General features: G+C 53.8%; 53 protein-coding genes and 1 other RNA gene (2 of these 54 cut by a window edge). 33 read left to right on the forward strand and 21 right to left on the reverse strand.

Annotated elements, in window-relative coordinates:
- The 8 genes from ACT3TY_RS06880 to ACT3TY_RS06915 all read left to right on the forward strand — a co-directional run.
- A protein-coding gene (locus tag ACT3TY_RS06880; RefSeq protein WP_441678659.1) for a chloride channel protein crosses the window boundary here: on the forward strand, positions 1-213 show its final stretch. The gene continues 1,614 nt to the left of window position 1, outside the view; only the last 213 of its 1,827 coding nucleotides appear in the window; the start codon falls outside the window, past its left edge; its stop codon occupies positions 211-213.
- A 9-nt stretch (positions 214-222) separates the two neighbouring features.
- Positions 223-654, forward strand: a complete 432-nt coding sequence (hemJ, locus tag ACT3TY_RS06885; RefSeq protein ID WP_087107012.1) for a protoporphyrinogen oxidase HemJ — start codon at positions 223-225, stop codon at positions 652-654.
- A complete protein-coding gene (gene thiD / locus ACT3TY_RS06890; RefSeq protein WP_172118734.1) occupies positions 654-1,463 on the forward strand; it encodes a bifunctional hydroxymethylpyrimidine kinase/phosphomethylpyrimidine kinase in 810 nt (269 codons plus the stop codon). The genes hemJ and thiD overlap by 1 nt, the downstream gene beginning before the upstream one ends.
- Positions 1,464-1,499: 36 nt before the next feature.
- Positions 1,500-2,780 (forward strand): glutamate-1-semialdehyde 2,1-aminomutase, encoded by a 1,281-nt coding sequence (gene hemL / locus ACT3TY_RS06895; RefSeq protein ID WP_441678661.1) that lies wholly within the window; start codon positions 1,500-1,502, stop codon positions 2,778-2,780.
- Positions 2,781-2,822: 42 nt separating this feature from the next.
- Positions 2,823-3,431: an RdgB/HAM1 family non-canonical purine NTP pyrophosphatase gene (gene rdgB, locus ACT3TY_RS06900; protein WP_192526919.1), complete on the forward strand. Its 609-nt coding sequence runs from the start codon at positions 2,823-2,825 to the stop codon at positions 3,429-3,431.
- Positions 3,424-4,590, forward strand: coding sequence for a radical SAM family heme chaperone HemW (gene hemW, locus ACT3TY_RS06905; protein WP_441678663.1), 1,167 nt, complete (start codon positions 3,424-3,426; stop codon positions 4,588-4,590). Before rdgB ends, hemW begins: the two co-directional genes overlap by 8 nt.
- Positions 4,591-4,621: 31 nt before the next feature.
- Positions 4,622-5,296, forward strand: coding sequence for an OmpA family protein (locus ACT3TY_RS06910; RefSeq protein WP_441678665.1), 675 nt, complete (start codon positions 4,622-4,624; stop codon positions 5,294-5,296).
- An 88-nt stretch (positions 5,297-5,384) separates the two neighbouring features.
- Positions 5,385-6,230, forward strand: a complete 846-nt coding sequence (locus tag ACT3TY_RS06915; RefSeq protein WP_441678667.1) for a 23S rRNA (adenine(2030)-N(6))-methyltransferase RlmJ — start codon at positions 5,385-5,387, stop codon at positions 6,228-6,230.
- A gap of 278 nt (positions 6,231-6,508) precedes the next feature.
- On the opposite strand, the gene ACT3TY_RS06920 is transcribed toward ACT3TY_RS06915, so the two are convergent.
- Complete coding sequence (locus tag ACT3TY_RS06920) at positions 6,509-7,138, reverse strand: hypothetical protein (RefSeq protein ID WP_441678669.1); 630 nt, start codon at positions 7,136-7,138, stop codon at positions 6,509-6,511.
- A 208-nt stretch (positions 7,139-7,346) separates the two neighbouring features.
- Between ACT3TY_RS06920 and ACT3TY_RS06925 the strand changes: the two genes are divergently transcribed.
- From ACT3TY_RS06925 to ACT3TY_RS06935, 3 genes are read left to right on the forward strand one after another with little or no spacing between them, the layout of a single operon-like run.
- A complete protein-coding gene (locus ACT3TY_RS06925) occupies positions 7,347-7,931 on the forward strand; it encodes a recombinase family protein (RefSeq protein WP_441678671.1) in 585 nt (194 codons plus the stop codon).
- Positions 7,928-9,757: an HsdM family class I SAM-dependent methyltransferase gene (locus tag ACT3TY_RS06930; protein WP_441676426.1), complete on the forward strand. Its 1,830-nt coding sequence runs from the start codon at positions 7,928-7,930 to the stop codon at positions 9,755-9,757. Before ACT3TY_RS06925 ends, ACT3TY_RS06930 begins: the two co-directional genes overlap by 4 nt.
- Entirely contained in the window at positions 9,717-10,793 is a 1,077-nt protein-coding gene (locus ACT3TY_RS06935) for a BsuBI/PstI family type II restriction endonuclease (protein WP_441676424.1), read from the forward strand. The genes ACT3TY_RS06930 and ACT3TY_RS06935 overlap by 41 nt, the downstream gene beginning before the upstream one ends.
- Positions 10,794-11,092: 299 nt before the next feature.
- Here ACT3TY_RS06935 and mnmE read toward each other — a convergent pair whose 3' ends face one another.
- From mnmE to rpmH, 4 genes are all read right to left on the reverse strand, one after another.
- Entirely contained in the window at positions 11,093-12,463 is a 1,371-nt protein-coding gene (gene mnmE, locus ACT3TY_RS06940; protein ID WP_444627743.1) for a tRNA uridine-5-carboxymethylaminomethyl(34) synthesis GTPase MnmE, read from the reverse strand.
- 100 nt (positions 12,464-12,563) lie between these two features.
- Positions 12,564-14,252 (reverse strand): membrane protein insertase YidC, encoded by a 1,689-nt coding sequence (gene yidC, locus ACT3TY_RS06945; RefSeq protein WP_444627744.1) that lies wholly within the window; start codon positions 14,250-14,252, stop codon positions 12,564-12,566.
- A 115-nt stretch (positions 14,253-14,367) separates the two neighbouring features.
- Entirely contained in the window at positions 14,368-14,769 is a 402-nt protein-coding gene (gene rnpA, locus ACT3TY_RS06950) for a ribonuclease P protein component (RefSeq protein WP_172118744.1), read from the reverse strand.
- Positions 14,770-14,782: 13 nt separating this feature from the next.
- Positions 14,783-14,917, reverse strand: coding sequence for a 50S ribosomal protein L34 (gene rpmH, locus ACT3TY_RS06955; protein ID WP_172118745.1), 135 nt, complete (start codon positions 14,915-14,917; stop codon positions 14,783-14,785).
- 532 nt (positions 14,918-15,449) lie between these two features.
- Between rpmH and dnaA the strand changes: the two genes are divergently transcribed.
- The 4 genes from dnaA (at position 15,450) to gyrB (ending at position 21,736) form a co-directional block, all read left to right on the forward strand.
- The gene (dnaA, locus tag ACT3TY_RS06960; protein WP_192526760.1) at positions 15,450-16,913 is read left to right on the forward strand and encodes a chromosomal replication initiator protein DnaA; all 1,464 of its coding nucleotides are present in this window, start codon (positions 15,450-15,452) and stop codon (positions 16,911-16,913) included.
- Positions 16,914-16,971: 58 nt separating this feature from the next.
- Positions 16,972-18,075: a DNA polymerase III subunit beta gene (dnaN, locus tag ACT3TY_RS06965; protein ID WP_441678678.1), complete on the forward strand. Its 1,104-nt coding sequence runs from the start codon at positions 16,972-16,974 to the stop codon at positions 18,073-18,075.
- Positions 18,076-18,172: 97 nt separating this feature from the next.
- The gene (gene recF / locus ACT3TY_RS06970) at positions 18,173-19,276 is read left to right on the forward strand and encodes a DNA replication/repair protein RecF (protein ID WP_192526759.1); all 1,104 of its coding nucleotides are present in this window, start codon (positions 18,173-18,175) and stop codon (positions 19,274-19,276) included.
- 39 nt (positions 19,277-19,315) lie between these two features.
- Positions 19,316-21,736, forward strand: a complete 2,421-nt coding sequence (gyrB, locus tag ACT3TY_RS06975; RefSeq protein WP_172118748.1) for a DNA topoisomerase (ATP-hydrolyzing) subunit B — start codon at positions 19,316-19,318, stop codon at positions 21,734-21,736.
- Positions 21,737-21,838: 102 nt separating this feature from the next.
- Here the strand turns inward: gyrB and gmhB are convergent, their stop codons facing one another.
- The 4 genes from gmhB to glyQ all read right to left on the reverse strand — a co-directional run bounded on the left by gmhB (position 21,839) and on the right by glyQ (position 26,507).
- On the reverse strand, positions 21,839-22,402 hold the full coding sequence (gene gmhB, locus ACT3TY_RS06980; protein WP_193053430.1) for a D-glycero-beta-D-manno-heptose 1,7-bisphosphate 7-phosphatase: 564 nt from the start codon (positions 22,400-22,402) through the stop codon (positions 21,839-21,841).
- A gap of 11 nt (positions 22,403-22,413) precedes the next feature.
- A complete protein-coding gene (locus tag ACT3TY_RS06985) occupies positions 22,414-23,202 on the reverse strand; it encodes a hypothetical protein (RefSeq protein WP_192526757.1) in 789 nt (262 codons plus the stop codon).
- Positions 23,203-23,481: 279 nt separating this feature from the next.
- A complete protein-coding gene (gene glyS / locus ACT3TY_RS06990) occupies positions 23,482-25,548 on the reverse strand; it encodes a glycine--tRNA ligase subunit beta (RefSeq protein ID WP_192526756.1) in 2,067 nt (688 codons plus the stop codon).
- Positions 25,548-26,507, reverse strand: a complete 960-nt coding sequence (glyQ, locus tag ACT3TY_RS06995; RefSeq protein ID WP_192526755.1) for a glycine--tRNA ligase subunit alpha — start codon at positions 26,505-26,507, stop codon at positions 25,548-25,550. Before glyQ ends, glyS begins: the two co-directional genes overlap by 1 nt.
- A 111-nt stretch (positions 26,508-26,618) precedes the next feature.
- Between glyQ and rfaD the strand changes: the two genes are divergently transcribed.
- Positions 26,619-27,575 (forward strand): ADP-glyceromanno-heptose 6-epimerase, encoded by a 957-nt coding sequence (gene rfaD, locus ACT3TY_RS07000; protein ID WP_087106966.1) that lies wholly within the window; start codon positions 26,619-26,621, stop codon positions 27,573-27,575.
- Positions 27,568-28,614 carry a lipopolysaccharide heptosyltransferase II gene (gene waaF / locus ACT3TY_RS07005; protein WP_172118754.1) on the forward strand — a complete coding sequence of 349 codons (1,047 nt, stop codon included), beginning with the start codon at positions 27,568-27,570 and terminating at the stop codon, positions 28,612-28,614. The genes rfaD and waaF overlap by 8 nt, the downstream gene beginning before the upstream one ends.
- Here the strand turns inward: waaF and ACT3TY_RS07010 are convergent.
- Positions 28,604-30,256 (reverse strand): sulfatase-like hydrolase/transferase, encoded by a 1,653-nt coding sequence (locus tag ACT3TY_RS07010; RefSeq protein ID WP_444627746.1) that lies wholly within the window; start codon positions 30,254-30,256, stop codon positions 28,604-28,606. The two genes, waaF and ACT3TY_RS07010, sit on opposite strands and share 11 nt — an antisense overlap.
- A gap of 352 nt (positions 30,257-30,608) precedes the next feature.
- Between ACT3TY_RS07010 and ACT3TY_RS07015 the strand changes: the two genes are divergently transcribed.
- Positions 30,609-31,544 carry a glycosyltransferase family 2 protein gene (locus ACT3TY_RS07015; protein ID WP_444627747.1) on the forward strand — a complete coding sequence of 312 codons (936 nt, stop codon included), beginning with the start codon at positions 30,609-30,611 and terminating at the stop codon, positions 31,542-31,544.
- A gap of 101 nt (positions 31,545-31,645) precedes the next feature.
- A complete protein-coding gene (locus ACT3TY_RS07020) occupies positions 31,646-32,410 on the forward strand; it encodes a glycosyltransferase family 2 protein (protein ID WP_444627748.1) in 765 nt (254 codons plus the stop codon).
- On the opposite strand, the gene ACT3TY_RS07025 is transcribed toward ACT3TY_RS07020, so the two are convergent.
- Positions 32,390-33,430, reverse strand: a complete 1,041-nt coding sequence (locus ACT3TY_RS07025) for a glycosyltransferase family 9 protein (protein WP_441678687.1) — start codon at positions 33,428-33,430, stop codon at positions 32,390-32,392. The genes ACT3TY_RS07020 and ACT3TY_RS07025 overlap by 21 nt on opposite strands.
- An 84-nt stretch (positions 33,431-33,514) precedes the next feature.
- Here ACT3TY_RS07025 and ACT3TY_RS07030 point away from each other — a divergent pair, with 84 nt between their 5' ends.
- On the forward strand, positions 33,515-34,642 hold the full coding sequence (locus ACT3TY_RS07030) for a glycosyltransferase family 4 protein (RefSeq protein WP_444627749.1): 1,128 nt from the start codon (positions 33,515-33,517) through the stop codon (positions 34,640-34,642).
- On the opposite strand, the gene ACT3TY_RS07035 is transcribed toward ACT3TY_RS07030, so the two are convergent.
- From ACT3TY_RS07035 to ACT3TY_RS07045, 3 genes are all read right to left on the reverse strand, one after another.
- On the reverse strand, positions 34,615-34,992 hold the full coding sequence (locus tag ACT3TY_RS07035) for a glycosyltransferase family 9 protein (protein WP_444627750.1): 378 nt from the start codon (positions 34,990-34,992) through the stop codon (positions 34,615-34,617). The two genes, ACT3TY_RS07030 and ACT3TY_RS07035, sit on opposite strands and share 28 nt — an antisense overlap.
- On the reverse strand, positions 34,976-35,623 hold the full coding sequence (locus ACT3TY_RS07040; protein WP_444627751.1) for a hypothetical protein: 648 nt from the start codon (positions 35,621-35,623) through the stop codon (positions 34,976-34,978). Before ACT3TY_RS07040 ends, ACT3TY_RS07035 begins: the two co-directional genes overlap by 17 nt.
- A gap of 107 nt (positions 35,624-35,730) precedes the next feature.
- Positions 35,731-36,474, reverse strand: a complete 744-nt coding sequence (locus tag ACT3TY_RS07045) for a 3-deoxy-D-manno-octulosonic acid kinase (protein WP_444627752.1) — start codon at positions 36,472-36,474, stop codon at positions 35,731-35,733.
- On the opposite strand from ACT3TY_RS07045, the gene ACT3TY_RS07050 reads away from it, so the two are divergent.
- Genes ACT3TY_RS07050 through waaA form a run of 3 tightly spaced genes read left to right on the forward strand, consistent with a single transcriptional unit; the run spans position 36,473 to position 40,285 of the window.
- On the forward strand, positions 36,473-37,570 hold the full coding sequence (locus tag ACT3TY_RS07050; RefSeq protein ID WP_444627753.1) for a glycosyltransferase family 9 protein: 1,098 nt from the start codon (positions 36,473-36,475) through the stop codon (positions 37,568-37,570). The two genes, ACT3TY_RS07045 and ACT3TY_RS07050, sit on opposite strands and share 2 nt — an antisense overlap.
- Positions 37,560-38,990, forward strand: a complete 1,431-nt coding sequence (hldE, locus tag ACT3TY_RS07055) for a bifunctional D-glycero-beta-D-manno-heptose-7-phosphate kinase/D-glycero-beta-D-manno-heptose 1-phosphate adenylyltransferase HldE (RefSeq protein ID WP_193057342.1) — start codon at positions 37,560-37,562, stop codon at positions 38,988-38,990. Before ACT3TY_RS07050 ends, hldE begins: the two co-directional genes overlap by 11 nt.
- The gene (gene waaA, locus ACT3TY_RS07060; protein ID WP_444627754.1) at positions 38,990-40,285 is read left to right on the forward strand and encodes a lipid IV(A) 3-deoxy-D-manno-octulosonic acid transferase; all 1,296 of its coding nucleotides are present in this window, start codon (positions 38,990-38,992) and stop codon (positions 40,283-40,285) included. Before hldE ends, waaA begins: the two co-directional genes overlap by 1 nt.
- A 4-nt stretch (positions 40,286-40,289) precedes the next feature.
- Here waaA and rpiA read toward each other — a convergent pair whose 3' ends face one another.
- Positions 40,290-40,961 carry a ribose-5-phosphate isomerase RpiA gene (rpiA, locus tag ACT3TY_RS07065; RefSeq protein ID WP_193057344.1) on the reverse strand — a complete coding sequence of 224 codons (672 nt, stop codon included), beginning with the start codon at positions 40,959-40,961 and terminating at the stop codon, positions 40,290-40,292.
- 181 nt (positions 40,962-41,142) lie between these two features.
- On the opposite strand from rpiA, the gene ilvA reads away from it, so the two are divergent.
- Entirely contained in the window at positions 41,143-42,657 is a 1,515-nt protein-coding gene (gene ilvA / locus ACT3TY_RS07070; RefSeq protein WP_444627756.1) for a threonine ammonia-lyase, biosynthetic, read from the forward strand.
- Positions 42,658-43,047: 390 nt separating this feature from the next.
- On the opposite strand, the gene ACT3TY_RS07075 is transcribed toward ilvA, so the two are convergent.
- The 3 genes from ACT3TY_RS07075 to ACT3TY_RS07085 form a co-directional block, all read right to left on the reverse strand.
- On the reverse strand, positions 43,048-43,674 hold the full coding sequence (locus ACT3TY_RS07075) for a 5-formyltetrahydrofolate cyclo-ligase (RefSeq protein WP_444627758.1): 627 nt from the start codon (positions 43,672-43,674) through the stop codon (positions 43,048-43,050).
- Between the two features lie 6 nt (positions 43,675-43,680).
- Positions 43,681-43,864: non-coding RNA, 6S RNA (ssrS, locus tag ACT3TY_RS07080), on the reverse strand.
- 53 nt (positions 43,865-43,917) lie between these two features.
- The gene (locus tag ACT3TY_RS07085) at positions 43,918-44,217 is read right to left on the reverse strand and encodes a cell division protein ZapA (RefSeq protein WP_172118924.1); all 300 of its coding nucleotides are present in this window, start codon (positions 44,215-44,217) and stop codon (positions 43,918-43,920) included.
- Between the two features lie 161 nt (positions 44,218-44,378).
- Here ACT3TY_RS07085 and ACT3TY_RS07090 point away from each other — a divergent pair, with 161 nt between their 5' ends.
- The 4 genes from ACT3TY_RS07090 to ACT3TY_RS07105 all read left to right on the forward strand — a co-directional run bounded on the left by ACT3TY_RS07090 (position 44,379) and on the right by ACT3TY_RS07105 (position 48,982).
- Entirely contained in the window at positions 44,379-44,957 is a 579-nt protein-coding gene (locus ACT3TY_RS07090; protein ID WP_444627760.1) for a UPF0149 family protein, read from the forward strand.
- Between the two features lie 15 nt (positions 44,958-44,972).
- The gene (gene pepP, locus ACT3TY_RS07095) at positions 44,973-46,310 is read left to right on the forward strand and encodes a Xaa-Pro aminopeptidase (protein WP_444627761.1); all 1,338 of its coding nucleotides are present in this window, start codon (positions 44,973-44,975) and stop codon (positions 46,308-46,310) included.
- An 89-nt stretch (positions 46,311-46,399) separates the two neighbouring features.
- Positions 46,400-47,629 carry a 2-octaprenyl-6-methoxyphenyl hydroxylase gene (gene ubiH / locus ACT3TY_RS07100; protein WP_444627762.1) on the forward strand — a complete coding sequence of 410 codons (1,230 nt, stop codon included), beginning with the start codon at positions 46,400-46,402 and terminating at the stop codon, positions 47,627-47,629.
- Positions 47,630-47,728: 99 nt separating this feature from the next.
- Positions 47,729-48,982, forward strand: coding sequence for a UbiH/UbiF/VisC/COQ6 family ubiquinone biosynthesis hydroxylase (locus ACT3TY_RS07105; RefSeq protein ID WP_444627764.1), 1,254 nt, complete (start codon positions 47,729-47,731; stop codon positions 48,980-48,982).
- On the opposite strand, the gene ACT3TY_RS07110 is transcribed toward ACT3TY_RS07105, so the two are convergent.
- The 3 genes from ACT3TY_RS07110 to gpmI all read right to left on the reverse strand — a co-directional run bounded on the left by ACT3TY_RS07110 (position 48,979) and on the right by gpmI (position 53,124).
- Positions 48,979-50,280 (reverse strand): S41 family peptidase, encoded by a 1,302-nt coding sequence (locus ACT3TY_RS07110; RefSeq protein ID WP_441678711.1) that lies wholly within the window; start codon positions 50,278-50,280, stop codon positions 48,979-48,981. The two genes, ACT3TY_RS07105 and ACT3TY_RS07110, sit on opposite strands and share 4 nt — an antisense overlap.
- A 124-nt stretch (positions 50,281-50,404) precedes the next feature.
- Entirely contained in the window at positions 50,405-51,541 is a 1,137-nt protein-coding gene (locus ACT3TY_RS07115; RefSeq protein ID WP_441678713.1) for a murein hydrolase activator EnvC family protein, read from the reverse strand.
- Positions 51,542-51,561: 20 nt separating this feature from the next.
- The gene (gene gpmI, locus ACT3TY_RS07120; protein WP_444627766.1) at positions 51,562-53,124 is read right to left on the reverse strand and encodes a 2,3-bisphosphoglycerate-independent phosphoglycerate mutase; all 1,563 of its coding nucleotides are present in this window, start codon (positions 53,122-53,124) and stop codon (positions 51,562-51,564) included.
- 285 nt (positions 53,125-53,409) lie between these two features.
- On the opposite strand from gpmI, the gene ACT3TY_RS07125 reads away from it, so the two are divergent.
- From ACT3TY_RS07125 to gshB, 5 genes are all read left to right on the forward strand, one after another.
- Positions 53,410-53,832 (forward strand): rhodanese-like domain-containing protein, encoded by a 423-nt coding sequence (locus tag ACT3TY_RS07125; protein ID WP_193053411.1) that lies wholly within the window; start codon positions 53,410-53,412, stop codon positions 53,830-53,832.
- Positions 53,833-53,881: 49 nt separating this feature from the next.
- Positions 53,882-54,394: a protein-export chaperone SecB gene (gene secB, locus ACT3TY_RS07130; RefSeq protein ID WP_172118917.1), complete on the forward strand. Its 513-nt coding sequence runs from the start codon at positions 53,882-53,884 to the stop codon at positions 54,392-54,394.
- 2 nt (positions 54,395-54,396) lie between these two features.
- Complete coding sequence (locus ACT3TY_RS07135) at positions 54,397-55,152, forward strand: 16S rRNA (uracil(1498)-N(3))-methyltransferase (RefSeq protein WP_444627767.1); 756 nt, start codon at positions 54,397-54,399, stop codon at positions 55,150-55,152.
- A gap of 204 nt (positions 55,153-55,356) precedes the next feature.
- Positions 55,357-56,049, forward strand: coding sequence for a CvfB family protein (locus ACT3TY_RS07140; protein ID WP_444627768.1), 693 nt, complete (start codon positions 55,357-55,359; stop codon positions 56,047-56,049).
- Between the two features lie 75 nt (positions 56,050-56,124).
- Positions 56,125-56,384, forward strand: the beginning of a protein-coding gene (gene gshB, locus ACT3TY_RS07145; RefSeq protein WP_441678719.1) for a glutathione synthase. The gene runs 703 nt beyond the window's last position; the window shows 260 of its 963 coding nt (coding positions 1-260); its start codon is at positions 56,125-56,127; the stop codon falls past the right edge of the window.

Here is a 56,384-nt window from a genome sequence, read left to right on the forward strand (position 1 = left end):
CTACAGGCCACCCTGTCAGAGGCGTTTGTAAAGCTTCAAGACGATGCCTTGGGCGCGCTTTATGTAGTGCACGGTTATCGGCCAAAGCGGCAGCGAATTTCAGGTATCATCACCCGTGGTGCCATTGAACGTTATTATTACTATTCTGACCCCAATACCGACGCTGACCCAAATACCCGTACTGACCCGAAAGCGAATGATTCGCCCGTATAAGGAGAGACAATGTATCTATGGTTGAAGGCCCTGCATTTAATGACCATGGTGACCTGGTTTGCCGCCCTGTTTTATTTGCCGCGGCTGTATGTGTATCACGCCATGGCACGAGATAAAGGCGACGATCAAGCTATCGCCTATTTCAAAACCATGGAGCGTAAGCTTTATCGCGGCATCATGACGCCTTCCATGATACTGGTGCTTATCTTTGGCGGGGCGATGCTGTATCTGGTGCCCGGCTGGTTCAGCCAAGGCTGGATGCACGTTAAACTCACCTTTGTGGTACTGCTGATCGCCTATCATCACGTCTGTCTGATTTATTTAAAACAGTTTGCCCAGGATCGCTGCACGAAAAGCCACACGTTCTTTCGCTGGTTCAACGAAGCGCCGGTGATTGCGCTAGTGGCGATTATTCTACTTGCCGTTGTGAAACCTTTTTGATGCGCCAACCTCTTTCACCGGTTGTTTTAGTACTGGCGGGCCATGACCCGACGGGCGGAGCGGGTTTAGTGGCAGATAGCGAAGCCATTGCCGCCTGTGGCGGTTGGGCAGTGACGATTCCCACCGCGTTAACGGTGCAAAACTGCCATAACGTGAGCCATGTCGTTCCGGCCGACCCCGCGTTGATGCGCCAAATGGCAGAGGCGCTTAGCGGGATGCAGGTTGCTGCGATCAAGCTGGGCCTGTTGGCAGATGAAGCAACGCTAAGAGCAGCCGAGCAGATTATTCGCCGTTTCCCAGGCATCCCGGTTGTGGCCGACCCAGTACTTAAAGCCGGTGGCGGTACTGAGTTATCCACACCCCAATTGCAACGCCTCTATGCGGCTCGCCTGCTACCGCTTGTGGATATCTTAACGCCCAACCGTTATGAGCTTAAGCAGCTCACTCCAGAGATTGACGGCCCCCTGGATGATACGGCGCGCGCCGTCGCACTTTTATCCCAGGGTTGCCAGGCTATTTTAGTAACCGCGACCGATGAGCCTGTTCCAGGTAACGAGCAGCAGGTTGTTAATACACTGCACTCGCCGGATACCACGCGCCAATGGCAGTGGCCACGTCTGCCGGAACGGTTTCACGGTTCAGGCTGCACCTTGGCATCTGCCATTGCGGCACGCCTGGCCGCCGGTGAGCGTTTGCCGACGGCCTGTGAACAGGCCCAGCACTTTACCTGGGAGAGTCTGTCTCATGGGTATCAGCCGCCTAGCGGGCAGTGTTTACCTAATCGCTTGCCACGGCCGGTTCGCTTTTGATTTTATTCGCGCTACGCCATTGATATTGAGGACGCCATGACCACATCTGCTGAACTGTTTGAGCTTGCTAGCCGCCATATTCCAGGTGGCGTAAATTCGCCGGTACGTGCGTTTAAAGGCCTGCACCGTCCGCCGGTATTTATGGAGCGCGCCCAGGGCGCTTATCTGTTTGATGTGGAAGGCAACCGCTACGTGGACTATGTAGGTTCCTGGGGCCCAATGATTACCGGTCATGCGGACCAGGATGTGTTGGCAGCGGTACGTGCTCGTTTGGACAACGGTCTCTCGTTTGGTACCCCGACCGCGGTTGAAACCACCATGGCAGATCTGATCTGCGAAATGATCCCCACCATGGAAATGGTGCGCATGACCAGCTCCGGTACGGAAGCCACCATGTCGGCGATCCGCTTGGCTCGCGGCACCACCGGGCGCGACAAGATCGTTAAGTTTGAAGGTAACTATCACGGCCATTCTGATTCGTTGCTGGTAAAAGCGGGCTCTGGCGCGCTCACCCATGGCGAACCCAGCTCGCCAGGTGTTCCCGCGTCACTTGCCGAGCACACCATTACGCTCTCCTATAACGATATTGAAGGTGTGGAAGAGTGCTTTGCTGAAATCGGCGACCAGATTGCCTGCATTATCGTTGAGCCGGTCGCAGGTAACATGAACTGTATTCCTCCCCAGCCGGGCTTTTTGGAAACATTGCGCCGTGTGTGCAACGAGCATGAAAGCATTCTGATTTTCGATGAAGTCATGACCGGGTTCCGCGTTGCGCTGGGTGGGGCTCAGGCGCATTACGGTATTACTCCTGATTTAACGTGCCTGGGTAAGATTGTTGGTGGCGGTATGCCGGTAGGTGCGTTTGGCGGCAAACGCGAGATTATGCAAAACATCTCCCCCATGGGGCCGATTTATCAAGCAGGTACGCTGTCGGGTAACCCCTTGGCGATGGCGGCAGGTATTGCGTTATTAACCAAGCTCCAGGTCCCCGGCTTTCATGACGCGCTTTCTCAGCGAGTTGAAACACTTTGCAGCGGCCTGAAAGAGCGCGCTAATGCGGCAGGTGTCTCCATGATGACACAGTCAGCGGGTGGCATGTTTGGGCTGTTTTTCACCTCTCAACGCCGTGTGGATAACTTTGCCCAGGCAACCGCGTGTGACCCGGAGGCGTTCCGCCGTTTCTTTGGCGCGATGCTGGATCACGGCGTTTACCTGGCCCCTTCAGCGTTTGAGGCAGGCTTTATGTCGAGTGCTCATACGCCCGAGGATATCCAATTTACGTTGGATGCTGCAGAAAAAGCCTTCTCAATAATGTAGTCAGGCAGCCTGCCTGCCATATTTATGCCGGGAGAAAATATGATGGTCACGGTAAATACCCTTGTTCTGGCAAGCGGCAATGCGGGAAAGCTGAAAGAATTCAATCAACTGCTGGCACCGTTAGGGCTGGATGTACGTCCACAAGCAGATTTTGGGGTACATGATGTTGAAGAAACGGGGCTAACCTTTGTTGAAAATGCCCTGTTAAAAGCGCGTGAGGCGAGCCGGGTTAGCGGCTTACCGGCGCTTGCTGATGACTCCGGCCTTGAGGTCGATGCGCTTTCAGGGGCGCCAGGGATTTACTCCGCACGCTACGCTGGTGAGCCGAAAAGCGATCAGCGTAACAATGAAAAACTGCTGGCCGCGCTTAGTGACTGTGCAGAAGGTCAGCGCACCGGTCGCTACTGGTGCGTGCTGGTCTATTTGCGCCATCCTGCTGATCCGGTACCGGTTATTGTTCAGCACAGCTGGGAAGGGGAGTTACTTGCTCATCCACGTGGAGAGGGTGGCTTTGGCTATGACCCGCTGTTCTGGCTACCCGACCAGGGAATGAGCGTGGCGGAATTACCCAGTGAATTAAAAAATCGGCTAAGCCACCGTGGGCGGGCGCTTCAAGGGTTGGTTGATATACTTAAGGTGGCACATGGCTAAGCCATTACCTCCGTTATCGCTCTATATTCATACGCCCTGGTGCGTACGCAAGTGCCCTTATTGTGACTTTAACTCTCATGAACCTGACGGTGAGTTACCCGAAGCGACTTACTTAAAGGCACTACTTCATGATCTGGATGGCGATCTGGCGTTAGCCGCTGGGCGTCAGATTCAGACCATCTTTATTGGTGGCGGTACGCCAAGCCTGATGTCGCCCGCATTCTTTGAACGGCTGTTTAATGGAATACGCCGACGTTTGCCCTTTGCACCCAACATGGAAATCACCATGGAGGCGAATCCTGGCACTACCGAGCAGGCACGGTTTATTGGCTACCGCGAAGCGGGCATCAATCGTCTTTCATTAGGTATCCAAAGTTTTCAGCCCGCTCAGTTGAAGGCTTTGGGACGTATTCACGGCGGTGAAGAGGCGATTACCGCAGTGGGCCAGGCGCGTGCAGCGGGATTTGATAATATAAATATCGACCTGATGCATGGCTTGCCTGGCCAGACGCCCTCCTTGGCGCTTCAAGATATTGATCAGGCGCTTGCCCTGTCACCGGATCATCTCTCCTGGTATCAGCTAACCCTTGAGCCCAATACCGCGTTTCATTCTCAGCCACCTGTTCTGCCTGAAGAGGAGGCGCTTTGGGATATTCAGGAGCTTGGTCATCAGCGATTGGAGCAGGCAGGCTTTGAACGCTACGAAATTTCAGCCTATGCAAAACCTGGAAAGCAGAGCCGGCATAATCTCAACTATTGGCAGTTTGGCGACTATCTGGGCATTGGCGCAGGAGCGCACGGCAAGCTGACGACGATTGATCCGCAAGGGCAGTGGCATATTGAGCGGCGCTGGAAAACGCGCCAGCCGGATGCTTACTTACGACGTGATAATGACCCACGCGGTTTCCTGGCGGGCAAGCAGCCTATCGTGGCGGACGAGTTGCCACTTGAGTTTTCCATGAATGCGCTTCGCTTAACCGAAGGCGTTGCCATGCATACGTGGTCGGCGCATACCGGCCAGCCCCAGGAAACACTGCTGGCACGTTTACACACGGCCTCCAAAAAAGGACTTTTGATGGAAATGCCCGAAAAGCTGCGTGCATCGCCTCAAGGTCTATTATTCTTGAATGAGTTGCTGGCCTTTATCAGCGACGAATAATTCAAGCGCAAAAATATACAAGGAGTGAGTGATGCGTATTTCTCGACTACTGACCCCGTTGGCCGCTGCAATTCTAGTGGCAGGTTGTGCCACCTCTGACCCTTATGGTGGCCAGACACAACGTTCGTCGACCGGCATGGGAACAGGGATTGGTGCGGCGGTAGGCGCTGCTGCGGGTGCGCTTTCGGGTAGCGGAAGTACCAGCCGTCGTGATCGTGCCCTGATTGGCGCAGCCGTAGGTGCTGCTGCGGGTGCCGGTATTGGTGCTTACATGGACCGCCAGGAACAGCAGCTTCGCCAGAACCTGCAAGGTTCACGCATTGAAATCGACCGTCGCGGCGATGATATCGTACTGAATATGCCCAGTAGCGTAACGTTCGGGTTTGACTCCTCGGATCTCACCGGCGATGCGCGTAGCGCGCTCAATGAAGTGGCTAATGTGCTCAAGCAATACACCGATACGCGGGTTAATATTGCCGGCTTCACCGATAGCACCGGGGATGCCAGCTACAACCAGCGTCTCTCTGAGCGCCGAGCTCAGTCAGTGGGCAACTACTTAAGCCAAAACGGGGTATCCTCCTCGCGTCTTAACACCATGGGATACGGCGCTAACCAGCCGGTTGCCAGCAACGATACCGAGCAGGGCCGGGCACAAAACCGTCGGGTTGAAATCACCCTGACGCCAATCGGTAACGGCCAGGGCTAAGTAAGACATAACTCCCCCGCGCATTACCGTTTAAAGCCCGCTATGATCCCATAGCGGGCTTTTTTCGTTCACTTATCTGCGAGTTACCATGCTGTCTTATCAACACGCCTATCACGCCGGTAATTTTGCCGATGTACACAAACACTTGACGCTTTACGCCGTCGTTGATTATTTATTACGTAAAAAAACACCCATTACATATATAGATACGCATGCGGGAAGAGGGCTTTACCCACTCGCCACCAAAGAGACGCAGCGGCTTCAGGAGTATCGTGAGGGTATTTGGCCGCTATGGCACGAACGCGAGGTGCTCACCGACCCATTACTCTGTGATTGGTTAAATGCTGTCACCAGCGTTCAGCCCAGTACCAGTGCGTTAACGCACTATCCCGGCTCCCCATGGTGGCTAAGCCAATCATTGCGCGAGCACGATAAGCTGCGCCTTTTTGAGCTTCATCCGGGTGAGCATGAGCACTTGAACACGCAGTCTCTTCCTCCTCAGGCAAAACGTATTTATGGCGATGGTTTAGCGGGTTTAACGGCCATGCTGCCGGTGCCTACCCCGCGGCTTTGCGTATTGATTGACCCTAGTTTTGAGCGTAAAGCGGAGTACCAGGAAGTGGTTGATACGGCGATATACACGCTTGAAAAGGCGCGCCACGCCATACTACTGATTTGGTATCCCCTGCTACCCGCTGGGCATCATCACGCGTTATTGGACGGGTTAAAGGCAAGCGGTATTCGCAAAATATGGCGCAGCGAGCTTTTGCTGCGCGTGCCAGGTGAGCAAACGCACGGTATGTACGGTAGCGGTATGTTGGTTGTTAACCCGCCCTGGGGGCTTGATGAGCGCCTGAAGACCGCAATGGCAGAGGTAACCCGTTGCCTTGGAAGTGAAAGCCGCGTTGAGGCGCAGTGGTGGGTTGAGGAGTAGGGTGGCACAAAAACGTTGAGTGAAAGCCGCCCGCTAGATGATCTCTAGCGTGGTTTTAACACGCTCCACTACCACCACTATTCTAAACCATTTGACGTTAGGATTACGGTGGAACAACAGCGCCGCCCCGCCGATCCATAAAGTGAGCGTATTACTTGCCGATGCAGAATGTAAAGAATATATATAAATCAACATGTTATGGTTGTTAGGGAGTAAATAGGGATCAAAATCCGCTAACCAAAGCCCACATAACGTATTGATTATAAACTGCTATTACTCTACTCGAACTCTCCCCGATCTTCATCTGGAACGATGGTTAGGTCCAAATGAAGCTGATTTGAGCTGTTCAGCCCGGCGATTTTCTTCAGCTCGTCAGGAGTCTCATCACTGAAGGTCGCGAGGTAATAGTACGGATGGCCGTCGTCACTGCTAACCAGGTCATATTCCTCAAAGTACCGCTCTACCTCTTCGAGCGTCCAGTGAACCTCTCCGGCAATAGCGATTAGGAGATCGGTGTTGTCGTCAGGGTGGTTGAGGCCCTGGGGGAGAACTGAAAGTTCCGCAGAGGTGATCCCTTTATCCTTCCAGTTCCTCAGAATGCCTGACCATAAATTAGCTCGTAGGTTTGAGCTGGGCTGGAACCTAGAAGCATTCCAGTGAATGACATCTCGGTCTCCATTTTTCAGATGAAGAACTACCTGTGCCTTCTTGCGAGCTATCAGCTCATTTTTGAACGCTACCTCATCAGGAACAAAGGTTAGGGAGGGTTTGCTTTCGCTGGACTTCGGCCCGCTTTCCTCAACCGAGTCGAGTAGTCGCTCGATCACTCTCTCTGGCGTGTCGAACCCGACAGCCAACCCCTCCAATCTGCGGTACACATCATCTGAAACGCTTATTGTGACTGGCATCTCACTTCCTTCATAGATAAAACCATATATAGAACTATACATGGCTTTTCATATAGATCAAGTTTTCTTCATGAAGAGAGCCGAGCCTTCATTAGCGTCCAACAAACCACCGTTTTGTGAACACCTAGAGAAGGTGTTATTTCGCATGGATTCTTGGTGTGCAATTTGTTAAAATACTCGTATACTTTTCTATGTAAATTAATTGTACATGAATCAACGTATTGGCTATGCCCGCGTTTCAACGGATGATCAGAACCTGCACCTCCAAAGGGATGCTTTGGAGAAAGTGGGTTGCCAGGTCATCTATGAAGACAAAGCCAGTGGGAAGAACACTGAAAGGCCGGAGCTTGAGGCTTGCCTGAAAGCTCTGCGTTCAGGCGACACGTTGGTGGTTTGGAGACTGGATCGTCTGGGACGAAGTTTGGGTGATTTGGTCAAACTCGTGACGACCCTGGAAGAACAGAAAATCGGATTTGAGAGTCTTCAAGAAAAGATCGAAACGACAAGTGCCTCTGGAAAGCTGGTATTTCACGTATTTGCTGCACTTGCCGAATTTGAGAGAAACCTCATCAGCGAGAGAACACGAGCCGGATTGAAGGCTGCGCGGGCGCGTGGCCGACTTGGTGGACGTAAACCAAAGCTGAAACAGAAAGACATTCGAGAGATTAAAGCTCTACTCAAGGATCCAAATATACCCGTCTCTGATATTGCCAAGCGATTTGGAGTCTCAAGAACAACTATTTACAACAGGGTCGGGGTAGTTAAACCTGACTGCGAGGGTACGAAGGCATGAGTGCGTATCACTTTCAGGATATTTTAAGCGAATCGGAAGAGCCCCTTGTCAGTTATGACGCATGTAAAAGCATGGCACGGGGGTATGTCAGCTCCTTCTCCGATGATGAGCATCGTCTGGCTGTAGCTCGATCATATTGTGCCGTTCTGGTGACTTCATATTGGAATGAGGTTAATTCGCGCCACGGCTCTAAGCTTAAAATTTTTCCGGTTCCCCGTGATACATTTCTCGCTGATGTTGCGTCAGACGCTGAAGACGTTGCAATAAGTACAGGGCGAGTAATTGCTCAGTTTCCCGATATTGATGCGGGATTTTTGATTGGCTCAATCTATACAGCGATGTTACCAGTGGCTTTCCGCTCAAAGCTGGGAGCTTACTATACGCCGCCTCCTTTAGTTTCCCGTCTACTTGATTTATCCGAAGATGCTGGGGTTGATTTCAGTAAAGCGTCCATAATAGATCCGGCCTGCGGTGGAGGGGCATTCTTAGCACCTGTAGCAACAAGAATGCTTGAAAAATCGAAAAGCACATCAGCAGAATGGAAGATTCGGCAGATAGGTAAGCGATTGAAAGGGGTAGAGATAGATCCCTTTGCCGCCTGGATGACGCATGTCCTTCTTGAATCGGTACTCATTGATTTGTGCATTAAAGCGCGGAAGAGGTTACCAAAAGATGTAATAACTGTTGGTGACGCACTCGCATATGAGTCATCGACAAAATTTGATTTGGTAATTGGCAATCCTCCATATGGGAAAGTTACGCTTGATGCAACGTTAAGAAACAAGTACGCACGTTCATTGTTCGGTCACGCCAATCTTTATGGCTTGTTTACCGATCTTGCATTGAGAACTGCCAAGGAAGATGGAGTCATCGCCTACCTCACGCCGACATCATTTCTGGGCGGTCAGTATTTCAAGGCGCTACGAGAATTGCTACTTACTGAAGCAGCACCACGAGCTTTTGACTTCATCTCTAACCGAGAAGGGGTATTTGATGATGTGCTCCAAGAAACATTGTTGACAACGTTTAAGAAGGGAGCGCGACGCAGCCCCTCTAAAGTGTCACTTCTCGTTCCACAGGGGCTTAATGAAGCCAAAGTAGAGCACATTGGTAAAGTGGGCATAGTTAAGGGCGATGGGCCTTGGCTAATCCCTAGGGTGTCAAAGGACGCAGCTTTACTTAACCGCATTAAGAAGATGCAAACACGGCTTCCTGACCTTGGATATGTAGTATCCACTGGAAAGTTGGTTTGGAACCGGCATAAAACTCAGCTCAAATCAGAAAAGACAAAAAACTCGTTACCCTTGATATGGGCCGAGTCAGTTACAGCTCAGGGGTTTAAATTCTCAGCAGTGAAACGGAATCATGTTCCCTATATCGAGGTGAAGAACAACCAACAACACCTTATTACACGGGAGTCATGTGTTTTAGTCCAGAGGACCACATCAAAGGAGCAGAACCGCCGGGTTTTGGGCGCAGTTATCCCCCAAGATTTTATCGACCGAAACAACGGTGTTGTAGTTGAGAATCATTTAAATATTGTTTACTCCGACGGTCTGATCAGAGAGGTGACTGTCGAAACGATTAACGCTCTCCTCAACTCAGAGGTCTTCGACCGCATATATCGCTGTATAAGCGGTAGTGTTGCGGTCTCTGCCTATGAGCTGATGTCGGTTCCTCTACCTACGATTGAAGGCTTGACAAAGCTGCAGAAGATCATTTTGGCCGGTTCTGATAGACTCTCCATCGAGAAATGTGTAGCCAAACTGTATGGAGAGAACAAAGTTGAGCTGGCCGAAAGTACCAAAACTGGAGGTAATCGCTGAGCGATTGCCACAGATCTTCCCAGATGGGACAGAAAATCGTAACTACGTTACCCGCGAAATGGCGGCCCGCACGCTTTATGTAATGTTCTATGCAGGAGCGATTGAAGGACAGGAACGCTGGATTCGTCCGAGTCAAGTTACTGACATGTCGGACGAACAGGCAGAGCTGCTGTCGGACGAAGAGCGCAACGCTTGGGTAGAACAGGCCCTCTCCAGCAAGAAGGAAAGGCCAGCTAATACTTGGTACGCTCCAAACTCACGAGAACCCGTCAGGGATGAGACTATACGGTACGGGTTCATAGCCCTAGGGGCGGTTTGGGAGAGAGCTGGTCTGCCAGTTACTACGCCACTTCCAAAGTATGCAATGACTCAAAAATTTGCGTCTCTTTTTGATGAGAGTTTAGTTGGCCAGCAGTTGGAGGATGCGATCCTTGCCTGGCAGAAAGCACACCTCAATCCGGCAGCACTCAGCCGGATAATGTTGTTGGGAGCGAACGCGGCAGCGGCCAACTCCGACACCATCACAGCTACGTTACCCAACGCCGGTGTGGTAACCCTAGAGTCAGGGCCTTCTGGTGTTATTGGAAAGTGCGTTATCGAGGATTTTGCGCCGAAGTTCCTCAAGAACCCCGCTGTTTTATGGTTATCACAATCCGGTGAAAAAGTTGGGATTGATCTCGCCAGTAGATTGAAACTGAAGATCGATCCATCAAAGACACTACCAGATGTCATATTGGTTGATTTGGGGACCAAGACGGATGGTAGCGATATGCTTTTCGTATTCATTGAAATCGTAGCCTCTGATGGCCCAGTGAACTCTGTCCGTAAAAAGAAATTAACTGAGATTGCGGTGGAAGCGGGGTTTAGCCCTGAGCATTTAGCCTTTGTTACTGCCTTCCAGGATCGCTCTGCATCAGCATTCAAGAAAGCTATGTCGGAGTTGGCGTGGGGTACATATGCTTGGTTTTGTTCAGAGCCCGACAATATTATCAGCCTGAAAGACGGAAAATCGCTCAGCTTATCTGAAATTGTCTAGCTTGTATAAAGGGCAATCTACGTGTAATTCCCCTGAAAAATAATCACGGAGATAAGTGGAATTTTGTAACCTGAACGAACAGAAGATTCAACATGCGCAAGTCACGTTTCAACGACAACCAGATCTGGCAGTTTTCACGTAGGCCGAGTCCGGATATTTGCCAGGATTACCACGGATCTACTTATCTCCCCGGTTATAAAAGAGCATTACCAGTCGTCGAAAGATAAGAAAATATAATTGTAAAAAAAATCAGCGACTTTTTGATTGGTTTGATGCACCTTAACGCTGAAAACCAAGGCTTACTTGCCGATGCAGAAACTGCCAAAAATCTCGCCCAGCAAGTCATCGGCGCTAAACTCGCCGGTAATTTCACTCAGCGCTTGCTGCGCGTCGCGAAGGTCTTCGGCCAGCAGTTCTCCAGCGCCGTAGCCATCCAACTGGGCACGGCCGGTATCAAGCGCTGCCATTGCCCGGTCGAGGGCGTCCAGGTGACGCCGACGTGCGGAGAAGCGTCCTTCGGTGGTCGCCGCAAAGCCCATCACGGTTTTCAAATGGTTTTTTAGGTTATCCACACCCGCACCGGTTTTGGCCGAAAGGCGAAGCGTGGGCGTGTCTGTGGATAAATCAATTCCAGCCTGCTCAGCGCTGGTATCGATTTTGTTACGTACCAACGTTAAACGGCTTTGATCGGGAAGGCGGGCAACAAACTCGGGCCAGATCATCATGGGGTCGGTCGCCTCGGTGGTAGAGGCGTCCACCAACAGCAGTACCCGGTCGGCTTTCTCGATTTCTGCCCAGGCGCGGGCGACACCGATTTTTTCAACGGCGTCCGGGGTATCGCGCAAGCCCGCCGTATCAATAATGTGCAGCGGCATGCCATCAATATGGATGTGCTCACGCAGCACATCCCGCGTGGTGCCTGCAATATCAGTCACAATGGCGGTCTCTTGTTCGGTCAACGCATTAAGCAGGCTGGACTTACCCGCATTGGGGCGACCGGCAATGACCACGTTCATGCCTTCGCGTAACAGCGCCCCTTGGCCGGCGGCTTTGCGCACGTCGCTGAGTGCTTGCTGAACACTTTCCAAACGCTGGGCGACATGACCATCCGCCAGGAAGTCGATCTCCTCTTCAGGGAAGTCGATGGCGGCTTCTACATAGACACGCAGCTCGATAAGCCGCTCAACCAGATGGGAGACGCGGGTAGAAAACTCGCCCTGTAGTGAGCGCACGGCATTTTCCGCCGCTGAACGCGAGGTGGCATCAATCAAGTCGGCAATCGCTTCGGCTTGGGCAAGGTCGAGCTTGTCATTGAGAAAGGCCCGTTCGGAGAACTCACCAGGCCGCGCCAACCGCGCGCCCAAGGCCACACAACGCTCAAGCAGCATGTCCATGATAATGGGGCCACCGTGCCCCTGTAGCTCCAGCACATCTTCGCCGGTAAAGGAGTGAGGGCCGTTGAACAGCAGGGCGATGCCTTCGTCAATAATGCTATCAGCGCCCTTAAAGGGGCCGTGATAGGCATGCCGAGGCGCCGGGCAGTGGCCGAGTACGGACTCTGCAATATCGCGACAGGCAGGCCCTGAGACGCGAATAATCCCTACGCCGCCACGCCCAGGCGGTGTCGCCAGAGCAGTAATCGTATCCTGGGTATAAAGTCGTTCAGCCATGGCGCGCCTCATTAATGGATGCGTACATTGTGAATTTGTCGTCTCTAAAACGCCAGACCCCCGCACGAGGGCGGGGGTCTGGGAGCGTGGTTAACAAGGATTACTTGGTTCGCATTCCTTTACCCACACTGGGGTCTTTTTCGATACTACGCGTAATAAAGTACTGTTGCGCGACCGAAATGATGTTGTTGGTTACCCAGTAGATGACCAGACCCGCCGGGAACCACAGGAAGAAGAAGGTGAAGATAATCGGCAGCATCTTCATGATCTTCGCCTGCATGGGGTCCGGAGGTGTCGGGTTCAGCAGCTGCTGAACATACATGGATATACCCATCAGTATTGGCAGGATGAAGTAAGGATCCTTCACCGATAGATCGTGAATCCAGAAGATAAACGGCGCATGGCGCAGCTCTACCGACTCCAGCAACATCCAGTAAAGCGCGATAAACACCGGCATCTGTATGACGATGGGTAAGCAGCCACCTAAAGGATTGATCTTCTCCTTTTGGTAGAATTTCATCATCTCTTGAGACATTTTCTGACGATCATCGCCATAGGTCTCTTTAAGACGCTGCATTTCCGGGCCCAGTTTCCGCATGCGTGCCATTGACTTATAAGCCTTGGCAGACAGCGGGAAGAGCACCAGCTTAACCACAACCGTCAGCAGAACAATTGACCAGCCCCAGTTGCCCACGATGTCGTGGATCTTATCCAGCAACCAGAACAGTGGGTTGGCAATAAACCACAACCAGCCATAGTCAACGGTCAGGCGCAGATTGGGTGCCACTTGCTCAAGGTGATCCTGAACCTTGGGGCCCATGTAGAGCGTGGCGCCCAGTGTCGCTTCACCTTCCGCCGCAATGTTGCTGGTGGGGCCTGCAAACGCCACCACGTTACGGTCACTTGAGTCAGTGGTAACGTAGTAAAGGTTTTGCTGATCTTGGGGCGGTGCCCAGGCAGAAACGAAGTAGTGCTGGATAAGCGCAATCCAGCCGCCCTGGGCTTCACGATTTTCAAAGTTACGGTTTTGAATGTCTTCAAAATCGATCTTTTCATAACGTTCGTCTGGCGTTGAGTACGCTGCCCCAATATAGGACTTCATACCCATGGCAACGCCGCTTGACGGGTCAGGGCTGTTATCACGCGCTAATTGGCCAATAAAACGAGCACTTACCGGCGCATCGGTATTATTGGCAATATAGTAATCAACATTGACCGCGTAATTCCCACGTTCGAACGTAAGACGCTTGATAATATCAACGCCGTTAACGTCTGCCCGTAAGTCAACGACTAGCTGGTCATCATCATCTGCCAGACGATAGGCATTGCTTTCCGGGGTAAATTCAATACGACTTGCTTGCCCGTCTAGCTGTAGGCCGGAACGTGCAACATAGCTACGCGTTGAATTATCCGAGAGCAACACATAGTTGCGTTCAGTATCCAGCGTCATTTTATGCTGAGGTAACGCAGCATAAATAATGTCGCCGCCGTGCGGGTCAATGCGCACGTCGAGAACATCGGTAGCCACTGCAATAAAGTCACGGCTAGATGTTTCGCTTTCAGTATTGCTTGCCAGCCCGTCGTCTACCGCACTGTTGGGTGCCGACGTTGACGGAACCGTCAGGTCGTTACTGCTTTCAGCATTGGCTGAGGGGGCGTCACTACTGCTTTGCGTAATTTCAGGCGTCGAGTCGTAATCTGTCGGCCCATAATCCTGATTCCACTGGATCACCAGTAGATAGGCAAGTACTGCCATTGGAATCAGTAAGAGAAGTCGTTTTACGTCCATGAGGGTTCTGCCCGCTGGGTGATGAACATGCTAATGGCGCAGTGTCATTTACTCGACCCATGACACACGAAAGCCTGCCAAGCGGCAGGCCGAGGTCGAGCGGCGAGGTGTGTCGTCAAGTGTCACGTGTTACGCCATCAAGCGGTGGTGCAATTGATACCGTTTGCGCGTCACGCTGAAGGCGTTTCCACATACCATGCAACTGCCGACTAAGCGTTTCATTGTCGATATCCTGCACACCGCGCTTGGCTAATATCACAATATCCATGGAGGGAAGGTGATCCTGGCGAAGCCTGGCGGACTCTCGGACTAGACGCTTAAAGCGGTTGCGATCTACAGCGCGCTTTGCATTTTTCTTGCTGACAATTAGTCCAATGCGAGGATGCCCTCGGGTAGTCATGCGCGCTAACGCCATCATACCTTTGCCATGAACTTTAAGGTCAGCTTGTTCAAACACGTGACTAAAATCCCCAGCGTTTAAAAGACGCAAACGCCGGGGAAAGCCTTGAGGCGGCACACGCAATCCGAGATCAGGCGCTCAGACGCTTGCGGCCTTTCGCACGGCGGCGAGAGATAACGGCACGGCCGTTTTTGGTTGCCATGCGAGCACGGAAGCCATGCATGCGCTTGCGTTTGAGAACGCTGGGTTGAAAAGTGCGTTTCATAACTCGTAATTCCCACGTGGTTTAGGACGGATGTGAATCCAAAAGACCCGGCCCAGTGAGGAAACTAGCCGGGGAGTTTCAATTCAAGACCGGAAATTGTAGAGGCTTCCCGCGCCGGGTGCAATTTTTCCTTGCATAAAAACCAACAAAAAGGCAGTGGGCATGGGGCCTGCCGGCTTTTTTACGCGAAAATCAAAACAGCTATTATTACTAATAAGGTTTTTAAATCTTGTTGTTATTAATAGTGGGGATACTATTTGTGGATAAGTGAATAATAAATAGGTTAATCAATATGATAAAATCATAAAAACAATGTGCATAAGTGTCGTATAAGCGGTCTATAAACTGTTGTTTTGATGTGTGTAGAGATGTGGGAAAACGCTAAAAACGGATCTGTCCCCACTCCATCAGCGGGTTGTCCCACGTGCTTACGATAAGTTGTCCACAGGCATAATTGTTAGCCAAACCCGTGTGGATAACCAAGCTTTAGAGCGCTACAATGGTCGGCCGTTTTCAACTGATGGTGAGATGAGTGTCACTCGCGCTTTGGCAACAGTGCCTGGACTACCTGCAGGACGAATTGAATTCTCAGCAATTCAATACCTGGATACGTCCCTTGCAGGCAGAAGAAGGAGAGTCCAATGAGTTGCGCTTACTGGCGCCTAATCGCTTTGTGCGCGATTGGGTGAGTGACAAGTATGCCAAGCGAATCAGTGAGCTGATCCGCGAGCTTGCGCCGTCTAAACCACCCAAAGTAAGCCTGACCGTAGGTAGCCGTCGTCCAGTAGCGGCAGTCCCCCAGCCGCGTGATTTGGGTAATCCTGTTTCCGCTTCAACCTCGGCGCCTTCAGTGCATACGCCCCCGCGCGGTGATATTGCCGATGAGCGTGAAATTGATCAGCTGCGTGAGCGTGAAGAAACGCCGCGCCGGCGGACTAACGAGCGTCAGGTCCAGGTCGAAGGTAGTCTTAAGCACGGCAGTGGGCTGAACCCCAATTTTACGTTTGATACCTTCGTGGAAGGTAAATCCAACCAACTGGCGCGTGCGGCGTCTCGGCAGGTTTCAGAAAATCCGGGTGGTGCCTATAACCCACTATTTCTATACGGTGGGGTAGGTCTGGGTAAAACGCACTTGATGCACGCCGTAGGCAATGCGCTGGCTGGCCGCCGGGAAAATGCCCGGGTGGTGTATCTGCATTCTGAGCGTTTTGTTGCCGATATGGTCAAGGCACTTCAGCTTAATGCGATCAACGACTTCAAACGCTTTTATCGCAGTGTTGATGCGTTACTCATTGATGATATTCAATTTTTTGCTGGCAAGGAGCGCTCCCAAGAGGAGTTTTTCCATACCTTTAATGCGCTTTTGGAAGGCGGCCAGCAAATGATTCTCACCTCTGATCGTTATCCAAAGGAGATCAGTGGTGTTGAGGAGCGCCTGAAATCGCGCTTTGGATGGGGCTTGACGGTGGCTATTGAGCCGCCCGAACTTGAAACCCGCGTAGCCATCTTGATGAAAAAAGCCGACCAGGCCAAAGTTGATTTACCTCATGATGCGGCCTTCTTTATTGCTCAAAAAATTCGCTCGAACGTACGTGAATTGGAAGGGGCACTGAAAAAAGTGATTGCTGACTCACACTTTATGGGTAAGCCGATTACCCAGGACTTTATTCGTGAGTCGCTAAAAGATTTACTCGCGCTACAAGATAAGCAGGTGGGTGTAGATAATATCCAGCGCACAGTCGCCGAGTATTACAAAATCAAGGTGGCAGATTTATTATCCAAGCGACGCTCGCGCTCAGTCGCTCGCCCCCGGCAGGTGGCCATGGCGCTAGCCAAGGAATTGACCAATCATAGTTTGCCGGAAATTGGCGATGCGTTTGGTGGCCGTGATCATACAACGGTACTTCACGCTTGCCGCAAGGTGAAAGCCTTGCAAGAGGAGAGCGCGGATATTCGCGAAGATTACAAAAATCTGTTGCGCCTTTTAACCAGCTAAATCATCCATGGGATTGGCCTGCCGTCTGCAGGTTTTCAGGATATAAACCGGAGTGTTGATGAAATTTTCCATTTCCCGAGAGGCATTGCTGCGTCCGCTGACTCTGGTGGCAGGCGTGGTAGAACGGCGCCAAACGCTACCTGTACTGTCTAATGTGCTGATTCAGGTCGAAGGTGACCAGGTCGCACTAACCGGTACGGACCTTGAGGTTGAACTCATCGGGCGTACTGTCGCAAGCCAGGTTGACCAGCCAGGGGCGGCAACCGTGCCTGCTCGTAAGCTGATGGATATTTGTAAATCGCTGCCTGATCAGTCCGATATCCAACTGACCGTTGAAGATGGCCGAGCGGTGCTGCGCAGCGGTCGTTCACGCTTTACGCTCTCGACATTACCGGTGGCTGAATTTCCCAATATTGAAGATGCCGATAGCAGTCAGGAGTTAAGCGTTCCACGGGGCACGTTAAAGCATCTTATTGAAACTACATCATTTGCCATGGCGCAGCAGGATGTTCGCTACTATCTCAATGGCATGCTGTTGGAAATTCAAAGTAACTTGCTACGCACGGTGGCGACAGACGGCCACCGCTTGGCGATGTGTTCACGTCCTGTTGATGTCGCGGTTAACCAGCCGCAGAAGCTGATTGTACCTCGTAAGGGTATTCTTGAGCTTTCGCGCCTGTTGGATGATAGCGATGAGCCGGTAAGCCTGACGTTGGGTTCAACCCATGTGCGTGCTCATACCGGTGACTTCACCTTTACGTCCAAGCTGATTGACGGGAAGTTCCCTGACTATGAGCGCGTCGTACCACGCAATGGCGATAAGGTGCTCATTGCTGAACGCGCCGAGTTGCGTCAGGTGCTGTCACGTACGGCGATTCTCTCCAATGAGAAGTATCGAGGTGTGCGCTTATACCTGGAAGAGGGCAACCTTAAGGTCATGGCGAATAACCCTGAACAGGAAGAAGCCGAAGAGAACGTGGCCGTCGAATATAACGGCTCTGCGATGGAAGTCGGCTTCAACGTGGGCTATTTGGTTGACGTGCTTAGCGTACTAAATGAAGACAGAGTGCAAATAACGCTGGCCGACCCTAATAGCAGTGCGCTGCTTGAAGAGCCGGGTGGTGGCGATGCGCTGTATGTTGTTATGCCCATGCGGTTGTAATATAGCGTTTCATAAATGCCAAACGGGGCGGCGCTTCTGGTAGCAGGGGCGCCGCTTTCTCTTGAGGGTTGGTTACGCCTTTTACCCGAGTGTTTACATGAGCTTGAGTCAGCTTAACTTCCAAGGGTTACGGAATTTAGCGCCGCTGGATATGCATCCTTCTCGGGGGATCAATATCATCACTGGGCTGAACGGAAGTGGCAAAACCAGCCTGCTGGAAGGCATTCATGTTTTGGGGATGGGGCGCTCGTTTCGTACCCGTCAGCTAAAGCATGCCATCCAATCTGATGTGGCACATATGACGCTCTACGGGCGCCTGGAAGGGGAACCAGAGATTTCCATAGGGGTGCGCCGGTTACGGGCTCAGCGTGAACTAGAGCTGCGTTTGCGTGGGGATAAGGGGGTACGCTTGGCCGAGCTGGTCGAGGCGATGCCTTTGCAACTAATCAATCCTGACGCTTTTAGGCTTCTTGAAGGGTCCCCAGCCGGACGGCGCGAGTTTCTTGACTGGGGAGTGTTTCACGTGAAACATCACTTTCTGGAAGCATGGAAGCGTACACGCCGAGCAGTGAAACATCGGAACGCATTACTCAGGCGTGGTAGAATAGACCCACAGGAAATGGCGGCCTGGGAGCAAGAATTGGCGCTATGGGGCGAGGTAGTCGATAGGTTGCGGTTTGAATGGTTTAGTGAGTTTCTCCCTGTCTTTGAAGAAACTCTGAATGTACTTCTTCCGTTACCTGGCTTAAAACTTAACTACGCTCGAGGATGGGACAAACAGAAAACGCTTGCTGATGTGCTTCAGGATAACCGAGTCACCGATCAGCAAATGGGGTTTACCCAACAAGGCCCTCAGCGTGCCGATTTGCGTATCAGGCTTAATAAACAGCCTGCTGTTGAAGTACTTTCCAGAGGCCAGCAAAAGCTAGTGGTAAGCGCACTCAAGCTTGCCCAGGGGCGGTTTCTGGAAAGAACGGCACAGCGTCACTGCATTTATTTAATTGATGATTTGCCAGCAGAGCTGGATGTGCAACACCAACAGCGTTTCTGTCAGTTGCTTGAAGAGATGCAGTGTCAGGCATTTATTACCAGCGTCGACCCCGCCGCATTACAACCTATGTGGCAATCTAAAACCCTGGTTAGCATGTTTCACGTGAAACATGACCCGCAAGGGCTTGGCCAGTTGGTACAAGATGGGTAGACGATACGGGACAAGACAGACTTCACGACGGAGTGGTCAATGAGCGAACAGGCTTACGATTCATCAAGCATCAAGGTGCTCAAAGGACTGGATGCAGTACGCAAACGTCCTGGTATGTACATCGGTGATACCGACGACGGCACCGGGTTGCACCACATGGTCTTCGAGTTGGTGGATAACTCCATCGATGAGGCTTTGGCGGGCCATTGTAGTGAAATTCGCGTGGTTATTCATGCCGATGAGTCGGTAACCGTTAGCGATAATGGTCGCGGTATTCCTACCGAGCTGCACGAAGAGGAGGGCGTCTCTGCCGCAGAAGTCATCATGACCGTGTTGCACGCGGGCGGTAAGTTTGACGATAACTCTTATAAAGTATCTGGCGGTCTTCACGGTGTGGGTGTTTCCGTGGTTAATGCGCTTTCTGAAGAGCTACGCTTAACCATCTGGCGCCAGGGCGAAGTGTTTGAGCAGATTTATCACCATGGCGTGCCTCAGGCACCGCTTAGCGTGGTGGGTAAAACGGAAAAAACCGGATCACGTGTTCATTTCCGCCCTTCCCAGAACACCTTTGCTAATATTGAATTCCATTACGATATTTTGGCCAAACGCCTGCGTGAGCTGTCGTTTCTGAACTCTGGCGTTGCCATTCGGCTAATGGATGATCGCAGCGGTAAGGAAGAGCTGTTTCATTACGAAGGCGGCTTGAAAGCCTTTGTTGATCACCTCAACTCCAATAAAACGGTTCTGAACCCTGTTTTCCACTTTACCGCCTCGCGGGAGGACGGTGTTGAAGTCGAAGTGGCAATGCAGTGGAGCGACGTCTTTACGGAAAGCATCTTCTGCTATACCAATAATATCCCTCAGCGTGATGGCGGCACTCACTTGGCCGGCTTCCGGGCAGCACTGACGCGCACGATGAATAACTACATCGAAGCGGAAGGCCTGCTCAAAAAAGCCAAGGTAAGTACGGCGGGTGATGATGCTCGTGAAGGCTTAACGGCGATTGTTTCTGTCAAAGTGCCTGACCCGAAATTCTCTTCACAAACCAAGGACAAGCTGGTGTCCAGTGAAGTGAAAACAGCCGTTGAGCAGGAAATGGGCCGCCTGTTTTCTGACTACCTGATTGAAAAGCCTAACGAAGCCAAAGCAATCGTTAATAAAATGCTGGATGCGGCGCGTGCGCGTGAAGCGGCACGTAAGGCCCGGGACATGACGCGGCGTAAAGGCGCGCTGGATATTGCAGGCCTGCCGGGCAAACTTGCTGATTGCCAGGAGAAAGACCCCAGCCAGTCAGAACTCTACCTGGTGGAGGGCGACTCGGCCGGTGGCAGTGCCAAGCAGGGGCGTGACCGCCGCACTCAGGCCATTTTGCCGCTTAAAGGTAAAATCCTGAACGTCGAAAAAGCGCGTTTTGACAAAATGCTTTCGTCAGCTGAAGTGGGTACGCTCATCACCGCGCTAGGCTGTGGTATCGGCCGCGAAGAGTTTAACCCCGATAAACTCCGTTATCACTCCATCATCATCATGACCGATGCGGATGTCGACGGTTCGCATATTCGTACCTTGCTACTGACCTTCTTCTTCCGGCAAATGCCGGAGCTGATTGAGCGCGGCCATATTTTTATTGCCCAGCCGCCGCTCTATAAGATCAAGCGAGGCAAGCAAGAGCTCTATCTTAAAGATGAGCAGGCCATGGTCGATTACTTGACCACGACAGCGCTGGATGGCGCAGGTCTATACGTGAATGCGGACGCGCCGGGTATCTCCGGTTCGCAGCTGGAAGCCCTGGTAAACCAGTATCGTAACGTGATGAAGCGTATCGATCGCCTGGCGCGCGTTTACCCGATTGAAGTATTGAAGCAGATCATCCATGTCACAGGATTGCAGGGCGAGGCGAGTCTTAAAGATCGTGTCACCATGGAAAACTGGATTGCTGAACTGCAAAAAGTCATGGATGACATGGTGGCCTATGAAGGCGGGCCGCGTTACACCTTCTATCTGAAAGAAGATGAGGAGCGTGGCTTGTTACTGCCTACCGTGTCGCTTATTGCGCATGGCGTGACTACCGAGTACGACTGGGGCTTGGACTTCTTTGAAAGTGCGGATTATCGGGCTATTTCAGCGCTGGGTGATACCCTTAATGGGCTGCTTGAAGAGGGCGCCTTTATTTCCCGTGGCGAGCGTCAGAAGCCTGTGGGTCACTTCTCTGAGGTGCTGCAGTGGCTAATGCAGGAAGGCCAGCGAGGCCTTTCGGTACAGCGCTATAAAGGGCTGGGCGAAATGAACCCAGATCAGCTTTGGGAAACCACCATGGACCCGGATAGCCGCCGTATGCTGCGTGTTACGGTTGAAGACGCCGTCGCCGCCGATATGATGTTTAACACCTTGATGGGTGATGATGTAGAGCCACGGCGTAACTTTATCGAAAGCAATGCCTTGGTCGCTAATCTGGACGTATAAGGCACCGAGCGAAGCTCGCATAACATGTTTCACGTGAAACATTGTTTGAAATGAAAAATGCCGCTGGCTTAAAGCCAGCGGCATTTTTTTGAGCTATAAAATTCAGCCGGATGAACGGGATAACAGCCAATCGACAAACTCGGCTAAATCTGTATAAACGTGGGCATTTTCCAGGCCTACGCCCTTGGCCAGTGTTTTCTCGCCTTTGCCAGTTTTTACTAATACCGACTGACAGCCACATGCTTCGCCCGCTTGCAGGTCGCGCAGGCTATCACCCACCATCCAACTGCCGGATAAGCTCGATAAACTTAGTGCACGCTGAATATCGTGCAGCAAGCCCGGTAAGGGTTTGCGGCACTCGCAGTCATCGGCGGGACCATGCGGGCAATAAGCGATATGCGCAATGGTTCCTCCTGCGGCATTGACCAACGCATTGAGACGGTCATGCATTTGACCGAGAACGCCTGCATCGTAATAACCGCGGCCAATGCCCGACTGATTCGTGGCTATCGCAACGGTGTAACCGGCTTGGGATAATTTAGCGATAGCATGGATGGAAGAAGGGTAGGGCAGCCACTCTTCGAGTGACTTTATATAGGCGTCAGAATCCTGATTAATGACGCCGTCACGATCAAGAATAACCAGCTGCTCGGGGGAGATAGGCATTGCGCGTTCCATTAAAGACGCTGATTAAGCATCGCCAACGCCTGCAACGTGACGCTAATTTTGCGGCCATCACTACCCAGGTATTTAAATGGGATTTTTTGCAAGCGGAGTAGTTTGGGCAGCGTTTTTTTAAACTGCTCTCGAACTTCCTGCCGGGCGCTGTGCAATCCATCAATCAGCGCAGGGGTTAAACGTTCGATTTGCATCGGTGATTTAGAGAGTTTGCCATAGAGTGAAAAGATAAAGCAGTACCAATCGCGCACCATGCAGTTGATTGGGGTATGTACTTTACCTGGATCCGTTTCAAAATCGATAAAGACAGTTTGGTCGTGGGTGATAAGGATATTGCGTGCGAACGCTTCACTCAGGTAGCAATTGCGCTCATGAACCGCGTTGAGTGCCTGAATGCTTTGACTAAGCGCTTTATCCACTTCCTCAACACTGCTCGCCTTTTTGAGCTTTTCCAGCAGTGTCACCGCGGGTTGTTCAGGCGACCCTGCATCCGCTAAAAGAAGGGCTTGAGGATTTTCGGCCAGGATGACGGGAACGGAGATACCTGCTTCACTTAAGGCTCTAATCCGTTGGGCCTCGGTGAAAATACTTTGCTCGCCGCCCAGGTTGGGGACCGGCTTTAACGCTTCAATATTAAACCATGCAGCCAATAACTTGAGCGGCGCATAGGCAAGCTGCGAGTTCCGTTTGGCGGCACGGTTTAACCACACCTTTTGGCCATTCAGCGTATGGGAAGCCATGCTAGCCTGTTGCTGGGGAAATGAGTCCAGTAGAAAGAGATCGTACACAGGGCAACTCCAGAGTGCTTATGCACCCAAGCAATAACACGCATTACGTCTATAAAGGGGAATTAACGCATCAGGAAAACTTTATTTTAGTAAAAATCGATTATTTTTTCACGGTGTTTCACGTGAAACAAACCAGCAGCGCGTGAAGAGACCTTCAAAGAGGAGCATCACGATTATACGTCACAGCCAGAAATGAGCGCGCTAAAAGGCAGGTAGGGGAAGGAGTGATAAGCGTGCTGCCGGTGGCATAAAAGCCACCGGCAGACGGTCGAGAGAGCGTTATTGGGGGAGCAGCGAAATATCAGCAACTTCCAGGAACAGTGCCTGAAGGCTCGCCAAAAGAGCAAGACGGTTATTGCGTACTGCTTCATCATCCGCCATGACCATCACCTGATCAAAAAATGCATCAACGGGTTCACGAAGCGTCGCCAGTACATCCAGCGCTTGCTGATAATCACCGGTACCAAACAGCGGGGCTACCTGCTCCTGGCGGCTGGTAACGGCCTTGAATAGTACCTGCTCGGCTTCCTCTTGCAGCAGGCTCGGGTCAACCTGAAGGTTGCCGTTGTGATCCTGCTTGCTCAGAATATTGGTCACGCGCTTGTTAGCGGCGGCTAACGCAGCTGCCTCTTCACGTTGAGCAAAGGCTTTCACCGCGCGCAGCCGGCGAGCGAAATCGAGCGGGTTGGTGACCGGGCGTGCACGCACCGCCAGGTACATCTCGGCGCTAATGCCTTCTTCCTGACCCCAGGCGCGGAAGCGATCCAGCATATAGGTCAGCACGTCCTCTACCAGCCCCTCAGCCTTGGGCAGCCCCTGATGCTGCTGAGCGGCGGCATCTAAAAGCTCGCGCAGATCAAGATTCAGCTCGCCCTTGATCAGGATATTCAACACGCCAATTGAGGCGCGGCGCAGGGCGAAGGGATCTTTTGCGCCGGTTGGACGCTGACCAATACCAAAGATACCTACCAGGGTGTCCAGGCGATCCGCCAAGGCCAGCGTTTGCCCGGTCAGGCTTTGCGGAATAGCATCGCTGGCAAAGCGTGGCAGGTACTGCTCTTCAATCGCTTGAGCAACATCCGCAGGCTCGCCGTCCTGCTCGGCGTAGTAGCGACCCATAATGCCCTGTAACTCAGGGAACTCGAGCACCATTTCGGTGACAAGGTCACACTTGGCAAGTGCCACAGCACGCTGTGCATTGGCAACGTCACCGTTGATCTTCTCAGCAATGAAAGTGGCAATAGCGGTGGTACGACGTGCTTTGTCGGCCAGTGTTCCCAACTGCTGCTGAAACACTACGCTTTCAAGTTGCGGAATGCGCGAAGCCAGGCTCTGCTTACGGTCGGTATCGTAGAAGAAGGCGGCATCCGCCAGGCGCGGACGAATGACTTTTTCGTTACCCGAAATTACCTGTTGTGGATCAGCGCTATCGATATTGGAGATAGTGATAAACAGCGGTTTGAGCTTGCCCTGGTCATCCAGCAGGTGGAAGTACTTTTGATTGGCCTTCATGGAGGAGATCAAACACTCCGCCGGGACCTCCAAAAAGCGCTCATCGAAACTGCCGGTAAGTGCGACCGGCCACTCCACCAAACCACTGACCTCAACGAGCAGGGTTTCGTCGATAACGGCATTGGCGTCCTGTACTTCCGCTTCGGCTAGTACTTGCTCGCGAATGCGTTCGCGACGCAGCTTGCGGTCCGCCAATACGTAAGCGTTTTCGAGCGTGGCCAGATAATCATCGGCGTGCTCAAGCTGAATCGCATTGGGGGCGTGGAAGCGGTGGCCATAGGTGGTGCGGCTAGCCTGTAATCCCAGCACTTCTGCGGCAATGACATCGCTGCCGTAAAGTGCGACCAACCAGTGTACCGGGCGGGAGAACTCAATACGTGATGCCCCCCAGCGCATATTTTTAGGTACAGGCAGGCCCTGAATGGCTTTACGCAGAATCTCGGGCAGAAGTGCTTGAAGGCTCTCACCCTGCTGCTGTTCGCGGTAGCCAAGCCAGGTGCCTTTGTCTGTTTCCAAGTGAATTAGCTCATCGACGCTAACACCACAGGAACGAGCGAAGCCTTCGGCTGCTTTGCTTGCAACACCGTCTTTAAAGGCGGCGGCCAGCGCCGGCCCACGACGCTCTACTTCGCGGTCAGGCTGTTTATCGGCAAGCTCGCTGACCTTGACGGCTAAACGGCGAGGCGTGGCGTAAGCGGTCACGTGCTGGAAAGGAATCTCGGCCTCTTGCAGGCCTTTTTCAATCCCCGCAGCAAACGCGTCAGAGAGTGCATCCAGCGCCGCGGGTGGCAGCTCTTCGGCGCCCAGTTCTAATAAAAGCGTATCAACAGCCATTATGCATCTCCCTGATCGGCAAGTAGTTCGCGGCGAAGCGCTTCTGGAGCCATGGGGAAACCTGCTGCTTTACGCGACTCAAAGTAGGTATGGGCAACATCCCGCGCCATGGTGCGTACGCGCAGAATAAAGCGCTGACGCTCGGTTACCGAAATAGCGTGACGGGCATCCAGAAGGTTAAAGGTGTGTGATGCCTTGAGTACCTGCTCATAAGCAGGTAAGGGCAGGTTGGCGGTCAGCAGCTTGGTACACTCACGCTCCTGGTGATCGAAGGAGGCAAACAGTTGATCGACGTCGGCATGCTCGAAGTTATAGGTCGATTGCTCACGCTCGTTCTGTAGATACACATCGCCATAGGTGACTTGGCTACCGTCCGGGGCAATCGCCCATACCAGGTCGTAAACGCTGTCAACGTTTTGCAGATACATGGCAATCCGCTCAAGACCATAGGTCAGCTCACCGGTAACGGGGTAGCACTCAATACCGCCCGCTTGCTGGAAATAGGTGAACTGGGTAACTTCCATCCCATTGAGCCATACTTCCCAACCCAGGCCCCAAGCGCCCAGCGTTGGCGATTCCCAGTTATCCTCAACAAAGCGCACATCGTGGATCAGTGGGTCCAGGCCTAAACGCTTTAGTGAGCCAAGATAAAGGTCCTGCAGATTACTTGGCGATGGCTTCATGACGACCTGAAACTGGTAGTAGTGCTGCAGGCGATTAGGGTTTTCGCCATAGCGGCCATCGGTTGGGCGGCGAGAAGGCTGAACGTAGGCCGCGTTCCAGCTTTCCGGGCCGATTGAGCGCAGGAAAGTAGCGGGATGAAAGGTGCCCGCGCCAACTTCCATATCAAGAGGTTGGAGAATGACGCAGCCCTGTTCTGCCCAGTACTGTTGCAGAGCAAGGATCAAGCCTTGGAAGGTCGACACATCAGGTGTCGATTGGTTTGTCGAGACACTCATCGCAGAAAGCACCGTTGGCCATGAATTCATAAGCCGTCAAGTATACAATCCTAGGCAGATGGGTTATAGGCACATAAGCCAACAGAACCGCTTTTGGTTAAGGAGAGCAAAATGATCGTTGTAACAGGCGGTGCCGGTTTTATTGGCGCAAACATCGTGAAAGCACTGAATGCGCGCGGCCGTAATGATGTCATGGTGGTGGATGACCTGCGCGACGGCACTAAATTTGTCAATTTAGCCGACTGTACGCTGGCCGATTACCTGGATAAAGATGACTTTCTTGCCAAGGTAGAGGCCGCTTTGCGCGGTGAGATCACCGACTTGCCAAACATCGAGGCGATTTTTCATGAAGGGGCGTGTTCCGATACCACGGAGTGGGACGGCCAGTACATGATGAAAAATAACTTCGAGTACTCGAAGGTACTGCTGAATTATTGTGAGAAATTCGGCATCCCTTTCCTCTACGCATCATCCGCAGCGACCTATGGCGGCAGTGACGTCTTTAAAGAGGCGCCCGAGTACGAAAAACCGCTTAATGTCTACGGTTACTCCAAGCTGCTGTTTGATCAACATGTGCGCTCACGCTGGGAGTCGCTAACTACCCAGGTCGTTGGTTTCCGTTATTTCAACGTTTACGGCCCTCGTGAACAGCATAAAGGCAAGATGGCAAGTGTCGCCTACCATAACCATCTTCAAATCCGTAACGGCGAAACCCTGAAACTGTTTGGCGCCTATGGTGGTTATGAGGCTGGCATGCAGAGCCGGGATTTTGTGTACGTGGGCGATGTCGTCGACGTCAATCTATGGTTTTTGGATAACCCTCAAGCGTCTGGCATTTTTAACCTGGGAACTGGCCGAGCAGAGCCCTTTAAAGCGATTGGCGAAGCAGTCATCGACTTCTATGGCAAAGGCGAGATCAATTACATCGATTTTCCTGAAGAGTTGAAAGGCCGTTATCAAAGCTACACGCGTGCCGACATCAGTCATTTGCGTGAAGCCGGCTGCGATGTTGAGTTCAAAACCGTGGCCCAAGGGGTTAGCGCTTACCTGGAGTGGCTAAATGGCTAATTCCGCCAAGCGTCTGCTGGTGGTTGGCCCGTCATGGGTGGGCGATATGGTCATGGCGCAAAGCCTCTTTATGACGCTTAAAGCGCGTCAGCCTGATGCGACCATTGGGGTGGTTGCGCCCGCGTGGTCACAGCCCATTTTAGAGCGTATGCCGGAGGTAGACGAAGTGCTCCCCTTGGCTGTTGGTCACGGCGAGTTTGGTTTGGCTAATCGCCGTGAACTCGCCAGCCAGCTAAAAGGGCGCTTTGACCGTGCCATTGTGCTGCCACGCTCCTGGAAAGCCGCCCTCGTTCCCTTCATGGCCCGCATTCCCGAGCGGGTAGGCTTTTTGGGCGAGCATCGCTATGGGCTTTTAAAAGAGCGCCGCAAGCTAGATAAGCAGGTTCTGGACCAGACCGTAAAGCGGTTTGTATCGCTGGGTTTGCCTCGTGATGAAGCGCTCAACGGGGATTTTCCGATCCCCAGGCCGCGTTTAATGATCGACCGGGATAACCTGGTTAATTTGCGCCTGGCTCATGCGCTGTCATCGCGGCCCGCCATTGGCATGATGCCCGGCGCAGAATATGGGCCTGCCAAGCAGTGGCCACTGGCCTATTTTCACAACCTGGCCGCGCAACTTATCAGCGACGGTTTTGAAATTCGGGTACTGGGTGGGCCAAAAGATCATTCGGCAGGCGACAGCATCGTGAAAGGGCTGCCCCATGCGCATAATTTATGCGGCAAAACGCAGTTAGCTGATGCGGTAGACCTGTTGGCCGACTGTCGGCAAGTGGTAACCAACGACTCAGGTCTCATGCATGTGGCCGCTGCCGTCGGCGTGCGCATTCATGCGCTTTACGGCTCTTCGTCACCGGCCTATACGCCGCCCTTGACCAACAACGCTGTCGCTCATTATTTGGGGCTCTACTGTTCACCCTGCTTTAAGCGTGTTTGCCCGTTGGGGCATACCAACTGCCTTAATCAGTTAGCGGTAGAGCAGGTCTATCAGGCGATGCAAGCCGACCCGCAGCGTGCCAGCGGCTTGATCATTAATGGGTGATGTTTACTTCGTCGGCCTGATCCGCTGGCGTTTCAGTCACTTGAGCTGCTGAGGTATCTTCTGCTTCGCGGCGTTGGGGCGTTAGCCCTTCCCATAAGCGGTGCTGGAGGGCGGTTTCCTCACGCAAGCGCTCGTTGAGTGTTTCGATACCATGCACCTCAGCCAGCGTGGGTTTTTCACTGAGTAGTGAAGCTCCCAGCCCTGCTCGGTGATCGTTCAAGGTAAAGCCGAGCGCTTCTAATATCGTTGGAAACACATCCAGCATCGTGGCATCGCGGCGAATACGCTGGGGCTCAATATAGTCGCCGAGCATAATCAGCGTATTATCGCGGTCCAGAGCTGTCAGTTGGTCCCATACGGAGACTCGCATGGTGAGGTGATCGCTGAGTACAACTACCAACGTATTATCCAAAAGCCCTTCGCGCTGTAACTGCTCAATAAATACCCGTGCTTCATGAGCCGAGCACTCCACAGAATACAGAATATCCTGGCCATCAAATGTGCCCTGGCGGTCCTGGCAGGTTTGGGACGGAAACCCGCTCGGCGCATGGCCTGCCAGGTTAAGATTCACCACTGCCCAGGGGCCGCTATCCTCTTCATTTAACCGGCGTATTTCATCAGCGGTAAAATCATAAAGCGTGTCGTCATGGAGTCCCCAGCTATTTAAATACTCTGGATCTTCCATGTCGGGTAAAAACGCTTCCTTACCCATTACGCGATTAAACTGATGACCACGATAGAAAAGGCCTTTACCCGCGAACTGCGTACTAGCGCCCCCCAGATAGCTTAATTGATACCCTTGAGCCGCTAAAATATCACCCAAGCAGTCAACGCCAGGCACCACCTTTTTCAATGGCTCAAACTGTGTATCGTGTAAAAGCCCGGCAGGCATTAGCGGAACACCACACTGACTGGCGATCATTCCCGCCATGGTCCAGCCGGTGTTTTCCATTTGTCGGATGCCTTCGAAAACCAGACCCTGTTCGCCCAGCGTGTTCAAGTCGGCATAAGCGTCATCAAAAACCTCGTTGCTATAGGTCCGCTCAAGGCTCTCCAGGTACATGATTAGCAGATTAGGCGTGTGTGACTGCTCGCCGGTCATGGGCGGCATATAACGTCGATTTAACCACTCTCTATCATCAGCCACGACGGCAACGCTGCGTTGGCCCAAGCCATAAAGTAACGGGTTGGTCGCCAGCAAAATAATCGCAAAATAGCGCTCGGCTAGTCGCCAGCGCTGGTCATGGCGCGAAAGCCACGTAATGGAGCATAAAATGCCCAGCATAGTCAGCGTATAAAGTACCGCGACCACCATTTTGCTGGCGCCGCCGTGCTCCGCGATACCGGCCTGTAAATGAAAAAACACAGCACCTAAATCGACATTGCCGAAGCTGTCAGCTAAATAAACGTACACGCCCATCAAGCTTAGCGGCACTAATGACCAGGGCCATACTTTGCGGTAGCGAGCATTTGCTGGGCGACCCCAGCTCAGCTTCAACCCCGTGCCGATCCAGCCAGCGGCGATGAGAAAGAGAGCCCACCAGGGCAGGCGAGTTAACACGGTAGCGGCATAGCCCAGGCTAAGGCCAATGGTCGCTAGTGGCAGCCAGGGGGTAAGTTTCAGTGTCCTTGAAGAGGGCATGCCATATCCTAGTACTATTGCAATTTTGGTAAAATAACGTTGTTGGTGCTAGTGCAATGTTACGCTAAAGCGCCGCCGAAAAACCATCTGCCGTCTTATGCCCTTGGTCGGCAGGGGGAAAGTTTGATTTTCTATATGGCAGCACGTTGAGGCAGCCTACCGTGGCTATATGAATGAGCAGTTGGTCTTTATCGATCCAGGGCGGGTTGGCAGCGATGTTTAATAGTATGGCGGCTTACGGTAGAATTTAAATAGTTGACTATATACATCTATCTGCAACCGCTATCAGAAGTATTCGTCATTTATTGTAATGAAGCATTCTTTAAATTGAACTCAACCACAGTGGTTCCTTATGAAAAAAGTAGAAGTGTCATTTATTACGATAAATTATAATTCTTCACAACATACAGCTGAGTTAATTGATAGCATTTTATCGAATACTGATAGCGTATCTTACGAAATTATTGTTGTTGATAATGCCTCTGAAGATAAAGACTTTTTAAGTCTGAAAGAGTTTCTGAAGGATAAAAATGACGTGAAATTAATTAGGAACTCCATCAACAGCGGGTTCTCAAGTGGCAACATGCTAGGGGTAAATCATGCGAGTGGACAGTACTACTTTTTTGTTAACAATGATTGTAAACTTTTAAATAATACGGCAGGTGTATTAAAAACATATCTGGATTCAAACGCAGAGGTGGCGTTGGCAACTGCTCAAATAGTCGATGCCAACAACAATTATTCATCTTCGCACAAACAGTTTCCCCATCTTTTAAAACAGCTGTTTGGTAACAGCGTGCAAAGAAAATTTTCAAAGGTTAAATTTCCAAGCAACCGAGTGAAACTAGATAAACCCACGCAGGTTGAAGTTGTTAGTGGCTCTTGCATGTTTTTTAATGCAGATGCTTTTTGCGATATTGGTGGTTTTGATACTGCCTTTTTTCTTTACTGTGAAGAAGAGGATATTGCTAAAAGAGTTTGGGAATCTGATAGGAAAGTTTTTTTTATTCCTGAAGCACAGATATTTCATGAAGCGGGGGGTAGCACAGAGCAAGGGTTTCTGATGCAACAAGAGTTTTATATTTCCTATTACCACTTGCTAAATAAACACTACAATCGCACCGGTCGAATTCTACTTAAAATGGCATTATTCTTTAAGCTGTTTTTTAGAATGTTTAAGAAGAAAATGGGCGTCAGAATGTTCCTGTCTATGCTAAGTGGATTTCCGCAAAAAAACAGCTTGAGATACTCTCAAAAAATAAAGAAGCACCACGAAGAGGTCGTATAGAAAACAGCAGGATGCTAATTAAAAAGATGCTAATTTTCATATGCGATTTGTGAAAGCTATGATGCTGTTACCTTGAAAAATTCTTAAGCTGAGAAATCCTCTTGCCAATTTCTGCTGTGTTGATTGTTAAAAATGAAGCGCACCATCTGCGCGAATGCCTTGATACGCTCACCTGGGCCGACGAAATTGTCGTGCTGGATGCGGGGAGCCAGGATGAAACCTGCGCGTTTGCGCGCGAGTATACGGATAACGTAAGTGTTAATACGGATTGGCAGGGCTTTGGCGTACAGCGCCAGCGCGCCGAGGCGCTGGCCAGCCACGAGTGGATATTGATGGTGGATGCCGATGAGCGCATTACGCCAGCGCTGCAAAAAAGCATTCAGGAGGCTGTGCAGGGGGGGCCAGCCGTTTTTAGTCTCGGGCGGCTTTCCTGGTGTTTCGGGCGGTTTATTCGTCATTCCGGCTGGTATCCGGACTGGGTCGCGCGTCTCTATCCCAAAGGGCAAGCATCCTATAATGCAGCGCTGGTACATGAAAAACTGGTGGTGCCCGATGGTCTAGCGGTCAAACGCCTATCAGGTGATTTGCTGCACTACACCTACCGTGATTTGCGCCATTATCTGGAAAAATCTGCCCACTATGCGCAGGCGTGGTCGGAGCAACGGGCCGCTCAGGGTAAAACGGCCACGCTGGCGAGTGGTTTCACTCATGGGCTTGCCTGCTTTGTGAAGATGTATCTGCTAAAAGCGGGCTTTAAGGATGGCAAGCAGGGGTTCTTGCTAGCGCTTTTGTCAGCGCACTCTACGTTTAATAAGTACGCTGACTTATGGATCCGCACCCGAACATCACCCCCGCATAAACGCTGAAAGGAGAAACGTTGAAATTTGCTGAGCGGCAGCGTCAATATCAATCGCCGACATGTCCTGCTGGTCAGCAGTGGCCGGAGGGCTAAAGGCCAGCCGCTTTTCAGCGCTGTTGCACGTTTGCCAGCGCAGTGGGGTGGCCGAGCGTTTAGCCGGGTAGAATCCTGCGGTGGCGATGTCCAGGCATCCAGCAATATGCAGCGGGCCAGTTGAGCCCGCAATCAGCATATCGGCCTCGGCAAGCCGGTGGGCAAACTCAGCAACGTTGCTGCTCTCGGGTAGATGCCTGGCCGTGATGCCAGCGCTGGCAAGCCGGTCGATTAACGCTTGGGCAGGTGCCTCTTCTCCGGGGCCGGCGCTGATCAACCAATTAATAGGCGGCACTTCTTTCACCTGCTGGTCTATTTGAGCAATAAGCCCCGCGTACTGATCAATTGAAAGATTAACCGCCGAGCCACCGCTGCCTGGATGCACAACGATAGATACTTCGGCTGTCATCTCCTCTGTCGGCGTTTGGCCCTGCATTTGTGTTCTGGGCAGTGGCCAAAAGGGCGGTTCGGGCAGTGCAGGCAGCTTAAGCGAAAGTTTGGCTAACAGCTCGCACGCCAGGTCCACGTTGTACTGATATTCAGGCTTTGCCGATTGAGAGCGGCGCTGGCGAATGCGCACGTTGTAAAACAGTTGAGCCCACTTGGTCGCAGGAGCAACACGAAGCGGTATACCTGCCCGCCAGCCTAGCCAGCCAATGCGTGGCGTTGAAAACAGGGTCAGTAGCGCATCAAACTGGGCGGATTTTACGCGCTTAAGCAGCGCTTTCTGGGCGTGTTTGTCAGCATGGCTACCAGGGTCGGTAATGACCTCATCCACCCAAGGGCACGCGTTGGCTAGCGGTGCAGTGTAAGCCGGTACCAGCACCGTAATATGCGGCGTAGGTGATGCGCTTTTTAGGCAGGCCAGCGCTGGCCAGGCCAGCATGAAATCACCAATTTTATCATTACGTACGACCAGCACTTTCTGCGCCATTTTGGGTGCCCCGTTAATTGCAGCCTGTATACTACAAGAGAATGAAGAGCTTGTTTAACAGTGCGTGGCGAAGTGAGGGATGCGATGGTAAATAAGGTGGTGCAACTTTGTCTGTCGAAGGGTAACGGCGGGATGGAGTTTTATGTTGACCGTATAACCGAGGATTTAAAAGCGGCCCAGATTGACGTCATCGGCATCTGCCTTGAGGGCACGCGGATTAATACTTATATGCAGCGTCATCAGATACCTTACTTGGCATTCAAAAGCAGTACTCAAGCGCTAAAGCACGTATTACGCATCCGCCGATGGTTGATTGAAGAGAACGTTCGCGTTATCCACTGCCATAAGTCGAGTGACCTGCGTTTAACCGCACTTTTAAAACTGGTTATGCCGAGTATTCGAGTGTTCTACACCGACCACATGGGCGGGCAGCGTCCCAAAAAAAGCCTCTACCACCGCTTCGCTTATGCCAATGTAGAGCGCGTCCTGTCGATTAGCCAGGCGACTCACCTTCGTAATATTCGCAATCTCCCGTTGCCCAGCGAAAGGGTTGTCTGCTTGCCTCACGGTGTCGATATCAATACGTATCGCCCTTGCAATGATGAGCGTTTTATTCGCACCAAACGTGCAGAGTTAGGACTGCCTGAAGAGGCCGTTATTATCGGATTGCCTGGGCGCGTGACGCCTGGTAAAGGCCAGGATGTCTGGGTTAAAGCACTGCTGGAACTTGATCCTGCGTTGCCCTTTTATGCTGTGTCGATAGGCGGTACTGACGACGCGTCCGGGGGGGAAGAACGTTTCTATAGCGAGCTACAAGCGATGATTGCGGGCACGCCGCTTGAGAAAAGAATCAGCTTTCTAGGCCACCGCAGTGACCTGCCCGAAATCTTGCCTGCGCTGGATTTGGTATGTATCCCCTCGGAAAATGAAGCGTTTGGCTTGACCATTATTGAGTCGATGGCGTGCGCATTGCCGATTATTGGCTCCAACACGGGGTCGCTACCCGAACTGGTCGATGAAGCCTCTGGCGTGCTCGTGGGCCCGCACGATATTAGCGCATGGGCCACGGCGATGGAGGCCATGGTGCGTGATGAAACAACGCGTCATGCTATGGGTAAGGCAGCTCGCGCGCGCGTTGAACAGCATTTTAGTAACCAGCGGCATGTAAAGCGCTTGATTGAGTATTACAAAATCTCGGCAGATGAAGGGTAGACCCGCTTGAATGCGTCAGCCAGCCGCTCGGGTGTCAGCCCCTGCTCAACATGATCCGTTGAATGGATAATTTCATGGAGTGTTGCCTGGGGTTGCCATGCGCTGTCGATAACCGTATACACGCCCACCGTGGGGCGATTATAGGCGCTGGCGATATGCACAATAGAGGTGTCGGGTGAGAAAACGACGGCGGCATATTTGACGAGAGCGGCTGACACCAACAGTGAGCACGGGCCAGAAAACGTGTGAACAAATGGAAACTGTTTGGCTAACTGCACGGCTTTTTGTTCACCACTGGGGGCATAGGGAATAACCAGCGGTAACCCTGTAGTTCTATGAACAGTATCCATAAGCGCCGCCATCAAGATTAAACAGTACATAGGGGCCAAGCTCGCTCGCCCACTGATGGACTTCCTGATCGATATTGGCAGGGATCGGCAGCTCAAAGCGCCCTTCGACACTACCTAACCCGACTTTCTCAATCAGCTTGGACCAGCGAGTGGGTAGCGATGTGTCATACGTGATTGGCTGATCAAAGTCAGCGAATGCCTGCATGTTGTAAGCGCTATAAGTGAGGTTCATACGGGCTTTCAGTTTGCCCACAAAATAGATGCCGGGAGAGGTGGCGTGTCCCGTTGCATCTACGCAAAGATCAATACTTCCATGGCGCGCTCGAAGGTTCCTCGCAAGCGTTTTGACTGCTTTATAGTCCCTGTCTCTGGGTACAATTTGAACTTCAGCACCCTCGCTTTTCAGTGTTTCGAAGACCGGGGCATTTCTATGCGATGCTACGACACAAAGCCAATCAACATGGCGTGCCTGTAAGGCCCTGATGATGGGGTAAATAGCCATTCCGTCGCCAACCGATTTTGGGCAGAGAATGACCGCCTTGCGGACTGTGTCGGGTTGCCAGCTGTCGGGGGTATAGTCGTACCAGCGCTCAAGCAGTCTGCGCCCAAGCACTTTGTTCCATCTTGGCATCGATTATTTTCCTTACGTGCGCTCATTATAATTCGATGATCAGTATTTTATAAGAATAAGGCGTTAGTAAGGAAGATGCTTTAGGTCATTAGGCTTGGCGGATATATTTAGCTTTCCCTGCCGGTGATTGCCCTTTCAGCATAGCCTTGCCGGATAGGGGTTATGGCGTGAGGCGCGTTAAACTTCACCACTGAGCGGGAAAGGCGCGCCAGATTAGCAGCTTGCCATTTGCCTGGTGGGCGTAGGCGACAGCGGTCCAGATCAATCAACCACGGTTCTCCTGCCGGATCGACCAGTATATTGCGTGCGTTAAGGTCGACATGATCAAGCCCTGCATCATGAAAGCGTTTGATCATAGCGCCTACCCTTGCAAGCAGCGCATTATCGGCGCTGTTTTCAGTAAGTAGCGAGGCTAACGCCTGAGCGCCGGGGACTCTTACCGTTAATAGCGCCGCTTCATAAGTGATGCCATAGCGGGTGATGCAGCAGGCAACCGGGGTTGGAACGGGCAGGCCCTGTTCAAACAGCGTGGCGGTTAAGCGCAGTTCTCGAAAGGCGCGGGTATGCTCGGCACCTGTCCATAGATAGCGCTTTTCACTTAACCTGGCGACCATGCCGCCGCGCCGATAGGGGCGCAGCACCCACTGCTGGGTCGGCGTTGCCTGTAGAAAAAGGCTGCTGCCCCGGCCGGGTGCTTCACCCACCACCAGGCCTTGCTGGCGCCAGTAGTTGGCCGTGAACAGGGCCGGCCCGATAGGATGTGATAGTTGGTGTGATCCCGGTGCGTCACTTAAACTGTCTGCATCATGTAACATCAGACTATTTTTTTGCCGGAGTGCCGTTAAGCGCATGAAGCCCTCGTTGCCTGCTGAACCCAACCACATTGCCATTTTGCGCCTCTCCGCCTTGGGAGATGTGTGCAATCTCGTGCCGACGGTACGCGCATTGCAGCGCCAGTGGCCACGAGCGCGCATTACCTGGATTATCGGCAAGGGGGAGCACAGTCTACTGGCGGGGCTTTCCGGGGTCGAGTTTGTCGTGTACGACAAGTCGACCGGCCTTGCCGGAATGCGCCGCTTGTGGCGCGAGCTTGCCGATACACGCTTTGATGTACTGCTGCATATGCAGCAGGCGATTCGCGCCAGCGTGCTCTCTCTGGGCCTAAAAGCCAATGTACGCGTAGGGTATGACAAGGCTCGCGCTAAGGATGCCCAGCACTGGTTTACCCAGCATCAGCTGGCGCCGCATCCCAAGGCGCATGTGCTGGAATCCTTTATGGATTTTGCTCGCCTTCTGGGTGTGAAGGACGACCACCTGGAGTGGAACATGCCGGTACCCGCGATGGCCTATGAAGAGGCGCGGGTTATCAGTGGAGAATCGCCTTATCTTGTCATCAACCCATGCAGTAATGCCCGCTTGCGCAATTTTCGCAATTGGTCGGTGGAAGGTTACGCCAGCGTTATCGAACACGCTTGGCGACACCATGGTCTAAAAAGTGTGCTGACCGGGGGAAGCAGTACGCTTGAGCGCGAAATAGGCGAGCAGATTGAAGCCTTGTGCCAGCCGGGTAGCGTGATTAATGCGATAGGTGGCACGTCATTGAAAGGCGTGTTGGCTCTGATTGGCCAGGCGCGTGCGGTGATCGCGCCGGATACCGGCCCCGTCCACATGGCCAATGCGATGGGAACGCCGACTCTGGGGCTGTACGCCACCACGAATCCGCAGCGGGCGGCGCCCTATTGCTGGCGTGATTTCGCCGTCAATGCGTATCCGGATGCCGTGCATGCCTACCTACATAAGCCGGTGGGCGAGGTCGCCTGGGGGCAGCGGGTGCGCCATCAGGATGCGATGCAGCTCATTAAAACCGAGACCGTTATTGCCCAGCTGGATACGCTCCTCGCGCATACAGCGTCAGACACAGTTGCAGGATCTACTCATGAAAGTTGATTTAACCGCGTTAGAACATGCCCACATACTGATCGTCGGCGATGTCATGCTCGACCGCTACTGGCACGGTGGCACGTCGCGCATTTCTCCTGAAGCCCCGGTACCGGTCGTGCGTGTTGAAGAGGCCGACGACCGCCCCGGTGGCGCGGCCAACGTGGCGCTGAATGTGGCCTCTTTAGGCGGCCATGCAGCCCTGGCAGGCGTTGTCGGGGATGACGACAACGCGGTGTTATTGGAAACTCGGCTGCATACAGCCAATGTAAATACTCACTTTCAGCGCAGCCCCGACGTGCCCACGATTACCAAGCTGCGTGTGATGAGTCGTAACCAGCAGCTGCTGCGGCTGGATTTTGAACAACGCCTGGATAACATCGACATCGGCGATTTATTGGCCCAGGTGGAACAGGCGTTGCCGGACTGCGATGTTGTGATCCTTTCTGACTACGGTAAAGGCACGCTCAACCAGGTGGAGCGGTTGATTGCCCAAGCGCGTGCGCATGGCAAGCGCGTTCTGATTGATCCCAAAGGGCAAGACTTCAGTAAGTATCGCGGCGCGAGCTTGATCACGCCTAACCTTGCAGAATTTGAAGCCGTGGTAGGCCACTGCGCAAGCGATGCTGAGCTTGCCAAGCGGGGCGAAGCGCTGCGCGCCGAGCTTGAGCTGGAAGCCCTGCTGGTCACCCGCAGCGAAAAAGGCATGACGTTGATCTGCGAAGGCCAGCCGCCTATTCATTTACCTACGCGCGCTCAGGAAGTGTTTGATGTCACCGGGGCTGGTGACACGGTCATTGGCTTAATGGGCCTCGCGTTAGCCGCGGGCCATGCCTTGCCCGAAGCCATGATGCTGGCGAATCTGGGGGCGGGTCTGGTGGTTGCCAAGCCAGGTACCGCGACACTCTCAATAGCTGAGCTTTATACGGCGTTACACGGCGATAGGCTCGCCGAGTTTGGGGTTATCGAGCCGGCGCCTCTCGTTGAGGCTGTGCGTGCGGCACAGCTACGCGGTGAACGGGTTGTCATGACCAATGGCTGCTTTGATATTCTGCATGCAGGGCATGTGGCCTATCTGGAGCAGGCAAAACGCCTCGGTGATCGCCTGATTGTGGCGGTAAATGACGATGCCTCCATTGGCCGTCTTAAAGGGCCCAAGCGGCCGATCAATCCGCTTAATCGACGCATGCAGGTGCTGGCTGGCCTGGGCGCGGTCGATTGGGTTGTGCCGTTTAGTAACGATACGCCGCAAGCGCTGATTGAAACCGTTCTGCCTGATATCCTGGTAAAAGGCGGTGACTACCACCCAGACGATATTGCCGGTGGAGACGCCGTTCGAGCCAATGGAGGAGACGTTAAAGTGCTCGGGTTTGAGGACGGCGTATCCACCTCGGCGATGATTAGCTCCATTTTGGACCGCGAGGGATAATGGGGCGAATTAACTGGCCGCGTCTTGGCTATTCTGCGGCGCTCTATGCGCTTTCACCACTGATTGGCTGGTGCATCTGGCGTGAGCAAGTACCTACTTACTCACGTTGGCAGCGGCTGGGCAGGCGCCTTGGCAAGCTGCCTACGCCGCCGCGTATTTGGTTGCACTGTGCCTCGGTAGGTGAGGTCCGTGCCGCCCGCCCGCTGATAGAGGGCCTGCTCGTTCGCTACCCTCGCCATAGCCTGCTGTTAACCACCATGACCGCTACGGGCGCACAGCAGGCGCAGGCATTGATTGAACAGCAGCTTGATCACCGCCCCCGACTCGCGCACTGCTTTCTACCCCTGGATTTTCCCGGTGCGGCCAAACGGTTTGTGCACCGCGTAGCGCCTGAGCTTGCCATCATGTTTGAAACCGAGCTTTGGCCTAATCTGCTTCACGCTTGTCAGCAACATGGCACGCCGGTTGCGGTGGTCAATGGACGGCTCTCGCCTCGAGCGTTCAAGCGCTATCAGAAAATTGCCCCGCTAATGGCCCGCACACTGGCCAATGTCGATTGGCTGGCAGCCAAGTCTGCTGACGATGCCAAGCGGTTTGAAGCGCTAGGCGCTGCGCCCGATAAAACGGCTGTGGTAGGGTCGTTAAAGTTTGAAGCAGGTCTGCCACCAATGGGTTTGGTTGAAAGTGAGCGCTTACTTTTAGAGTGGGAGGGGCGACCTGTCTGGGTCGCCGGTTCTACCCGTGATGGCGAAGAAGCGCTACTGCTGGAAGCACACCGGCAATTGCTACATCAATTTCCTGACGCCCTGCTGGTGCTTGTACCGCGCCACCCTCAACGCTTTGATGAGGTCGCAGCACTGTGTGAGGCAAAGAAATGGGAGACAAGTCGGCGCAGCCAGGGCGAGCCTGTTACCCCGGCTACCCAAGTGTATCTAGGCGATACGCTGGGTGAGCTGGCTGTTCTCTATGGTGCAGGCCAGGTGGCATTTGTTGGCGGCAGCCTGGTGCCGCTAGGCGGGCACAACGTGCTCGAGCCCGCCGCGCTGGGCAAACCCGTGCTCAGCGGTCCTTTTATCGAAAACTTTGCTGATGTGGTCGAGCCGCTGGAAACGGCTGGCGCACTTACTCTGGTGGCGGATGTCGATGCGCTGGTCGATGCCTTGCAGTGCCGCTTCGTCGACCCCAAGCGCTGTCTTCAAGAAGGCCAGGCTGGCCAATCCGCTATCAAAGCGCAGCAGGGTGCGCTTGCACGCACCCTGGAGGGCCTTGAAGCGCTCTCAAGCGCTGAACGATAAGCCCTTAACGCACGATACGCTCAACACCATCTGCTTTACCCAGCAGCAATACATCGGCCCCGCGCGCGGCAAACAAGCCATTGGTCACAACGCCGACAATGGCGTTAATGCGCGCTTCCATGGCAACCGGGTCTTCAATCATAAAATCAAAACAGTCGATAATATGATTGCCGTTATCCGTGACGACGCCCTGACGGTAGACCGGGTCGACACCCAGCTTTACCAGCTCACGGGCCACGTAAGAGCGTGCCATGGGAATGACTTCCACCGGCAAAGGGAAATCGCCCAACGTTGCCACGTACTTTGAACCATCGGCGATGCAGATAAAACGCTCGGCACAGGCCGCCACGATTTTCTCACGAGTAAGTGCGGCGCCGCCTCCTTTAATCATGTGTAAGTGAGCATTTACTTCGTCGGCGCCGTCGATGTAGAAGGGGACGGTGCCTACGCTGTTGAGTTCAAACACTTCAATGCCCAGGCCTTCCAAACGCTTGGCACTGGCTTCTGAGCTTGCCACCGCGCCTTTAAAACGGTCGCGAAACGGCCCTAATCGATCAATGAACAAATTAGCCGTTGAGCCAGTGCCAATGCCCAGTACGGTGTCCTTTTCCAATCCTGATTCAATCTCTTTAATTGCCGCATCTGCGACGGCGGCTTTGAGTGCATCTTGAGTCATGTGTTTTTCCAGGTCAGAGGAGGAGGGTTATTGCGTTAGTATACCGACCAAAGCGCTGGCTGCCGATGGAAACACAGTAGACGTCAGTAGGCGTAATCTGCTACCAATACAGGCTTTGTTAGTGTTTTAACCCCTCACCGTAACGCGTACTCTCACTCACGATTTTCCATTGGATACCTGCATGCTTGAAGCTACCGTCAAAAAGATTCTCCAGGCCAACGTTTACGAAGCCGCTTGCGAGACCCCGATCTCCCCCGCTCCCTTTTTGTCGCGTCGCTTTAACAACCAGATTTTGATTAAGCGTGAGGACCTACAGCCGGTGTTCTCGTTCAAGATTCGTGGCGCCTATAACAAAATGGCTCAGCTCACCGAGGCGCAAAAGGAAAAAGGCGTCATTGCGGCGTCTGCGGGTAATCATGCACAAGGTCTTGCCATGGCGGCAAAGCTGATGGGCGTGAAAGCGGTGATTGTGATGCCGCGTATTACGCCGGAAATCAAGGTGCAGGCGGTACGTGCTCGAGGGGCAAAAGTCGTGCTGAAAGGCGATGCGTTTGCCGCTGCTGCCGAGCATGCTCACGAGTTGATCAAAGAGCACGGCTACACCTATATTCCGCCATTTGATGACATTGATGTGATTGCAGGCCAGGGCACGATAGGTGTCGAGATTCTGCGCCAGCACAGCGGGCGTCTGGACGCTATTTTTGTGCCTGTCGGCGGCGGCGGATTGATTGCAGGCGTGGCGGCGTACGTGAAGTACTTGCGTCCTGATATCAAGATTATCGGTGTAGAGGCGGAAGACAGCGCCTGTCTAAAAGCCGCTTTGGCGGCGGGCGAGCGCGTCGTGCTCGACCAGGTCGGTGTATTTGCCGAAGGTGTCGCGGTTGCTCAAATTGGCGAGGCACCGTTCTTGCTGGTGAAGGACCTGGTTGATGATGTCATTACGGTGAATACCGATGAGATGTGTGCCGCCGTCAAGGACATCTTTGAAGATACCCGTGCGGTTGCCGAAACCTCCGGTGCGCTGTCGCTTGCCGGCTTGAAAAAATATGTACAGCAAACCGGCGCCGAGGGAGAAACGCTGTTATGTATTAACTCCGGCGCTAATACCAACTTTGATCGACTGCAGCATATTGCTGAGCGCACCTCGCTTGGCGAGCAGCGTGAAGCTATTTTAGCGGTGACCATTGATGAAAAACCCGGCAGCTTTAAAAAGTTTTGCCGGACGCTGGGTAAGCGCATGGTCACCGAATTCAGCTACCGCTATGCGGATGAAAGCGACGCGCATATTTTTGTAGGGGTTCAAGTAAAGCCGGGCGGCGAAGATCGCCAGGCCGTGATCGACAAGCTGCGCGATGGCGGTTACCAGGTAGAAGATTTAACCGATAACGAACTGGCCAAGCTGCATATTCGCCATCTAAGCGGTGGTCGACCCAGCGAGCGCTTTGAAGAAGAAGTGTACCGCTTCGAGTTCCCTGAACGCCCGGGGGCACTGATGAATTTCCTGACCCAACTGCCCCATGATTGGAATATTTCACTGTTCCATTATCGTAATCACGGTGCGGCTTATGGTCGCGTTCTGGTGGGTATGCAGGTTCCCGTCAGTGATCAAACTCATGTGGCAGATTATCTGGATGCGATTGGCTATCGTTACTGGCGTGAAAGCGACAACCCGGCTTACCAGCTGTTCATGGCCTAGGGTGTTTTGCCAGGTGGGTAAGTGCTCGCTAACTGCAAAATTCAGGGCCAATAAGGGCTCATGAGTTATCAAAACGTCTAAATAAGCAAAAAAACAGCCTGTTTTGTCGTTGTCATTGATGCCCTTATGGCCCTATAGTCGTCAACGATATTTATGTGGTGCGTCGCCCTTTCTAAAACGCAGGTGGGTGATGCATTAATGCATTGGCGAAAGGTGTTGGAGAATCGGCATGCGGCGGAAAAAGCCTGATATGGTAATGGCATTAACAGTAGTGTTCTTGTTAGGCGTACTCGCCACTGGCTATGCACAGGCGTTATCGGGAAGTTAAACGTAACGTTTAAGGCATCGCAGCCATTTGCCAAAAGGTAGTGTGAGCTGACTTTACGAGAGTCAGCTCTTTTTTTTGCCAGCACGCACGATACTCTCGTCGCTAACCACGGCGGTTAGCGGCACATCCCAGGGTTCAACTGGGAGCGATTCGACACGCTGACAGGCGTGGGCAACGCCAATTAAGGCAGGCGCCGGGCCTTGCCTACGCATAAACGCAAGACTGCGGTCGTAGAAGCCGCCCCCCATTCCCATGCGGTTCGCCTCGTCATCAAACCCTACCAGCGGCACAATGAGCGTATCCAGCGCCCAAGCGGGCAACCGATTGTGGCGGTGAGCGCCAAACCGGGTATCCGGTTCAAGAATCCCAAAGCGGTTTTTTACCATGGGCGTCGTCGCGTGGTAGTTAACGAACCACAGTGAGTTATCGCTTAGTGGGCGCAGAACCGGGAGATAAACGTCGACATTACGCTGGCGGAGCCAGGGTAGTAAAAGCGTAGGGTCGATTTCACCGTTAACTGGTAAATAGAGGCTGATGCGCTTGGCGCGCTGAATTTCAGGCAACCGTTTGAGCTGTTGGCAAAGGCGTAGAGCGGCTTGGCGCTGCTCATGTTTTGAAAGGGCGAGGCGTTGTCGGCGTAACGCAAGGCGCAGGGTGCGCTTGGCCTCAGGATGATGCAGGCTTTCCATAAATAAGAGTTCCCCAGAGTGCCGCTGTCATTCTGGCCCTGAACCTACTGGTTCAGAGTGGGTGGCCGCAGCCAAACCGTCAGGCTTTCCGACGCACGGACATGCACACGGGTCTGGCTAGCAATTGGCCCCCTGGGTACTGCGCATAGGCTCGAGGGACTATAACGACTGGCGTACACCCCAGAGAACCCCGCTATTCTAACAGAGCCAGCGGCCATGCCAAAGTATTGAGTGAAAGGTTGCCTAAGGCTGGCGGGTTTTTTCCAGCGCCCGCTCAAGACGGTCATTTAGCTTGTTCAAGTTGGCTTCGCTTGCCCGGTGCTCATCCAGCGCTTCAAGCAGTTCATGAGTGATATTAAGCGCCGCGATCAACGTGACACGCTCACTGCCCAGGGTGCCGCTTTGCGCTTGGATACCGTTCATGGCGCGATCCAGGTAGCGAGCGGCGCGATCAAGCTTGGCTTCTTCCCCGGTATCGCAGGCAATGACATAGCTGCGCCCGAGCAGGGTAATTTCTTTCGTTGGCCGCTTGGCGTTACTCATTTAAAGCTCCAGCGCGGGCCAGCGAGGGGCCCAATGCGTTAACATCATGGCATAGGAAAACAGTCGTCGCTCACTATAAGAGAGGCGCTTGTACGGGGTCAACGCGCAAGTGTCCAAGGCGCATTAACGTATGAATCATTATTACACAGCGAGTTATTACTATGTCATTGATTGATGAGCGCCAGGACTTTTCTGACGTAGCCGATGTTTTTTTGCTGCATGGAAGTATGCAGTCACCGGCCTTTTTAGACGGACGTTTAAGCGCCCTTTTAGCGCTGAGCGATGTAAGTGCCGAGGCATGGCTTGAAGAGGTCTGCATAAGCCTGGGCGTTGAGCAACCGCGTGACCAGCCCAGTGCAGAACGCCTGCTGGGTTGGCGGCGCCAAACGCTGGAGGCGCTCAGCGCCAGCGACCTGAACTATGCGCCGCTACTCCCCGATGAGCTGTTCTCGCTGGGCGAGCAAGCCCAGGGGCTAAAAGAGTGGACGCTGGGTTTTATGGAAGTCGTCGAGGAAGTGGTGGATGGCGAGCTTCGCGAGCGCTGGTCACAAACGCTGAGTGAGGCGATTGACGATTTGGCAGGCATTGGCCACATCGAAACAGATATTGACGACAGCCCTGAAAATGAGAATGACCTGTTTGCCCTGACAGAGCACGTGCGGATGGCAGCCATGCTGTTGTATACCGAGCAGCACCCGGGCAAGCCCCAGGTTGAGCAAGCCGACGCGCCCGTTCACTAATTCTTCGGAGTTTGTATGTTGCCTGAGTTACTTCCCCGGCCGCCTGCGATTGGCAACGAAGAGTATCGCGCTCGCCGTGACGCCTTGATCGCGCAGTTGCCCGCAAACGCCGCTGTCGTGCTGCCTGGTGCTTCGCTGGTTACCCGTTCACACGACAGTGAGTACACGTTTCGTCAAAACAGTGATTTTTACTATCTGACCGGAATCACTGAGCCTGATGCGCTGCTGGTGCTGCTTCCCGGTCATGACGCCGGACAGAGCATTGTGTTTTGCCAGGACCGCGACCCAACGATGGAGGCCTGGACAGGCCGCCGTTTGGGCGCCCGGGGCGTTGAAGCGGAGCATGGCATCGACCAGGCGTTTGAAAATGCTGACCGCGAGGCACAGCTGCCAGCGCTGCTGAAGGGCCGCGAACTGCTTTACGTGCCCCTGGATAATCCCGATGCGCTGGGTATTGCCGAAGAGGCTTTCTCCTTCGCCCAGGTGGGGCTGCGCCGTGGGCGGGCCCCACTCAAAGGCTGGCTGGATGTCAGCGCGCTGATTCATGCGATGCGGCTAATAAAAAGCGAGGCCGAGATTGCCCTGCTGCGCCATGCCGCAGCGATTTCAGCGAAGGCCCATGTACGTGCCATGCAGGCATCGCGCCCAGGGCTTTACGAGTATCAGCTGCAGGCCGAGCTTGAACATGAGTTTGTCTGGCAGGGCGGCAGCGGGCCTGCTTACAGTACGATTGTGGGCGGCGGTGCGAACGCATGCGTATTACACTATATCGAGAATCGTGCAGCGCTAACCAACGATAGCCTGGTGTTAATTGATGCCGGGGCCGAGTTTGGGCTTTATGCCGGAGATATCACCCGTACCTTTCCGGTAAATGGCCGGTTTACCGAGGCTCAGCGGGCCCTTTATCAAGTCGTACTGAGCGCCCAGGAGCGCGCAGTCGCCGCTATAAAACCCGGGGCGACGCTCGTTGATGTTCACCAGAACGTCGTTAAGGATTTAACGGCTGGGTTGATTGCGTTGGGGTTACTTGAAGGCGATGTTCAAGCCCGAATTGATGACGAAAGCTACCGGCGTTTTTACCTGCACTCTACGTCCCACTGGTTGGGGCTGGATGTCCACGATGTTGGTAGCTACCGGCTGGATGAAAAAACGCCACGACCTTTAGTCGCGGGTATGGTGTTAACCATTGAGCCAGGACTCTACATTCCCGACGCAGAGGATGTTCCACCTGCGTATCGTGGAATCGGTATCAGGATTGAGGATAACGTCGTAGTGACCAACGAAGGGTATGAAAACCTGACGGCGGGAGTACCTAAAGGCATGGCTGACATTGAAGCGCTAATGGTTAAATAATAAGCGTACATTGATTGTCTGAATATTTATTATGTAACTTACGTTACGCCATTACGATATGGCGGTGCGCCAGGTGACAGGAGATGCTAATGCCGTCGTCGACGGATACGCCAGTAAAGACGACCACACACGATATCGTGATTGTGGGGGGCGGATTAGTGGGCGCCAGCCTGGGCTGTGCACTGGCCCCGCTTATCAAGCGCTATGGCTGGAAAGTCGCCATTATCGAAGCGACGCCGATGAATGAAGCGCCGCTTGAAGAGAGTTGGCAGCCGAGCTTTGATGCGCGTGCAAGCGCCATTGCTGAAGGCTCAGCACAGCGTTTTCAACAGTTGGGCATTTGGGATGCGATGCAGGGCGAAGCAACGCCTATTCGGTATATTCATATCAGTGAGCGTGGCCGCTTGGGAGCGACGCGGCTCAGTGCTCAGGAATTAGGCGTCGATGCGCTAGGTCATGTTATCCCCAATGCCTGGATGGGCCGTGTCCTTCACCACCATCTTAAAACGCTGCCGGTCGATTGGTACTGCCCGGCCAAGGTAGAAAAGCTTGCCCCAGAAGGTGGCGGGCACTATCTGCGCCTTTCTGACGGCAGCGAGCTGCGCGCCGCCTTAACCGTGCTGGCCGATGGAGGGCGTTCGGGGCTTAAAGAGCAGTTGGGTATCAACAGTCGCCATAATTCCTATGAGCAGACAGCACTCATTACCCATGTGGGCATCAGCCAACCACACAAGGGCATTGCCTATGAGCGCTTCACCCAGGAAGGACCGGTTGCCTTGTTGCCTTTGCCAGGCCAGGCAATGGAGCTGATATGGACACACCCCAGCGGTCAGGAACATGCTCGAATGGCGCTCCCGGACCGTGAGTTTCTTGCCCAGCTGCAGAGCGCCTTTGGTGATCGGGTGGGGCGTTTCACTCGCGTAGGAAAACGCTACAGCTACCCGCTTTCGTTGATAACGGCAGAAGAGCCGGTTCGTCCGGGGCTGGCGGTCCTGGGGAATGCGGCTCATGCGCTGCACCCTGTTGCCGGTCAAGGCTTTAACCTGGCGTTACGCGGTATTATGGACCTGGTTGAAGCGCTTGAGCAGGGCGAACAGGCCGGGCAGCCACTGGGTGATATGACGACGCTGCAGGCCTTTGAGCAGAAGCGTGCGCGTGATCGCCGCAATGTCATTCGCTTTAGCGACGGGTTGGTGCGCTTGTTCGGACACTCGTTACCATTTCTGCCTCACGCTCGGGCAGCCGGGCTCATCGGCCTTAACCTTGTAGGGCCGCTGCGACGCAGCCTGGCGCGCCGCGCGATGGGGCTGGAGCGTTAGGCATGCCTCGCTGTTTAATGTTAAAGATGCCAAACGCTTAGCCAGCTATTTGGCTCAACAGGAACAGAGCTCTAAGAGCTGGGCTCGGATAGGAGCGTTATGGATACGCACGCGACAGACACTGCGGGGACAGAAAATTTTGACGTTATTGTCGTGGGCGCAGGCATGGTGGGGACGGCGCTAACAGCCTTGCTGGCACAAGCCGGTATGCGTGTGGCACTGGTGGAAGCGCGCCATGAACCCCAGCGCTGGGAGGCCGTTAACAAGACACTTCCCGCGCCACGAGTCAGTGCATTAACACCAGTATCTCAGCGCCTGTTAACTCATCTGGGCGTGTGGCCCGCCATGGCTGAATGCCGAGTAACGCCGTACCGCTATATGCAGGTTTGGGATGCGGACGGCAGTGGTGAAATCAAATTTTCGGCCGATGAAGCCGGAGTGCCCGTACTTGGGCATATTGTAGAAAATGCGATTACTCAAGCGGCGCTAAATGATGCTGTGTTGGACCACCCCAGGGTGGCGCATTTTTTTGGTGCCCATGTCCAGGCACTGCAAACCTCATCGACAGGTCGTTGGCTGGTGTTGGACGATGCGCGCAAGCTGCATGCACCGCTGCTGGTAGCGGCAGATGGTGCGCGTTCGACCCTGCGTGAGCTGGCCGACATAGAGATCACCAGCGACGATATGGGTCAGGAGGCTGTGGTCACAACCGTCAAGTGTGCTTATGTTCACGGCAGCACCGCGCGGCAAGCGTTTACGCAGGGCGGCCCGCTGGCCTTCTTGCCGATCACGCTAGAGGACGATGCATGCTATTGCTCGATTGTTTGGTCGACCACGCCCGAGCACGCGTTGGCGCTCAGCCATTTTACGCCTGATGAGTTAGGGAAAGCGCTGGGCGAGGCGTTTGGTTATCGCTTGGGCGAGGTGGAGGTGTGTGATCGTGTTTATCGCTTCCCGCTGGTACAGCGTCATGCAAGGCAGTATGTATTGCCGCACTTCGCGCTGATCGGCGACGCGGCGCACAGCATTCATCCGCTGGCAGGGCAGGGCGTTAACCTTGGTTTGATGGATGCCGCGGTATTGGCTGAAGAAGTGGTTAGCGCCTGGAAGCGCGGTGCCCCGTGGGGTGAGTTAACAACATTGAAACGCTATGAGCGCAGGCGGCGCTTGGATAACAGTGCCATGTTAGGGCTGATGAAAGGGTTCAGGGAGCTGTTTGGTACCCAAATGCCGCTCTTTACACTGGCCCGTAATCTCGGCATGAGCGGTATGAATCAGTTAAGTCCTGTTAAACGTAGCGTAATGCGGCAGGCCACCGGAGAGCGGGGGCGCCTGCCGCATAGCTGCCGCTAACGGCGGCGGTCGACCACATTAAGCGCTTTGAGAAGATTGAGCGCTTCGCTCATTTGGTAGTCATCGCGTAGCCGCGCGGTCGCGGATGAACGTGTCTGGGTGGCGGGCTGCTGTGCATCCAGGTGGCCGCCAAGGTCCGCCTCGCGAAGCTCCGGGCGGCTTTCGGCGACTTCCAGACGGCCCCGCACTACTTCTACATCGGGCGCGATGCCCTGCGCCTGAATGGAGCGTCCGTTTGGCGTGTAGTAAAGCGCGGTGGTGAGTTTCAAACCTTCACCATTACCCAGCGGCATGACCTGCTGAACGGAACCCTTTCCGAAACTGTCTGTGCCCATAATGACGCCGCGGCGTTGGTCTTGAAGCGCACCCGCCACAATTTCTGCGGCCGAAGCGCTGCCGCTGTTAATCAGCACGACCAGCGGAATATCACTGGCGGGCGTGGCGGGTGAGGCTGAAAATGACATGGCGGTATCGGAAAGCCGGCCTTCGGTATACACAATCAGGCCGTTATCCAGAAACAGGTCTGCTACACCGGCCGCCGCCTGGAGCACACCGCCGGGATTATTGCGCAGGTCAAGAATCAGCCCTTCCAGTGGCTGTTCGCGCGTCATGCGCTCTATTGCCTGGCGTGCCTGTTCTGGCGTACGCGACTGAAACTGACTAATTCGCAGGTAGCCATAGCCGGGCTCAAGAAGCTCATGCTTAACGCTTTCGCTGCGGATGGCCTCACGGGTAAGGTTGAACTCACGCGGGGTATCCTCTCCCGTGCGTAGAATCATCATGCGCAACTGGCTGCCTGGTTCGCCGCGCATTAGCGTAACGGCTTCTTGAAGCGACATGCTTTCAGTCGGCGTACCGTCAATGGCAACGATAACATCCCGAGGAAGCAGACCAGCCCGTGAGGCGGGCGTATCATCAATCGGGGTGATCACCAGGAGTTGGCCGTTTTCCATGCCAACTTCTATACCAATGCCGCCAAACTCTCCTTGGGTGGTTTCGCGCAGACTTTGATACTCTTCCGCATCAAGATAGGCGGAGTGAGGGTCGAGTTCGCTGAGCATACCGCGCATGGCGTTACGCAGTAGCGTGCGGTCATCGACCTCTTCAACGTAGCCACGCTTGATACGTTCAAACACCTCGGCAAAGGTCTGGATCTCTTCAAGGGGTAATTCATCAGCTGCCGCTTGGTTGGCGGGCTGGGCAAACAGCGGTAGCGGTGCCGACAATAGCGCAACAGGAAGTAGAGTCACCAGAAGGCGCTTGGCAGAGGCCGGTACTTCGTTAACAAATAGCGTCATGCAGACTCCGCAAGGCGTTAGGCAGTGTTTAAAGCTGCCCCAAGTTGACATTACCGTTCTGTCTGAAAAGTGTCTGCGTTCGGCAACGTTTCAGACAGAACCTAATACGGTTCAGCTTATCCCGTCAGCGGCGCGCAATCCAACGCTGTGGGTTAATTGGTTTGCCACTCTGACGTACTTCAAAGTAGAGCGCATTACTTGATTGTCCACCACTGTCGCCTACGCGGCCAATTTCGTCGCCACGGCTGACCTGCTGGCCAGGACGTACGCTAAACTGCTGTAAGTGAGCATAGAGCGTCATGATCTGGTCGCCATGGTCAATAATCAGCAGGTTGCCGAAGCCGCGCATCCAGTCGGCAAATACCACCCGCCCGGTGTGCACGGCATTTACCTGCGTACCGGCGCTTGCCTGGATGACAATACCGTTATAGTGAACGCCATCACGACGATTAAATGTTGTGGTGATGGCACCTTGCACGGGCCACGGCAGATCCCCTTGAGTACGGGTAATCTGAGTGCTGGGCGTGGGGGCATCCAGGCGCGCTAGTTCCTCCTGAATTTCACGCAGCTTACGCTCGGCCTGCTCCCGGTTATCGTTAAGGTCCGCCAGGCGATCAGCTTCGCTACCATAGCGATCATCCAGCGTGGCCACGACGTTGCGCCGGTCGGAGGAGCGCTCAGCAAGCCGTACCCGCTGCGCATCCAGCTCGGTGGCGACACTGGCCAGGCGCGTTTGGCGCTCGTTAAGGGCCTGCTCCGTATCGGCAAGCGCGGTATCCAGCCGGGCAATATCGGCAAGACGTTCATTGCGTGCTTGAGTAAAGCGGTTCAGGTAAGCCTGCATACGGTCAAGCTCGGCCGGGTCGCCCTGGTTCAGCAGCAGCTTGAGCTGTGGCGTCGGCCCTAGCCGGTAAAGCGCCGCGAGTTGTTGGCTAAGGGCGGCGTACTGGCTGGCTTGCTCGTCCTCCAGGCGGTCGCGATGCTGGCGCAACTGGTTCATTTCATCGTCCAACTGGCGCCGCTCGGCCTGTAAGGCATCCAGCCGCTGGTGAGTGTCGGCCAGCTCCGTTTCAACCTCGCGTAGTTCACGTTCGGCGCTGTCCCGTGCTTCTCCTGTTGTACTGAGCCGCTGCGTAAGCGACTCAATTTCCTGGCCAAGCGCATCCAACTGCTGGCGTGTTGCCTGCTCATCCGACTGGGCCAAACCCGCCGGTGAGTACACAATGACCAGTAGCGCACCCAGTACTAACGCGGTTCGCACAGGACGTCGCAACGGTATGATCAAGTGAAATCAATCAGCGGGTTCCCGGTCATGGCCTCGGGAACCGGTTGATTCATCATGGTCAAGAGTGTCGGGGCCAGGTCGCACAGGCGGCCATCGCTTAACGTGCCGGCTCGCTCACCCACGTAAACCAGCGGTACCACAAAGGTGGTGTGGGCCGTTTGGGGGGCGCCTGTGACCGGATGCACCATCTGCTCGGCATTACCGTGGTCGGCGGTTACCAGGCAAGCACCGCCAGCGCGCTCAATCGCGTCAATAACGCGGCCAACGCAGATATCGACCGTTTCAATAGCTGTTACCGCCGCGTTGAAGTCGCCGGTATGACCCACCATATCGCCGTTGGCATAGTTACATACGATGAAGTCAAAGCGGCCGCTGTCGATAGCCTCAACGAGGTTGTCGGTAATCTCGTAAGCGCTCATCTCGGGTTTTTCGTCGTAGGTCTTCACGTTCCGAGGGGAGGGCACCAGGATGCGCTCTTCGCCCTCATACTCGGCTTCGTTGCCACCCGAGAAGAAAAAGGTAACGTGGGGGTACTTCTCTGTTTCGGCAATACGCAGCTGCGTTAAACCGCGCTTGGCGACGACTTCGCCCAGGGTATCGTTGAGATCAAATGGCGGAAACGCGGCCGGTGCAGGAATGTCCGCCGCGTACTGGGTCAACATGACCAAGCCCTTGCCCGCCAGCGATGGGCAGGCCCTACGCGAAAAGCCGCTGAAGCCAGGCTCTACAAATGCACGGGTAAGTTCGCGCGCGCGGTCAGAGCGGAAGTTAAGAAACAGGGCGGCGTCACCGTCTTGCAGGGTAACGCACTTGTCGTTGAGCAATACGCAGCTTGGCAGGACAAATTCGTCGGTTTCGCCGCGCTCATAGGCGTCGCGCAACGCGGTTTCGGCACTGGTGGCATAGATGTCAGCCTGGCCTTCGGTCAGCAGATGGTAGGCTTTTTCTACCCGCTCCCAGCGGTTGTCGCGGTCCATGGCGTAAAAGCGGCCAATAATGGAGGCCACAAAACCATTTTCAGCGCCTACCAGCTCGGCCAGGCGGGCATTAGCGCGTTCGATAGAAGCCAGCGCGCTTTGAGGCGGCATGTCTCGGCCATCCAGGAACGCATGAATAAAGATACGTTGCGCACCGCGGCGAGCCGCCAGTTCGGCCATCGCGATGAAATGATCTTCATGGCTATGTACGCCGCCAGGCGAGAGCAAGCCCAGCAGGTGAACGGCGCGGCCATTGGCCACGGCATCATCAATCGGCTGTGTCAGGTTTTCGTTAACGTCCAGATCGCCCTCTTTAATGGCTTTGGTGATCCGTGTGAAGTCCTGATAAACGATGCGTCCGGCACCCAGATTCATATGGCCCACTTCTGAGTTGCCCATTTGCCCATCGGGCAGGCCTACGTGGTGGCCGTCAGTATGCACAAACGCGTGTGGACGATTCGCCCAAAGCGCATCCATTACGGGCGTGTTGGCCGATGCCACCGCGTTATTAGCGCTATCGGGGTTGTGTCCATAACCGTCAAGAATGATCAGTGCGACGGGACGCGGAGTAGACGTAGCCATAAGAACCTCGTTCGGTTGAGTAATCCAAGCGGCGTAAAGCAATCAGCAACGAAAGCGCTGTTTGAAAGTAAAGAGGTTTAAAAAGGTGAGTCAACTCACGTTATTTTCAAACAACTCCTTGTGATCAGGGTCGCGACTGATGCACGCTTGGGGCATCATAACGTAGGCGACCGCCGGGCGTCATGAGCAAGGCCTGCGCGGGGTGCCCTGTGACGTGTATACTTATCGCGTTTTGACGGCGGCGTTGCCGCTTTTTTCTGCATAGACCAAGAGATTGTGTTCGCGATGATCGATCAGTTGTTCGAATTCGTACAGAACCACCCCCTGCTCGTTGGGGCGTTTTTGCTGGTGCTAGTAGCGTGGCTTATTTATGAAACGCGTAGTGCTTCAACCAATGCGGTGACCTCAACCCAGGCCACCCAGCTCATCAACCGAGAAGATGCGGTTGTGCTGGACATTCGTGAAAGCAAAGACTTCAAAGCCGGGCATATTGCTGGCGCACGTAACATTCCCCATAACAAGCTTGATAACCGTATGAACGAGCTGGATAAAGTGAAAAACCAGCCGATCATCGTCGTATGCAAGCATGGGCAAAGTGCAGGCGCGGTTCAAGCCAAGCTTGCCAAGGCCGGTTTCGAGCGTGTGACTAAATTGAAAGGTGGCATGGCGCAGTGGCAGGCCGATAGCCTTCCCGTCGTTAAGAAGTAAGCGTTCTCACCTTTTACTATTGATTCAATGAACAACGAGGAGTTTCCCCATGGCGGAAGATAACAACACCCCGCAGGCTGGTGCAGCAGCGTCCGGCGACAAGCCGCAGCTGAAGTTCTCTATGCAGCGTATTTACGTGAAAGATATCTCCTTTGAAGCACCTAACTCACCGTCTGTTTTCAAGCAGGCGTTTAAGCCGAAGGTGAATCTGGATCTTAATACCACCAGCACTAAAATCGATGACGACCAGTATGAAGTGGTTGTGAAAGTCACCGCTCAGGTCAACGATTCAGAAACCGGCACTACCTCGTTTCTTGCAGAGGTTGAACAAGCGGGTTTATTCCGTATTTCGGGCATCGAAGGCGCTCAGTTGGAGCAGACACTGGGTGCGTTCTGCCCCAACCTGCTGTTCCCTTACGCGCGTGAGTGTGTCGATAACCTGGTCAACCGTGGTGGCTTCCCGCCACTGATGTTGGCACCGGTGAACTTTGAAGCCATGTACGCCCAGCGTAAGCAGCGCGAAGCGCAACAGGCAAACCAGGCCGAAGTGAGTACTCACTAAGCATGCAGGCTGCCGACTGGTATGCCGTGCATGGCAAAATGCCGCGCCTCCATGTACCGGCTGTTTTTGCAGTAGGCCAAGAGGTAGTGCTGCCGGAAGGCCCGGCGCGCCATGTCACCCGCGTGCTACGCATGGGTGAGGGCGCGCCTTTGGTGCTGTTCGATGGCCAAGGCAATGAAGCGGGCGTCCGCTTGGCCGAGGTAGGGCGTAAGCATACGACGGCGGTTATCGACGCCGTTTGGGCCGGTGAGGGGGAATCGCCCTTTGCTGTGCACCTTGGCCAGGCGATTTCCAAAGGCGACCGGATGGATTACGCGATCCAGAAGGCGGTTGAATTAGGTGTCGCTGCTATCACGCCACTGTATACAGAGCGTGGTGATGTACGTTTAAAGGGGGATCGTGAAGCCAAAAAGCTGGCCCATTGGCAGGCTGTTGCGGCAAGCGCTTGCGAACAAAGTGGCCGGGCGGTCGTGCCTGTTGTTCACTCGCCGCTAAGCCTTGTTGAGTGGCTAAGTGCCCGCCAGGAGCCGCTTCGCCTGATGCTGCACTTGGCAACGGGCAATGCGTTTGATCAGCCGGAACGCCCTGAGGCTGCCGCACTTTTAATTGGCCCTGAAGGTGGCTTAACGGAGGCGGATATTGCAGCCGCTCAGGCAGCTGGCTTTACGCCATTAACGCTAGGGCCACGTGTTCTGCGTACGGAAACAGCCCCGGTGGTTGCCTTGACCCTTCTACAGCACTACTTTGGTGATTTGTAAGCGCCTACTAACACCTTCATTGATCCCCTTCCTCAGTGGCCTGCTGTTTAGCGTTAGCCTTCGCTATAGGCTTTACAAGTGTGAATGAGTAGCCATTAGCCTGGCCTGCGTTAAGCAGCGGCCATCACTATGTAGCGGGCCAGCTGCTTTGCTCGGTGATCCTCAGGCGCCATACTATAGACTCACTTTTTAAGGACGGCACCCATGGTCCGTGAATCAACGACTCCTCCTCGCGCTACAAGCGACGCCTCTGCCCAGTTAGGCGAAGTGGCGTATTTAACTGTTGTGACCGTTAATAACACGGGCGCGTTTTTGCGTTGGGGACAGCCCAAGGACGTTCTCTTGCCGTACAGTGAGCAAATCTTCCGGCCGGATCCTGGCAAGCGGGTGCTGGTCATGCTGTATGAAGATGACCAGGGGCGGCCTGTGGCCTCCATGCGCCTTGATCGCTTTTTAACCGATGATGCCTGGGCGCTTGAAAAGGGGAATGAGGTGAGCGTCGTGGTCGCTGACCGCACCGACCTCGGTATGAAAGTAGCGGTTGATCACCGCTATTGGGGGCTCATTTATCAGGATGATATTTCTCAGCCGCTGCGCCGCGGGCAGGCGCTAAAAGGCTACGTCAAGCAGCGCCGTGAGGATGGCCGGTTGGATATTTCTCTGTTGCCGCCAGGCGCGGCGCGGCTAGACGTCGTCGGCGATAAAATACTCAAAGCACTGCGTGAAAGCGGCGGCTATCTACCGCTGGGCGATAAAAGTGACGCCCACGCGATTAAAGCGCGGTTGGGTGTGAGCAAAAGTGCGTTTAAACAAGCCATTGGGCGGCTTTATAAGCAGCAACTGATTACCTTGGAGCCTGACGCGATACGGCTGGTGCCGGGCGCGCTTGCTCCGTAACGGCGCCAATGGTTGGAGCTTGACAGGCAGTACGGCATACTGCCTACCTATTGTTTACGTATGGATTGTGCCCCGATGAGTCAATCAAATCTGCATCTCGGCGTCGTGATGGACCCCATCAGCGACATCGCTTACAAGAAAGATACCACCATAGCCATGCTGTGGGCGGCCCAGGAACGCGGCTATATCCTGCACTATATGGAGCAGGAAGATCTTTTCTTACAGGCGGGGCAAGCCTACGCACGCATGCGACCACTAACCGTGCATCGCGACCCTAACCATTGGTACGACCTGGGTGAAGCGGCTGCCCGGCCACTGGCTGAGCTTGATGTGGT

Origin of the sequence: Halomonas sp. AOP22-C1-8 (genome assembly GCF_052378905.1) — a bacterium.
Taxonomy (GTDB): Bacteria; Pseudomonadota; Gammaproteobacteria; order Pseudomonadales; family Halomonadaceae; genus Vreelandella; species Vreelandella citrativorans.

Excerpts from the sequence above, each read along its gene's own strand:
- ACT3TY_RS06930 (WP_441676426.1), top strand. The coding sequence starts at position 7,928 with ATGAGTGCGTATCACTTTCAGGATATTTTAAGCGAATCGGAAGAGCCC.
- recF (WP_192526759.1), top strand. The coding sequence starts at position 18,173 with ATGAGCTTGAGTCAGCTTAACTTCCAAGGGTTACGGAATTTAGCGCCG.
- ACT3TY_RS07035 (WP_444627750.1), bottom strand. The coding sequence starts at position 34,992 with ATGGATACTGTTCATAGAACTACAGGGTTACCGCTGGTTATTCCCTAT.
- hldE (WP_193057342.1), top strand. The coding sequence starts at position 37,560 with ATGAAAGTTGATTTAACCGCGTTAGAACATGCCCACATACTGATCGTC.
- ACT3TY_RS07015 (WP_444627747.1), top strand. The coding sequence starts at position 30,609 with ATGAAAAAAGTAGAAGTGTCATTTATTACGATAAATTATAATTCTTCA.
- glyQ (WP_192526755.1), bottom strand. The coding sequence starts at position 26,507 with ATGAGTGTCTCGACAAACCAATCGACACCTGATGTGTCGACCTTCCAA.
- rfaD (WP_087106966.1), top strand. The coding sequence starts at position 26,619 with ATGATCGTTGTAACAGGCGGTGCCGGTTTTATTGGCGCAAACATCGTG.
- yidC (WP_444627744.1), bottom strand. The coding sequence starts at position 14,252 with ATGGACGTAAAACGACTTCTCTTACTGATTCCAATGGCAGTACTTGCC.
- ACT3TY_RS06910 (WP_441678665.1), top strand. The coding sequence starts at position 4,622 with ATGCGTATTTCTCGACTACTGACCCCGTTGGCCGCTGCAATTCTAGTG.
- ACT3TY_RS07025 (WP_441678687.1), bottom strand. The coding sequence starts at position 33,430 with ATGGCGCAGAAAGTGCTGGTCGTACGTAATGATAAAATTGGTGATTTC.
- ACT3TY_RS07085 (WP_172118924.1), bottom strand. The coding sequence starts at position 44,217 with ATGAGTAACGCCAAGCGGCCAACGAAAGAAATTACCCTGCTCGGGCGC.
- mnmE (WP_444627743.1), bottom strand. The coding sequence starts at position 12,463 with ATGGCTGAACGACTTTATACCCAGGATACGATTACTGCTCTGGCGACA.
- ACT3TY_RS07140 (WP_444627768.1), top strand. The coding sequence starts at position 55,357 with ATGGTCCGTGAATCAACGACTCCTCCTCGCGCTACAAGCGACGCCTCT.
- glyS (WP_192526756.1), bottom strand. The coding sequence starts at position 25,548 with ATGGCTGTTGATACGCTTTTATTAGAACTGGGCGCCGAAGAGCTGCCA.
- ACT3TY_RS07105 (WP_444627764.1), top strand. The coding sequence starts at position 47,729 with ATGGATACGCACGCGACAGACACTGCGGGGACAGAAAATTTTGACGTT.
- ACT3TY_RS07090 (WP_444627760.1), top strand. The coding sequence starts at position 44,379 with ATGTCATTGATTGATGAGCGCCAGGACTTTTCTGACGTAGCCGATGTT.
- gpmI (WP_444627766.1), bottom strand. The coding sequence starts at position 53,124 with ATGGCTACGTCTACTCCGCGTCCCGTCGCACTGATCATTCTTGACGGT.
- ACT3TY_RS07010 (WP_444627746.1), bottom strand. The coding sequence starts at position 30,256 with ATGCCCTCTTCAAGGACACTGAAACTTACCCCCTGGCTGCCACTAGCG.
- ACT3TY_RS07030 (WP_444627749.1), top strand. The coding sequence starts at position 33,515 with ATGGTAAATAAGGTGGTGCAACTTTGTCTGTCGAAGGGTAACGGCGGG.
- ilvA (WP_444627756.1), top strand. The coding sequence starts at position 41,143 with ATGCTTGAAGCTACCGTCAAAAAGATTCTCCAGGCCAACGTTTACGAA.
- ACT3TY_RS06920 (WP_441678669.1), bottom strand. The coding sequence starts at position 7,138 with ATGCCAGTCACAATAAGCGTTTCAGATGATGTGTACCGCAGATTGGAG.
- waaF (WP_172118754.1), top strand. The coding sequence starts at position 27,568 with ATGGCTAATTCCGCCAAGCGTCTGCTGGTGGTTGGCCCGTCATGGGTG.
- ACT3TY_RS07135 (WP_444627767.1), top strand. The coding sequence starts at position 54,397 with ATGCAGGCTGCCGACTGGTATGCCGTGCATGGCAAAATGCCGCGCCTC.
- hemW (WP_441678663.1), top strand. The coding sequence starts at position 3,424 with ATGGCTAAGCCATTACCTCCGTTATCGCTCTATATTCATACGCCCTGG.
- ACT3TY_RS07125 (WP_193053411.1), top strand. The coding sequence starts at position 53,410 with ATGATCGATCAGTTGTTCGAATTCGTACAGAACCACCCCCTGCTCGTT.
- dnaN (WP_441678678.1), top strand. The coding sequence starts at position 16,972 with ATGAAATTTTCCATTTCCCGAGAGGCATTGCTGCGTCCGCTGACTCTG.
- gmhB (WP_193053430.1), bottom strand. The coding sequence starts at position 22,402 with ATGCCTATCTCCCCCGAGCAGCTGGTTATTCTTGATCGTGACGGCGTC.
- ACT3TY_RS07110 (WP_441678711.1), bottom strand. The coding sequence starts at position 50,280 with ATGACGCTATTTGTTAACGAAGTACCGGCCTCTGCCAAGCGCCTTCTG.
- rdgB (WP_192526919.1), top strand. The coding sequence starts at position 2,823 with ATGGTCACGGTAAATACCCTTGTTCTGGCAAGCGGCAATGCGGGAAAG.
- hemL (WP_441678661.1), top strand. The coding sequence starts at position 1,500 with ATGACCACATCTGCTGAACTGTTTGAGCTTGCTAGCCGCCATATTCCA.
- ACT3TY_RS07050 (WP_444627753.1), top strand. The coding sequence starts at position 36,473 with ATGAAGCCCTCGTTGCCTGCTGAACCCAACCACATTGCCATTTTGCGC.
- ACT3TY_RS07040 (WP_444627751.1), bottom strand. The coding sequence starts at position 35,623 with ATGCCAAGATGGAACAAAGTGCTTGGGCGCAGACTGCTTGAGCGCTGG.
- thiD (WP_172118734.1), top strand. The coding sequence starts at position 654 with ATGCGCCAACCTCTTTCACCGGTTGTTTTAGTACTGGCGGGCCATGAC.
- rpiA (WP_193057344.1), bottom strand. The coding sequence starts at position 40,961 with ATGACTCAAGATGCACTCAAAGCCGCCGTCGCAGATGCGGCAATTAAA.
- ACT3TY_RS07045 (WP_444627752.1), bottom strand. The coding sequence starts at position 36,474 with ATGCGCTTAACGGCACTCCGGCAAAAAAATAGTCTGATGTTACATGAT.
- ACT3TY_RS06915 (WP_441678667.1), top strand. The coding sequence starts at position 5,385 with ATGCTGTCTTATCAACACGCCTATCACGCCGGTAATTTTGCCGATGTA.
- pepP (WP_444627761.1), top strand. The coding sequence starts at position 44,973 with ATGTTGCCTGAGTTACTTCCCCGGCCGCCTGCGATTGGCAACGAAGAG.
- gyrB (WP_172118748.1), top strand. The coding sequence starts at position 19,316 with ATGAGCGAACAGGCTTACGATTCATCAAGCATCAAGGTGCTCAAAGGA.
- waaA (WP_444627754.1), top strand. The coding sequence starts at position 38,990 with ATGGGGCGAATTAACTGGCCGCGTCTTGGCTATTCTGCGGCGCTCTAT.
- rpmH (WP_172118745.1), bottom strand. The coding sequence starts at position 14,917 with ATGAAACGCACTTTTCAACCCAGCGTTCTCAAACGCAAGCGCATGCAT.
- secB (WP_172118917.1), top strand. The coding sequence starts at position 53,882 with ATGGCGGAAGATAACAACACCCCGCAGGCTGGTGCAGCAGCGTCCGGC.
- ACT3TY_RS06925 (WP_441678671.1), top strand. The coding sequence starts at position 7,347 with ATGAATCAACGTATTGGCTATGCCCGCGTTTCAACGGATGATCAGAAC.
- ubiH (WP_444627762.1), top strand. The coding sequence starts at position 46,400 with ATGCCGTCGTCGACGGATACGCCAGTAAAGACGACCACACACGATATC.
- hemJ (WP_087107012.1), top strand. The coding sequence starts at position 223 with ATGTATCTATGGTTGAAGGCCCTGCATTTAATGACCATGGTGACCTGG.
- ACT3TY_RS07075 (WP_444627758.1), bottom strand. The coding sequence starts at position 43,674 with ATGGAAAGCCTGCATCATCCTGAGGCCAAGCGCACCCTGCGCCTTGCG.